The 50,478-nt window shown below is 36.3% G+C and carries 52 protein-coding genes, 2 tRNA genes and 1 rRNA gene; 4 read left to right on the top strand and 51 right to left on the bottom strand.

What is annotated here, in order from left to right; translation table 11 throughout:
• Nucleotides 1–492: 492 nt before the first annotated feature.
• The 16 genes from lysS to ACIQ4I_RS20295 form a co-directional block, all read right to left on the bottom strand.
• Entirely contained in the window at nucleotides 493–1,938 is a 1,446-nt protein-coding gene (gene lysS / locus ACIQ4I_RS20370; RefSeq protein ID WP_403099518.1) for a lysine--tRNA ligase, read from the bottom strand.
• A 223-nt stretch (nucleotides 1,939–2,161) separates the two neighbouring features.
• Complete coding sequence (gene dusB / locus ACIQ4I_RS20365; RefSeq protein ID WP_403099517.1) at nucleotides 2,162–3,145, bottom strand: tRNA dihydrouridine synthase DusB; 984 nt, start codon at nucleotides 3,143–3,145, stop codon at nucleotides 2,162–2,164.
• Between the two features lie 73 nt (nucleotides 3,146–3,218).
• The gene (locus tag ACIQ4I_RS20360; RefSeq protein ID WP_403099510.1) at nucleotides 3,219–3,425 is read right to left on the bottom strand and encodes a helix-turn-helix domain-containing protein; all 207 of its coding nucleotides are present in this window, start codon (nucleotides 3,423–3,425) and stop codon (nucleotides 3,219–3,221) included.
• Nucleotides 3,377–3,898, bottom strand: coding sequence for a 2-amino-4-hydroxy-6-hydroxymethyldihydropteridine diphosphokinase (folK, locus tag ACIQ4I_RS20355; RefSeq protein WP_403099507.1), 522 nt, complete (start codon nucleotides 3,896–3,898; stop codon nucleotides 3,377–3,379). The genes ACIQ4I_RS20360 and folK overlap by 49 nt, the downstream gene beginning before the upstream one ends.
• On the bottom strand, nucleotides 3,895–4,263 hold the full coding sequence (gene folB, locus ACIQ4I_RS20350; protein ID WP_403099505.1) for a dihydroneopterin aldolase: 369 nt from the start codon (nucleotides 4,261–4,263) through the stop codon (nucleotides 3,895–3,897). Before folB ends, folK begins: the two co-directional genes overlap by 4 nt.
• Nucleotides 4,264–4,353: 90 nt before the next feature.
• Nucleotides 4,354–5,184, bottom strand: coding sequence for a dihydropteroate synthase (folP, locus tag ACIQ4I_RS20345; protein WP_403099504.1), 831 nt, complete (start codon nucleotides 5,182–5,184; stop codon nucleotides 4,354–4,356).
• A gap of 4 nt (nucleotides 5,185–5,188) precedes the next feature.
• Nucleotides 5,189–6,028: an aminodeoxychorismate lyase gene (pabC, locus tag ACIQ4I_RS20340; RefSeq protein WP_403099503.1), complete on the bottom strand. Its 840-nt coding sequence runs from the start codon at nucleotides 6,026–6,028 to the stop codon at nucleotides 5,189–5,191.
• A complete protein-coding gene (gene pabA / locus ACIQ4I_RS20335) occupies nucleotides 6,025–6,609 on the bottom strand; it encodes an aminodeoxychorismate/anthranilate synthase component II (protein ID WP_403099501.1) in 585 nt (194 codons plus the stop codon). Before pabA ends, pabC begins: the two co-directional genes overlap by 4 nt.
• Nucleotides 6,606–7,997 carry an anthranilate synthase component I family protein gene (locus ACIQ4I_RS20330; protein WP_403099515.1) on the bottom strand — a complete coding sequence of 464 codons (1,392 nt, stop codon included), beginning with the start codon at nucleotides 7,995–7,997 and terminating at the stop codon, nucleotides 6,606–6,608. Before ACIQ4I_RS20330 ends, pabA begins: the two co-directional genes overlap by 4 nt.
• Nucleotides 7,998–8,138: 141 nt before the next feature.
• Nucleotides 8,139–9,074, bottom strand: a complete 936-nt coding sequence (gene cysK / locus ACIQ4I_RS20325) for a cysteine synthase A (protein ID WP_403099498.1) — start codon at nucleotides 9,072–9,074, stop codon at nucleotides 8,139–8,141.
• Between the two features lie 147 nt (nucleotides 9,075–9,221).
• On the bottom strand, nucleotides 9,222–10,112 hold the full coding sequence (gene hslO / locus ACIQ4I_RS20320) for an Hsp33 family molecular chaperone HslO (protein WP_403099496.1): 891 nt from the start codon (nucleotides 10,110–10,112) through the stop codon (nucleotides 9,222–9,224).
• 16 nt (nucleotides 10,113–10,128) lie between these two features.
• Nucleotides 10,129–10,893 carry a type III pantothenate kinase gene (locus ACIQ4I_RS20315; protein ID WP_403099493.1) on the bottom strand — a complete coding sequence of 255 codons (765 nt, stop codon included), beginning with the start codon at nucleotides 10,891–10,893 and terminating at the stop codon, nucleotides 10,129–10,131.
• A 112-nt stretch (nucleotides 10,894–11,005) separates the two neighbouring features.
• A complete protein-coding gene (ftsH, locus tag ACIQ4I_RS20310; RefSeq protein WP_403099492.1) occupies nucleotides 11,006–13,030 on the bottom strand; it encodes an ATP-dependent zinc metalloprotease FtsH in 2,025 nt (674 codons plus the stop codon).
• 129 nt (nucleotides 13,031–13,159) lie between these two features.
• Nucleotides 13,160–13,702, bottom strand: coding sequence for a hypoxanthine phosphoribosyltransferase (hpt, locus tag ACIQ4I_RS20305; RefSeq protein ID WP_397536756.1), 543 nt, complete (start codon nucleotides 13,700–13,702; stop codon nucleotides 13,160–13,162).
• Between the two features lie 30 nt (nucleotides 13,703–13,732).
• The gene (gene tilS / locus ACIQ4I_RS20300) at nucleotides 13,733–15,145 is read right to left on the bottom strand and encodes a tRNA lysidine(34) synthetase TilS (RefSeq protein ID WP_403099490.1); all 1,413 of its coding nucleotides are present in this window, start codon (nucleotides 15,143–15,145) and stop codon (nucleotides 13,733–13,735) included.
• A gap of 15 nt (nucleotides 15,146–15,160) precedes the next feature.
• Nucleotides 15,161–17,569, bottom strand: coding sequence for a SpoIIE family protein phosphatase (locus ACIQ4I_RS20295; RefSeq protein WP_403099488.1), 2,409 nt, complete (start codon nucleotides 17,567–17,569; stop codon nucleotides 15,161–15,163).
• A gap of 183 nt (nucleotides 17,570–17,752) precedes the next feature.
• Between ACIQ4I_RS20295 and ACIQ4I_RS20290 the strand changes: the two genes are divergently transcribed.
• Nucleotides 17,753–17,826, top strand: a tRNA-Met gene (locus ACIQ4I_RS20290).
• 44 nt (nucleotides 17,827–17,870) lie between these two features.
• Nucleotides 17,871–17,942 (top strand) — tRNA-Glu (locus ACIQ4I_RS20285).
• 248 nt (nucleotides 17,943–18,190) lie between these two features.
• Here the strand turns inward: ACIQ4I_RS20285 and ACIQ4I_RS20280 are convergent.
• The 7 genes from ACIQ4I_RS20280 to ACIQ4I_RS20250 form a co-directional block, all read right to left on the bottom strand.
• Complete coding sequence (locus ACIQ4I_RS20280; protein ID WP_403099485.1) at nucleotides 18,191–18,625, bottom strand: S1 domain-containing RNA-binding protein; 435 nt, start codon at nucleotides 18,623–18,625, stop codon at nucleotides 18,191–18,193.
• A gap of 114 nt (nucleotides 18,626–18,739) precedes the next feature.
• On the bottom strand, nucleotides 18,740–19,156 hold the full coding sequence (locus ACIQ4I_RS20275; protein ID WP_403099483.1) for an FtsB family cell division protein: 417 nt from the start codon (nucleotides 19,154–19,156) through the stop codon (nucleotides 18,740–18,742).
• 76 nt (nucleotides 19,157–19,232) lie between these two features.
• A complete protein-coding gene (yabQ, locus tag ACIQ4I_RS20270; protein ID WP_403099480.1) occupies nucleotides 19,233–19,691 on the bottom strand; it encodes a spore cortex biosynthesis protein YabQ in 459 nt (152 codons plus the stop codon).
• Nucleotides 19,688–19,987 (bottom strand): sporulation protein YabP, encoded by a 300-nt coding sequence (gene yabP / locus ACIQ4I_RS20265; protein ID WP_102693370.1) that lies wholly within the window; start codon nucleotides 19,985–19,987, stop codon nucleotides 19,688–19,690. The genes yabQ and yabP overlap by 4 nt, the downstream gene beginning before the upstream one ends.
• Nucleotides 19,988–20,169: 182 nt before the next feature.
• Nucleotides 20,170–20,460, bottom strand: a complete 291-nt coding sequence (locus tag ACIQ4I_RS20260) for an RNA-binding S4 domain-containing protein (protein ID WP_403099477.1) — start codon at nucleotides 20,458–20,460, stop codon at nucleotides 20,170–20,172.
• 17 nt (nucleotides 20,461–20,477) lie between these two features.
• A complete protein-coding gene (yabN, locus tag ACIQ4I_RS20255; protein WP_403099475.1) occupies nucleotides 20,478–21,932 on the bottom strand; it encodes a bifunctional methyltransferase/pyrophosphohydrolase YabN in 1,455 nt (484 codons plus the stop codon).
• A gap of 19 nt (nucleotides 21,933–21,951) precedes the next feature.
• Nucleotides 21,952–23,568 carry a putative polysaccharide biosynthesis protein gene (locus ACIQ4I_RS20250; protein WP_403099473.1) on the bottom strand — a complete coding sequence of 539 codons (1,617 nt, stop codon included), beginning with the start codon at nucleotides 23,566–23,568 and terminating at the stop codon, nucleotides 21,952–21,954.
• A gap of 242 nt (nucleotides 23,569–23,810) precedes the next feature.
• Here ACIQ4I_RS20250 and ACIQ4I_RS20245 point away from each other — a divergent pair, with 242 nt between their 5' ends.
• Nucleotides 23,811–24,158: a hypothetical protein gene (locus ACIQ4I_RS20245; protein ID WP_403099471.1), complete on the top strand. Its 348-nt coding sequence runs from the start codon at nucleotides 23,811–23,813 to the stop codon at nucleotides 24,156–24,158.
• A gap of 54 nt (nucleotides 24,159–24,212) precedes the next feature.
• On the opposite strand, the gene spoVT is transcribed toward ACIQ4I_RS20245, so the two are convergent.
• The 18 genes from spoVT to metG all read right to left on the bottom strand — a co-directional run bounded on the left by spoVT (nucleotide 24,213) and on the right by metG (nucleotide 43,012).
• The gene (gene spoVT / locus ACIQ4I_RS20240) at nucleotides 24,213–24,749 is read right to left on the bottom strand and encodes a stage V sporulation protein T (protein WP_397536746.1); all 537 of its coding nucleotides are present in this window, start codon (nucleotides 24,747–24,749) and stop codon (nucleotides 24,213–24,215) included.
• A gap of 86 nt (nucleotides 24,750–24,835) precedes the next feature.
• On the bottom strand, nucleotides 24,836–28,360 hold the full coding sequence (mfd, locus tag ACIQ4I_RS20235) for a transcription-repair coupling factor (RefSeq protein ID WP_403099468.1): 3,525 nt from the start codon (nucleotides 28,358–28,360) through the stop codon (nucleotides 24,836–24,838).
• A gap of 86 nt (nucleotides 28,361–28,446) precedes the next feature.
• Nucleotides 28,447–28,674 carry an anti-sigma-F factor Fin gene (locus ACIQ4I_RS20230; protein WP_397536744.1) on the bottom strand — a complete coding sequence of 76 codons (228 nt, stop codon included), beginning with the start codon at nucleotides 28,672–28,674 and terminating at the stop codon, nucleotides 28,447–28,449.
• Nucleotides 28,675–28,733: 59 nt separating this feature from the next.
• Entirely contained in the window at nucleotides 28,734–29,291 is a 558-nt protein-coding gene (pth, locus tag ACIQ4I_RS20225) for an aminoacyl-tRNA hydrolase (RefSeq protein ID WP_403099466.1), read from the bottom strand.
• A 169-nt stretch (nucleotides 29,292–29,460) separates the two neighbouring features.
• Nucleotides 29,461–30,060, bottom strand: a complete 600-nt coding sequence (locus tag ACIQ4I_RS20220) for a 50S ribosomal protein L25/general stress protein Ctc (protein ID WP_403099465.1) — start codon at nucleotides 30,058–30,060, stop codon at nucleotides 29,461–29,463.
• Nucleotides 30,061–30,234: 174 nt separating this feature from the next.
• Nucleotides 30,235–31,194, bottom strand: coding sequence for a ribose-phosphate diphosphokinase (locus ACIQ4I_RS20215; RefSeq protein ID WP_403099463.1), 960 nt, complete (start codon nucleotides 31,192–31,194; stop codon nucleotides 30,235–30,237).
• A gap of 23 nt (nucleotides 31,195–31,217) precedes the next feature.
• Nucleotides 31,218–32,588: a bifunctional UDP-N-acetylglucosamine diphosphorylase/glucosamine-1-phosphate N-acetyltransferase GlmU gene (glmU, locus tag ACIQ4I_RS20210; protein ID WP_403099461.1), complete on the bottom strand. Its 1,371-nt coding sequence runs from the start codon at nucleotides 32,586–32,588 to the stop codon at nucleotides 31,218–31,220.
• Between the two features lie 403 nt (nucleotides 32,589–32,991).
• The gene (gene spoVG, locus ACIQ4I_RS20205) at nucleotides 32,992–33,279 is read right to left on the bottom strand and encodes a septation regulator SpoVG (protein WP_397536739.1); all 288 of its coding nucleotides are present in this window, start codon (nucleotides 33,277–33,279) and stop codon (nucleotides 32,992–32,994) included.
• A gap of 466 nt (nucleotides 33,280–33,745) precedes the next feature.
• Nucleotides 33,746–34,117, bottom strand: a complete 372-nt coding sequence (locus ACIQ4I_RS20200) for a RidA family protein (protein WP_397536738.1) — start codon at nucleotides 34,115–34,117, stop codon at nucleotides 33,746–33,748.
• Nucleotides 34,117–34,947 (bottom strand): pur operon repressor, encoded by an 831-nt coding sequence (purR, locus tag ACIQ4I_RS20195; RefSeq protein WP_397536737.1) that lies wholly within the window; start codon nucleotides 34,945–34,947, stop codon nucleotides 34,117–34,119. The genes ACIQ4I_RS20200 and purR overlap by 1 nt, the downstream gene beginning before the upstream one ends.
• Before the next feature lie 56 nt (nucleotides 34,948–35,003).
• Nucleotides 35,004–35,870 (bottom strand): 4-(cytidine 5'-diphospho)-2-C-methyl-D-erythritol kinase, encoded by an 867-nt coding sequence (ispE, locus tag ACIQ4I_RS20190; RefSeq protein ID WP_403099458.1) that lies wholly within the window; start codon nucleotides 35,868–35,870, stop codon nucleotides 35,004–35,006.
• 230 nt (nucleotides 35,871–36,100) lie between these two features.
• A complete protein-coding gene (locus tag ACIQ4I_RS20185) occupies nucleotides 36,101–36,265 on the bottom strand; it encodes a small, acid-soluble spore protein, alpha/beta type (RefSeq protein ID WP_403099514.1) in 165 nt (54 codons plus the stop codon).
• Nucleotides 36,266–36,418: 153 nt separating this feature from the next.
• The gene (veg, locus tag ACIQ4I_RS20180; protein ID WP_397536735.1) at nucleotides 36,419–36,682 is read right to left on the bottom strand and encodes a biofilm formation stimulator Veg; all 264 of its coding nucleotides are present in this window, start codon (nucleotides 36,680–36,682) and stop codon (nucleotides 36,419–36,421) included.
• 147 nt (nucleotides 36,683–36,829) lie between these two features.
• A complete protein-coding gene (rsmA, locus tag ACIQ4I_RS20175; protein ID WP_397536734.1) occupies nucleotides 36,830–37,711 on the bottom strand; it encodes a 16S rRNA (adenine(1518)-N(6)/adenine(1519)-N(6))-dimethyltransferase RsmA in 882 nt (293 codons plus the stop codon).
• Nucleotides 37,704–38,273, bottom strand: a complete 570-nt coding sequence (gene rnmV / locus ACIQ4I_RS20170; RefSeq protein ID WP_403099454.1) for a ribonuclease M5 — start codon at nucleotides 38,271–38,273, stop codon at nucleotides 37,704–37,706. Before rnmV ends, rsmA begins: the two co-directional genes overlap by 8 nt.
• Before the next feature lie 587 nt (nucleotides 38,274–38,860).
• Nucleotides 38,861–39,859 carry a 3D domain-containing protein gene (locus ACIQ4I_RS20165; protein ID WP_403099453.1) on the bottom strand — a complete coding sequence of 333 codons (999 nt, stop codon included), beginning with the start codon at nucleotides 39,857–39,859 and terminating at the stop codon, nucleotides 38,861–38,863.
• 141 nt (nucleotides 39,860–40,000) lie between these two features.
• The gene (locus tag ACIQ4I_RS20160) at nucleotides 40,001–40,771 is read right to left on the bottom strand and encodes a TatD family hydrolase (RefSeq protein WP_403099451.1); all 771 of its coding nucleotides are present in this window, start codon (nucleotides 40,769–40,771) and stop codon (nucleotides 40,001–40,003) included.
• 270 nt (nucleotides 40,772–41,041) lie between these two features.
• A complete protein-coding gene (metG, locus tag ACIQ4I_RS20155) occupies nucleotides 41,042–43,012 on the bottom strand; it encodes a methionine--tRNA ligase (RefSeq protein WP_403099449.1) in 1,971 nt (656 codons plus the stop codon).
• A gap of 355 nt (nucleotides 43,013–43,367) precedes the next feature.
• Between metG and ACIQ4I_RS20150 the strand changes: the two genes are divergently transcribed.
• Nucleotides 43,368–43,646 carry a transition state genes transcriptional regulator AbrB gene (locus ACIQ4I_RS20150; protein WP_403099447.1) on the top strand — a complete coding sequence of 93 codons (279 nt, stop codon included), beginning with the start codon at nucleotides 43,368–43,370 and terminating at the stop codon, nucleotides 43,644–43,646.
• Nucleotides 43,647–43,872: 226 nt separating this feature from the next.
• Here ACIQ4I_RS20150 and rsmI read toward each other — a convergent pair whose 3' ends face one another.
• The 10 genes from rsmI to rrf all read right to left on the bottom strand — a co-directional run.
• A complete protein-coding gene (gene rsmI, locus ACIQ4I_RS20145; protein ID WP_403099446.1) occupies nucleotides 43,873–44,748 on the bottom strand; it encodes a 16S rRNA (cytidine(1402)-2'-O)-methyltransferase in 876 nt (291 codons plus the stop codon).
• Nucleotides 44,745–45,014 (bottom strand): GIY-YIG nuclease family protein, encoded by a 270-nt coding sequence (locus tag ACIQ4I_RS20140; protein ID WP_403099444.1) that lies wholly within the window; start codon nucleotides 45,012–45,014, stop codon nucleotides 44,745–44,747. The genes rsmI and ACIQ4I_RS20140 overlap by 4 nt, the downstream gene beginning before the upstream one ends.
• On the bottom strand, nucleotides 44,998–45,747 hold the full coding sequence (locus tag ACIQ4I_RS20135; protein ID WP_403099442.1) for a tRNA1(Val) (adenine(37)-N6)-methyltransferase: 750 nt from the start codon (nucleotides 45,745–45,747) through the stop codon (nucleotides 44,998–45,000). The genes ACIQ4I_RS20140 and ACIQ4I_RS20135 overlap by 17 nt, the downstream gene beginning before the upstream one ends.
• A 69-nt stretch (nucleotides 45,748–45,816) precedes the next feature.
• Complete coding sequence (gene yabA, locus ACIQ4I_RS20130) at nucleotides 45,817–46,176, bottom strand: DNA replication initiation control protein YabA (protein ID WP_397536725.1); 360 nt, start codon at nucleotides 46,174–46,176, stop codon at nucleotides 45,817–45,819.
• Nucleotides 46,177–46,198: 22 nt separating this feature from the next.
• Nucleotides 46,199–47,017 carry a PSP1 domain-containing protein gene (locus tag ACIQ4I_RS20125; protein WP_397536724.1) on the bottom strand — a complete coding sequence of 273 codons (819 nt, stop codon included), beginning with the start codon at nucleotides 47,015–47,017 and terminating at the stop codon, nucleotides 46,199–46,201.
• Complete coding sequence (gene holB / locus ACIQ4I_RS20120) at nucleotides 47,010–48,014, bottom strand: DNA polymerase III subunit delta' (protein ID WP_403099512.1); 1,005 nt, start codon at nucleotides 48,012–48,014, stop codon at nucleotides 47,010–47,012. The genes ACIQ4I_RS20125 and holB overlap by 8 nt, the downstream gene beginning before the upstream one ends.
• A gap of 64 nt (nucleotides 48,015–48,078) precedes the next feature.
• On the bottom strand, nucleotides 48,079–48,516 hold the full coding sequence (locus ACIQ4I_RS20115) for a YaaR family protein (protein ID WP_397536723.1): 438 nt from the start codon (nucleotides 48,514–48,516) through the stop codon (nucleotides 48,079–48,081).
• A 20-nt stretch (nucleotides 48,517–48,536) separates the two neighbouring features.
• The gene (locus ACIQ4I_RS20110) at nucleotides 48,537–48,866 is read right to left on the bottom strand and encodes a cyclic-di-AMP receptor (protein WP_403099438.1); all 330 of its coding nucleotides are present in this window, start codon (nucleotides 48,864–48,866) and stop codon (nucleotides 48,537–48,539) included.
• Between the two features lie 74 nt (nucleotides 48,867–48,940).
• Nucleotides 48,941–49,567 carry a dTMP kinase gene (gene tmk / locus ACIQ4I_RS20105; protein ID WP_403099436.1) on the bottom strand — a complete coding sequence of 209 codons (627 nt, stop codon included), beginning with the start codon at nucleotides 49,565–49,567 and terminating at the stop codon, nucleotides 48,941–48,943.
• An 821-nt stretch (nucleotides 49,568–50,388) separates the two neighbouring features.
• Nucleotides 50,389–50,478 (bottom strand): 5S ribosomal RNA (gene rrf, locus ACIQ4I_RS20100); the annotation flags it as partial.

Below are 50,478 nucleotides of genomic sequence, written 5' to 3'. Positions count from 1 at the left end.
AAGATGATATCTATTGTTTGTCCTTGTCACTAACAGAAGTTAGTAAACAAAGTTTATTGATTAACGTCTTGCTTGTTCAGTTTTCAAGGTTCATACATTCGCTCGTTAGCGACTCACTTATTATATCATACTGACTTGTTGCTGTCAAGAGTTTTTTTAAAAACTTTTAAACTCTTATAACTAAGTTGTCACCACTTGTTAGCGACTTAAATATTATATCAGCTTTATTTTCAAACGTCAACAACTTTTTTAATTGTTTTTAAAGCTGGTGTACTAAATAAATTAGCAACTCAATTACTATATCACCATATCATTATTTACACAAGTGTTTTTTTGTGAAAAATAAAATTAATAGTCAATCACTTGTGATTCATTTATTACAGCTTGTCTACTATTGTATATAATTCTACGTTATTTTACAAACAAAACAATTAAACAACAAGAAACGACGTTCTCATAGCTCTGAGAACGTCGTATAAGTTCATCTATAGATTAATCACGCGTACGCATTAATGGGAATAATAAAACATCACGAATAGATTGAGAGTTTGTTAAAAGCATGATTAAACGGTCAATACCGATACCTAAACCACCAGTAGGGGCCATACCATATTCTAATGCTTCTAAGAAATCTTCATCCATTTCTTGCGCTTCATCATTACCTTGTTCTTTTTCAATCATTTGTGCTTCAAAACGTTCACGTTGATCAATTGGATCATTTAGTTCCGTGAATGCATTTGCATGTTCGCGGCGTACAATGAATAATTCAAAGCGATCAGTAAAACGTGGATCTTCAGGGTTTTTCTTAGCAAGTGGAGAGATTTCCACTGGGTGACCATATACGAATGTAGGTTGGACTAATGTTTCTTCTACTTTTTGTTCGAAGAATTCATTAATAATATGCCCTACTTCCATTGTATCTTTAATACCAATATGGTGTTCACGGGCTAAAGCTTGTGCTTCTTCTTTCGTCATTTCTTTCCAGAAGTCTACACCAGTAGCTTCTTTAACTGCATCTACCATGTGTAGACGTTTCCAGCCTTTTGAAAGGTCAATTGTGTCTTCGCCATACTGAACTTGAGTTGTACCAAGTACTTCTTGAGCCACATTACCAATTAAATCTTCAGTAAGATCCATGATGTCCTGGAAGTCAGCATATGCTTCGTATAATTCAAGTAATGTAAATTCAGGGTTATGACGTGTAGATACTCCTTCGTTACGGAATACACGGCCGATTTCGTATACTTTTTCCAGTCCGCCGACGATTAAGCGTTTTAAGTATAGTTCAATTGCAATACGCATATACATAGTTGCATCTAATGCATTGTGATGTGTAACGAACGGACGAGCTGCTGCACCACCAGCAATTGAATTTAGCATTGGTGTTTCAACTTCTAAGAAGCCTTTGCCATCCAAGAAAGTACGTATTGAACGAATGATTTGGCTACGTGTGATGAAAGTTTGTTTACTATCATTATTTGTAATCAAGTCAAGATAGCGTTGACGATAACGTTGTTCAACATCTTGTAAACCATGGAACTTTTCAGGTAGTGTACGTAATGACTTAGATAAGAAAGTGAATTCTATAGCTTTAATAGTTAATTCACCAACATGAGTTTTGAAGATTGTACCTTTAATACCTACGATATCACCAAGATCAGCGTGTTTGAAAATATCATAAGCCTCTTCACCAATTGCATCTTTACGTACATAAATTTGAATTTGACCACCAAGATCTTGGATGTTAGCAAATCCAACTTTACCTTTACTACGTTTTGTCATAATACGGCCTGCAATAACCACTTGTTCTAGGTTTTCGTTTTCATCTAAATCTTCTTTTGATACATCCGCATATTGGTCTTTTAATTCGTTTGATAAATGTGTGCGTTCAAAGCGTTGACCGAATGGGTCTAAACCTTTTTCTTTTATAGAATCCATTTTTTGGCGTCTTACTAAAAGTTGGTCATTTAATTCTTCTGCCACGATTTTCACTCCTTATAATTGTTCCGCTAAGCAGTCCATAATGTATTTATTGTACACAATTTTCACTAACGATTCACGTCTTTCTACTCATTTGCCCCTTTAAATCTAACATTATATGTGACAAGAGGAAAAAAGTCGCCACTATATTAGGGCGACTTTTGGTTTCTAGAAAGCTCTTTTAGCCAATTTGAATAGATTGAGAGCTTGAGTCACGTTCTTCAATTTCATTGACAAGTTCATTTAAAATAGTACGTAATTCTAATGCTGTTTCAGCTTGGTTAATGCAGTTACGAGCCTTACCGTTGCCACGCACACCTTTCAAGTACCATGAAGCGTGTTTACGCATTTCACGTACTGCAATATTTTCTCCCTTTAGTGCCATTAATCGTTCAAAGTGCAGTAAGCAAACATCCATTTTTTCACGAATGGGTGGCTCCGGCATTAATTGACCTGATTTAAGGTATTCAACTGTGCGGTAAATCATCCAAGGATCGCCTAGTGCTGCACGTCCAATCATGACACCATCAGCACCAGTGTATTCAAGCAAACGTTTTGCATCCTCTGGTGTTTCAACATCACCATTACCGATGAATGGAATATTAATATTCTCTTTAACTTCTTTTAGAATATCCCAGTTCGCTTTTCCTTCATACATTTGAAGACGAGTACGGCCATGCATGGCAATAGCAGATGCCCCAGCACGTTCAGCAGCTTGTGCATTTTTTACTGCGAAGACATGGTCTTCATCCCAACCGATACGCATTTTACAACTAACCGGTTTATCTACAGCATCTACTACTGCAGAAACCATTTCATAAATTTTATTCGGGTCTAATAACCATTTAGCCCCCGCTTCACATTTAATAATTTTATTGACTGGGCACCCCATATTAATATCAATAATATCTGCTGTAGTATATTTGTCTACATATTGAGCCGCTTCCACTAATGTTTCTTTGTCTCCACCAAAAATTTGAAGTGAAAGTGGGTTTTCGCGTTCATCAATATAAAGCATATTCATCGTTTTGCTGTTGCGTTGGACGATTCCTTTATCCGAAATCATTTCCGCATATACTAGACCAGCTCCAAATTCTTTAACAGTTAGACGGAATGCCGAGTTACAAACTCCAGCCATAGGTGCGAGTACGACAGGGTTGTCCATGACGATATCGCCAATTTTAAAAGGTTTTTCTTGTATTCCAGTCACCGTTTCCTCTCCTTTTGATTAGTGAATATTAAGCTTCACCTTTTAATTCTTTTACATTTATTTCAAGATTATTTGCTATAATTTGTAGCTCTTCTTCATTTACATGACGTTCTCTCCGTTCGATTTTCCCCAAAATCGATAGTGGTATACCCGTTTTTTTAGCGAATTCTGCTTGTTTAATTCTTTTTAGCTTTCTGAATGCACGAATTCTGAAACCCCAGCGATTGTTTTCCATTGTATAACGCCCTCTTTCCCAACTTGCGCAAGCATTGTTAGTAATGCCTCATTAGTCAGAGGATGCTTAAGCTCTGGAGCAATTTCTACTAAAGGTACGAGTACGAATGCACGTTCATGCATACGAGCATGAGGTACGATTAACGTCTCCGTTTCAATATTGTCATGATTATAGAGTAAAATGTCAAGGTCCATCGTTCTTGGACCCCAGCGAATGATACGTATCCTTTTTAATTCTTGTTCTATTTCTTGGCATACTTCAAGTATTTCTTGAGCTGTTAATGTAGTATTTACAAGTACAACCATGTTCAAAAATACATCTTGATCTGTAAAGCCAACTGGATCTGTTTCGTAGATAGAAGAAAGTTTAATAACCTCAACCGCCTCATGTCGTTGCAATAGTTGTACAGCATGACGTAAGGTCTCTTCTTTATCTCCCATATTAGATCCTAACGAGATATAGACTTCATTCATGCAAACGCTCCTCTAGTAATTTCTACAGAGACTTCTCTGTAATGACCTGGAATTGGTGGATCTGGTTTAATAACTTCTACACGGATTCCTTTCACAGCATTTGGATAGGTTTCACACACTACTGCTGCAATTTTTTCTGCAACGGCTTCGATTAATTTATAAGGTTTCCCTTCTACAACTTCTTTGCAAAGATCATACACTTCAGCATAGCTAACTGTATTGTCTAATTCATCGGTTTCACCAGCATGCTGTAAATCCGTCGCAATCGCTAATGTGACACGAAAGCGTTGACCTAGTTTTGTTTCCTCTCGTAATACGCCGTGATAACCGTAGAATTCCAAATCTTTAATATGAATGTAATCCATTATGGACCTCCTAGTGATGGCTTAATAGTATTTGATGCTCAATCATTTGGTTTAACAAAGTGAAATGCATCAAACGAGTACTTTCAGCTTTTATTTCAATGCATCCATCATTTTCATCATTCTCGTAATTGGTTTTACATCATGTACACGCACTATATGACAGCCCTTCTCTACACCATAACAACAAGTTGCTCCAGTACCTTCCATACGTTCATCTACAGGAAGATCAAGAACTGTTCCTATCATACGTTTACGTGATGTTGCCAGTAATACAGGATATCCCATATCCACAAGTTGCGGTAAAACTTTCATCATTTCAATATTTTGCTCATGTGATTTTGCAAATCCGATACCAGGATCTAACCAAATGTATTCATCTTTCACACCTGCTTTATGTGCAATATCAATACTGTTTTCTAAATCTGCTTTGGTATCTGCCCAGAAATCTTCCCCATAATCTTCGTTTGTACGATTATGCATTAAAATGATAGGCACTTTAAGTTCCGCAGCTACTTTAGCAATTTCAGGATCATATTGTGCTCCCCAAACATCGTTAATAATATGTGCACCTGCTTTAATAGCAGCACGTGCCACCTCTGATTTAAACGTATCAACTGAGATTAATACATCATCCACCTCTGAGCGAATAGCTTTTATTGTAGGAATAATACGAGAAAGTTCTTCCTCTGCAGAGATAGGCGTATGACCTGGCCGTGTAGATTCACCGCCGATATCAATGATTTTTGCACCGTCAGCAACCATTTCTTTTGCGTGCTTCACCGCATTTTCAACAGAGTTAAACTTTCCACCATCTGAAAATGAATCTGGTGTAACGTTTAAAATCCCCATAACAAATGTTTCATTCGCAAAATCTAATTTATGGCCATCAATTGTTAGCACTTTATATTTATCAAGATTCATTCTTCTACCCCTTTTCAATTGACGCAATATACATTTTGTGTAATTTCCGATAGATTGCCCCTTTATTTCCTAAGAAATATTTTTCCCCCAACCCTCGAATAGGAATTAACTCTTGAATAGATGTTGTTATAAAACATTCATCTGCATTTTCTAAATCTTGCGGTGTATACTTTCCTTCATGTATATTAAGACCTGATTCATTTGCCAGATTCAATACATGTTGTCGTGTAATACCTGGTAAAATTCCTGTAGAAAGAGCTGGCGTATATAACTCATTTGCTATTACCCAGAAAATATTCGATGTAATACCTTCAGCAACATAGCCCTCTGAATTGACAAAAAAACCCTCTAGATTTTTCGATGAAGGTAATTCAAGACGAGCACGTACATTGTTCGCATAATGATGGGACTTATAACGAATTGCTTGCTCGGGTGAATTACGTACCGTATTTAGCCATACAGCATTCTTCTCTTGTCCTCTTGAAACTGTTGGCAATTCCTTACGAAAAATAATGACATTTGGGTTTGGATAATGTGTATTTCCCAATCCAATACCACCTTCACCCGCAGAAATGTTTAAGCGAAAATAGCCATCCGTTTGTCCATTTCGTTTATTTAGTTCTATTATAACATCCCGTAATTTTCCGAAAGTATACGGCATCGTAATACGGTATTCTTCTAAAGCCCTCTGTATACGTGCGCAATGCTCTTCCCATAGAAAAGGCGTATTATTATATGTACGAAATGTCTCGAAAAAGCCCAATCCATATAGGTAGCCATGATCAATTGGAGAAACGGAAAGTTCCGTACTCTCAACATACTCCCCATTCATCCAACAAATCATTGCACTCTCTCCTTACAATACGTATCGATAAAGTTTTTTAAAAGCTGTTTACCGTCTTCCGTCATAATTGACTCAGGGTGGAATTGTACTCCTTCAACCGCAAGTTCTTTGTGGCGAATCCCCATAATTTCCCCTTCTTCTGTCCAAGAGGTAATCTCTAGACAATCTGGTAGTGTTTCTTTTTCAACTATTAATGAATGATATCTTGTTGCAACATAAGGGTTAGATAATCCTTTATTCACACCTTGATCGTCGTGATGTATTGGTGATGTTTTACCATGCATTAAACGTTTTGCACGAATAACTTTTCCTCCAAACGCTTGTGCAATCGCTTGATGTCCTAAACACACGCCTAAAATCGGAATTTTGCCTGCAAAGTAATTAATAACATCAAGGCTGATTCCAGCTTCATTTGGACTACAAGGACCAGGTGAAACTACAATTATTTCTGGATGTAACAATTCAATTTCTTTAATTGTAATTACATCATTACGCTTTACGAGTAATTGCTCGCCCAGCTCACCAAAATATTGCACTAAGTTGAATGTAAATGAATCATAATTGTCAATCATTAAAATCATAGTGCGTTTACTCCTTCTGCCATTGTTTTAGCCTGCCATAATGCTTTTGCTTTATTGAGCGATTCAATGTACTCACGTTCAGGTACTGAATCAATTACCACTCCTGCCCCAGCTTGAATATAAGCTACTCCATTCTTGATAAAGGCAGTACGAATAACAATATTAAGCTCGATATCTCCATTAAATCCAATCCAACCAATTGAACCTGTATACAGTCCACGGCGAACGGGTTCTAATTCCTCAATTATTTCCATTGTGCGGATTTTCGGAGCCCCCGTAATAGTTCCTCCAGGGAAAACAGCACGAATTATATCGGTATTACTTTGCCCCTTAGCCACTTTGCCACGTACATTGGACACGATATGCATAACATGTGAGTACTTTTCAATAACCATAAATTCATCAACATGAACCGTACCATATTCAGAGACACGCCCTAAGTCATTACGTTCAAGATCTACAAGCATGACATGTTCTGCACGTTCCTTTTCATGATTTATTAATTCGTTAGCAAGCGCTAAATCCTCAGCATCATTTTTTCCACGTGGTCGCGTTCCTGCAATTGGACGAGTTGATAAATCTTCTCCATATTTCTGAATTAATAATTCTGGGGACCCCGAAACAATTGCAAAATTAGGCGAATTAATATACGCCATATAAGGAGATGGATTAAAAGTACGTAATGCTTCATACATTATCAATGGTTCTACATCAAGTTTTTTTGCCTGGCGAACAGATAAGTTCACTTGGAACACATCACCTTGTGCAATATAATGTTGAATTTGCTCAACAGCATCTTTAAACTGCTCGTTTGTCATTGAAACTATGCGAGAGTCATCGTTCTTTACTTTTTGAGCAGTTGTGTCATCAAAACAACTTTTCGAACGTTCAGTTTGCCAACTGTTTGCTAGTTCCTCGACATCTACATCACTTGTAGATAACTTCATTACTGTTGCCTTTTCATTTTCAACATCCAAGACTGTCCAACAGTCCATTATATAAAAATAAATATCCGGTACATGAAGATCATCCTCAGCAATATTCGGAATCACTTCAATTTGACGTACATAATCGTAAGTGATAAATCCAATCGCCCCTCCATAAAATGAATCACTTGGAGCATCAATTTTATATTGTAAAAGTAATTTTTCGATTAAATGGAGTGGTTCTCCTATATGTTGTTCACGCTTACCATCTCGCCAGTCAATTTGTAATCCATTTTCTATCGATTGTACGACTGCAAGTGGATTCCAAGCAGCAATCGTTTTAGTACCACCCCTACCACTTTCTAAAAATACACTATGTGTTTCGTTTTCTATTTGCTTTTTATAGCTATTAAAAAAAACATCTTTTTGCATCGAAAAAGACTCGGACTTCACCAGTTGAATTTTCAATTGAAAACCTCCGTGTTATATATGTCTTTCTAAATCTGCTTTCAGTATAACAACACCTATGTATTTAGCAAAATAATAATAAAAAAAGAGCACCTAATTATTAGGCACTCTTCTGATCCTATAGATTCATTAAGATTAGTCTTCATAACTATATAACGGTGTACTTAAGTAACGTTCACCATTATCAGGAAGTATAGCTAGAATATTTTTCCCTTTACCAAGGCGTTTTGCAGTTTCAATTGCTGCATACATTGCTGCACCTGCAGAAATACCACCAAGAATACCTTCTTCTCTTGCCACTTTGCGAGAAGTTTCGAAAGCATCATCGTTATCAACTGGCAAAATAGAAGTGATTACTTCTGTATTTAAAACTTCTGGTACAAAGCCAGCGCCAATACCTTGTATTTTATGAGGTCCTGGTTTACCACCGGATAGAACTGGAGAATCTTTTGGTTCAACTGCAATAATCTCGATTTCTGGGAATTTAGCTTTTAATACTTCACCAGAGCCAGTGATCGTACCACCTGTGCCAACACCTGAAATAAATGCATCTAGTGTAAGGCCTGCTTCTTCAAATGCAGAAACGATTTCTGGACCAGTTGTTTCGCGGTGAATCACTGCGTTTACAGGGTTTTCAAATTGTTGTGGTAAGAACCAACCGTTTTCTTTTGAAAGTTCTTCAGCTTTTGCAATAGCGCCTTTCATACCTTCTGCACCCGGAGTTAGAATTAATTCTGCACCATAAGCACGAAGTAAATTACGACGTTCCATACTCATTGTATCAGGCATTACGATTACCGCTTTGTAACCTTTTGCTGCTGCTACCATTGCAAGGCCAATACCTGTGTTACCACTTGTTGGTTCAATTAATGTGCTGCCTTCTTTTAATAAGCCATCTTTTTCTGCTTTATTAATCATAGCATATGCTAAACGATCCTTTACACTACTACCTGGGTTATAGTATTCAACTTTTACATATACATCTGCATCATTAGGACCAGTTACATTATTCAACTTCACAATCGGTGTATTTCCGATTAAATCTACTACTGAATTAACTAATTTACTCATATCCTAAACCACTCCTAATCCCTAGTATTTTAATAGGTTTTGTTAATTTTATTTTACAACTATTAGGAATAGTTTGTCAATAAAAACAGCTTACATTTTAAAATCATGTAAGCTGTTTTTGTCTATTTATTTACATTAGACATTAAACTAGTTTTTTTGCTCGTGAATTTCTTCGATAAAGCCTTCTAATTCTTCTTTAGAGTAATGATATCTCTCTTCGCAGAAGTGACAATGAGCTTCTGCCATACCCTCTTCATCAATCATATCTCGGATTTCTTTTTCACCAAGGCTAAGCATTGCTGCACCAAAGCGTTCTTTAGAACATGTACATTGGAATTTAACAGGCATTGTATCTAAAATTTGAACATTTCCTTCACCAAGAACAGCTTCTAAAATTTCTTCTGGTGTGTATCCTTTTTGAATCATTTTTGAGACCGGTTCAATAGTTGATAAATGCTCTTCAATTTCTGTAATTGTTTCATCATCCACACCCGGTAATACTTGAATGACAAATCCACCCGCTGCAAGAATTGTGTTATCTGTGTTGACTAATACACCTAGCCCAACAGATGATGGTACTTGTTCAGATTTCGCAAAGTAATAAGTGAAGTCTTCTGCAATTTCACCAGAAACAATAGGTACTTGTCCTGTAAAATGATCACGCATACCAAGGTCTTTCACAACTGTCAAGGATCCTTCAGTTCCAACCGCACGTCGAACATCTAACTTTCCTTGTGCATTTAAATCAAAGTGTACTTGTGGATGCGTTGCATAACCTCGAACCTCACCTTTTGCATTTGCGCCTACAATCATAGGACCGATTGGACCTTTACCATCTACTTTAACAGTGATTGAATCATCACCTTTTAACATAGCGCCCATCATTACAGATGCAGTCATCGTACGTCCAAGTGCTGCAGAAGCTGTAGGCCATGTGTTATGACGACGTTGTGCTTCCGCTATAGTATCTGTTGTACTTACTGCGAATGCTCGAACACTACCATTAAATCCAAGTCCTCTTACTAAATAATCAGCCATTATTTTTCCTCTTTTCCTAATGATTTCTTTTATAAATTAAATGTAATCCTTTTAAAGTTAAAAACGGGTCAACAATATCGATTATCTTTGACTCTTTTGCAATCATATTTGCCAAACCGCCCGTCGCAACAACTAGTGGATCTTCTTTACTTTGTTCACGCATACGCTGTACAATTCCTTCTACTTGTCCGACATACCCATAAACGATACCCGCTTGCATTGATGACACTGTATTTTTGCCAATAACACTTTGGGGTCTCGTAATTTCAACTCTCGGCAGTTTAGAAGCTTTCGTAAAAAGCGCCTCCATTGAGATTGAAATTCCTGGAGCAATTGCCCCTCCCATATAGTTGCTGTTTTCATCGATATAGCAATAGGTTGTTGCTGTCCCAAAATCAACAACAATAAGTGGCGTTCCATATTCATGAATGGCCGCAACCGCATTTACAATTCGATCAGCTCCAATTTCTCTTGGGTTTTCACACTTAATATTGAGCCCCGTTTTTACTCCTGGCCCAACTACTACAGGTTCAATTGAAAAGTATTTTCGACACATTGTTTCTAATGAAAACATGATTGGTGGCACTACTGAAGAAATTATAATACCACGCACATCCTCAAAAGATAAAGCCGCATGCATAAACAGTGTTTTAATCTGCATAGCATACTCATCTTCTGTTTTTTGAGGATCTGTTTTCAAACGCCAATGATGCTCAAGCCGATCGGTATTATATACCCCTATTGAAATATTCGTATTTCCTACATCCATCACTAAAATCATGAAATATATCCTCACTTATATGCAATTTCTCCATGAATCATAACATATATGCATGAATAAAAAAAAGCTGACCACCTTACACAATGTGAGGGGCCAGACTTTTATTTTGTATTTATTTGCGTTCTTCTTGAATGCCACCGTCTCGTTGTTCACCATCAGAATCATTAGGTAGATCCCTAACTGTTGGATCAGCCGTGCCTAATACATCTACTTTTGTTTCTTGAACAACATTGGCATCAGTAGATTCAGTTACTTCAGCATCGGTTTCATTTCCTGCTTTATGATTCTTTTTCTCATAAGCGCGTTCAGGAAGTTTACCATATTTCTCCAAGTGTTCGATTTGTTCAGCATCTAAAGTTTCAACGTCAAGTAAAGTTGTTGCAATTAGATTTAGAAGATCACGACGTTCTGTCAAAATTTTTCTTGTACGTTCGTATTGTTCTTTAACCATTCGTTGCATTTCTTGGTCAATTTCATAAGCGATTCGATCTGAGTAATTTTGTTCAGAGTTCAAATCACGCCCTAAGAATACATTGCCACCTTGGCTAGAGCCAAATTGCAATTGTCCAAGTTTGTCACTCATACCATATTCGGTAACCATAGAGCGAACAATACTTGTAACACGTTGGAAGTCATTATGAGCACCTGTTGAAACTTCACCAAAGACGATATCTTCAGCTACACGTCCACCAAGTAAACCTGATACTTTATCAAGAAGTTCAGGTTTTGTCATAAAGTAACGATCTTCTTTTGGAAGCATAACCGCGTAACCGCCAGCTTGACCACGAGGAACAATTGTTACTTTATGCACTTTTTCAGCTTCATCTAGTGTTAAACCAACCACTACGTGACCAGCTTCATGGAATGCAACAATATTACGTTCTTTTTCAGAAATGACTCGACTTGTTTTCGCAACACCTGCAATAACGCGGTCTGTTGCTTCATCAATATCGCCCATATCAATTTTCTTCTTATTTTCACGAGCTGCAACGAGCGCTGCTTCGTTTAATAAGTTTTCTAAATCTGCACCAGAGAATCCCGGTGTACGTTGAGCAATTGCTTTTAAGTCTACTGTTTCATCTAACGGTTTTTTACGAGCATGCACTTTAAGTACAGCTTCACGGCCTTTTACATCTGGACGACCTACAGTAATTTGTCTGTCAAAACGACCTGGACGTAATAATGCAGGGTCTAATATGTCTGGGCGGTTAGTTGCAGCGATGATAATAATACCTTCGTTTGCACCGAAACCATCCATTTCAACAAGTAATTGGTTTAATGTTTGTTCACGTTCATCATGACCGCCACCTAAGCCTGCACCACGTTGACGACCAACTGCATCGATTTCATCGATGAAGATGATACATGGAGCATTTTTCTTAGCGTTTTCAAATAAGTCACGTACACGAGAAGCACCAACACCGACGAACATTTCAACAAAATCAGAACCACTGATTGAGAAGAATGGTACGCCAGCTTCACCAGCTACTGCTCGAGCCAATAAAGTTTTACCTGTACCTGGAGGTCCTACTAATAGGATCCCTTTTGGAATACGAGCTCCGATTTCAGAAAATTTTGTATGGTCTTTTAAGAATTCTACAACCTCTACAAGTTCTTGCTTTTCTTCATCGGCACCAGCTACATCTGTAAAACGAACTTTTTTCTTTTGATCGTCATACAGTTTCGCTTTACTTTTACCAAAGCTCATCATACGATTACCGCCGCCTTGAGCCTGATTCAACAAGAAGAAGAACAGGATGAAGATGACGATAAATGGAATAATCCCAGTAAAGAATTGAATCCACCCACTCGTTTCTGGAGCTTTTAAGAAGTTGATTTTCGAATTGCCTTTAGCAGCAGCAGTAATCTTATTCATCAACTCTTGGTCATCACGAGGAATATTAGTAACGAATGATTCGCCCTTTTTGTATCCCTCCATCTTACCTTTTACGACATAGACTAACTGATCTGGTTGAATCACAGCCTCAGTTACTTTGCCATTTTCTAATGCAGTAATGAACTCGTGATATTGTATCTCTTTCGTAGGTTGGTTCGCATTATTAAACGTCCCAAAGATCCCGATAATCACGAGGAAAATTAATAAATAAAATATGGTGTATCGAAATATTCGATTCATCCCCAGCCTCCTCACAAGATAAACAGAAAAACTATAGTAAATCTTAACATATGAACATTTAGTCGTACAATGAAAAGCCTTTTATTCAAGATGTTTCCTTATAAAATTGTCTAAATTTAAACATTACTCTTAGAATGAGTATACCGCCGGTTTCAGAACACCAATATATGGTAAGTTGCGATATTTCTCTGCGTAGTCTAAACCATAACCTACTACAAAAGCATCTGGAACTTCAAAACCTACATAATCTGCTTGTAGGTCCACTTTACGACCAGATGGTTTGTCTAATAATGTAACAATTTTAATAGACTTCGCTTTACGATATTTAAATAAATCTACAAGATAGCTTAAAGTTAAACCACTATCAATAATATCTTCAATGATAATGATGTCGCGACCTTCTACGCTTGTGTTTAAGTCTTTAACTATTTTCACCTCTCCAGATGAAACAGTCGCATTACCATAGCTTGTTACATCCATAAAATCGATTTCAACATAAGCGTCGATTCGTTTCATCAGATCAGCCATAAATGGCATTGCACCTTTAAGTACACCAATCAATAACGGAAATTTATCTTGGTATTCTAAAGTTAGAGATTCCCCAAGCTCTTTAATCTTATTTTGTAACTCTTCCTCTGAAATTAATACATTTTCAATGTCTTTCTGAAGCATATTTAGTTCCTCCTTGATTGTATATAGACACTACAAAGTTTGTTGATCGACAATAAATATTATATCATCTGTCAATCGTTTGCTATTAGAAAAATAGCTACTTACACGGAGCCCTGGGACGGCTATGACCTCATTATCATTTGTTACAATAATTGGCCAATCTTCTCTAAGCGCCAATGGAACTTTATCGTCGATAAAAAGACGAGAAATTCGCTTTTGTACATTTGCTCCAAGCAATTGTATGCGATCTCCATCCATTCTGCCACGAATATGTAGTGGTTGAGCAAAACTTGTTGCGTTTACAAAATAGCTTTTAGCTTGAGATGTTGTATCTTGTGGAATATCGCCATCTACTCTTCCTATATAAATACGTAAATTATTCGATAAATTCGTCCAATGTTCAAATTTTATTATTGTAGATACCAGCTTTGACGAATTTACTGCTGTTTTTATAAGGATTAATTCATCATATTGACGAATTGCTTTAGCTCCTTTTGGCAAATCAATTGTTGCATTACCATCTGTTGTTTGCGTCAGTTTTAAAATGGAATTCCAAAGGGTGTAACTTTGTATAATGATTGTATCTTTATAAAGATATTTTAATAGTAGTAGAATGATTCTTCTTTGTAAAGCAAGTGGTTTATGTTGGAATGAATTTATATTAATTTTCCACAAATCACGTTGTTTTTCAACTAAAACATCCTCTAATGCTTTTTCAGCTAATGATTGTAATAACTCCTCATCAGCTTGTACTTTTTCTGTATAATGCATCACTGCTTCCGCTACTTTTGGGTTTTCATCTCTCAAAAGTGGAACAACATGATGTCTCATACGGTTTCGTGTGTAGGAATCCTTTTGGTTTGAGTAATCCTCTCTATAGCCCTGGTCGAAGTCTTGCAGATATTCTAGAATATCTGCTCTTGTTATAGATAGAAATGGGCGAATCAATTCACCATTTGCAAACGGACGGCGACGTTTGATGCCTTGTATTCCAATATTATGTGATCCACGAACTAAATTCATTAAAACACTTTCAATTTGATCGTCAGCATGATGTGCTACCACTAATTTTGTGCTGTTAGATTCTACCATCACTTGTTCAAAGTAAGCATATCGCTCTCTTCGACAAACAGCCTGCATATTACCACGTTCCGCTTCTAAAATAGCTGGGATCGAAATATTAATGGCATACACCGGAATATTGTGTTCCTTGCAGAATGATTCCACATAACGTCGATCCCCAGCAGCATCTTCCCCACGTAGCATATGATTCACATGTACAGCAGCAACTGAAACACCCAAGTGCTGCTGTTCTCGATGTAAATAATGCAGCAAAGCCATTGAATCAGCTCCAGCAGAACAAGCTACAAGAAGACGATCTCCAGCACGACACAGCTCATATTGTTGTATATATTCATATACTTTTGGTTCGAGTTTAGTCATCTTCTCACCTCAACACTATTTTACCATTCTTTCCTGGGAAATTTCTTGAAAAGTAGGCTTAAATAATGACCAATCTACGGTTTTATGTTGGACTTCGACACATACGATTGTACAGTCATCAATCGGCTGGTCATCATTACGGAAAGTATTCAAGATTTGCGGACAAATCTCCTGGATCGGGAGGCTTCTATGCTGTAATAAACTATTGCGAAGTAGCTTTTCTTGTTGATCCCATGGCATATCCTCAAAGAATAGACCATCTGTACACATGAAAATAATATCCCCTGCCTTCAAACTTCTTTGTTCGGCCTCTACCGAAAAGGAAGTGAATAATCCGAATGGTTCACTGGCACTTTCTACTCTTGTCACTTCTCTTCCTCTCACTAAATATGTTGCCATACTTCCAGCCTTCCATGACCATAGTTTGCCGTGTTGCAAATCAACTAAAGCAAAGTCCATCGTTGCATACATTTCTTCCTCTTGCTTTAGTGACATAACATAATGCAATGTATGCATTGCTGTTTCGGGAGACATTTGATGATGCAAACATTCACGCATAAGACGAATGAGTTTCCTACTTTCTTTATGCGCTCGTTTATTATGTCCCATTCCATCAGATAACATAATTGCTGTTAATCCTGGATTAAGAGAAAATATAGCATGCGAATCTCCTGAATACATCGTATTATTCTTTGAAATGGATAATACATCATATTGCATTGTAAATCGTATAGCAGATCGGAAGGTGATTTGCAGATGTGCGTATGGCTTTGTTTTCTTTACTGTTTGATGAATTTCAAAAGGCTCTTTAAAGACTTCCTGCAAAGCTGGAAGAATCAATCTTTCTGCAACCATCTGGTCTGTTTCCCATTGCGTTTTCTTATATGGTATGCAACATACTATTTTTCTATTGCCGGGGTCATTGGTTAAAATATCAATTTGGAAAAAATCAATACCAATTTCTTCAAAGCGATTTGCTAATTGGTCTTCCTGTTGTTGAAATGAAACCGTATCGTTCGTCATATCCTTCATAACACTATCAATATGTGTAGACATATCCTTTAACTGTAATGCAATCATTTTCTTACCGTGTTGGAACTGGCCACTTAGTTGCTGTTTAGAAACAAATTCAGCTAAAGCATTTAAAAACAATGCAGAGCGAACACATTTATAACGGATTTTATCATCATATTGTAACTTAGAAGCATTATGGCCGGCTGCTTGTGCCATTAACCATTGTTGCATTAGTGGCTCCATTTCATTTTTATCAGCTCCCCAACATCTTTCAAATTGATAACAACTTTCGCACGGTGACAGTGGCCTCGCTTCTACATCATCTGTTAACTGTTTTTCAGTCACACCAAAACGATCATTGACAAGTTCCTTCATAAAAATAACAAAATCATTAAAATTGGTTAATTTCATCGTCACCTTTTCTGTAAGCCACCTCTGCCTTTCTAATAATACTTCTTCATGATTCGGATATAATTGACGTTGCCAATACATTAACCAAGTTTTAGGCATAGTAAGAAATAGAAGAGTAGCAACCCCTAAGGCCGAAAAGTAGGTTTTATCAATTGGCAAAGTAGCATCATAAAGTGCAAAAAATGCAGTTGCAATACTACTACCTAACACAATTCCAAAACGTCCTAACTTTTTACACACACCTGCGCATAATCCTGTTAACGCATAAACAGCAATCATTCCACTAAAGGATAAATGAGATAAACTAATGATTGTCCCCATCAAAACGGCAATGGCAGTAGATAGCGTTGCGCCCCCTACATACGCAGATCCTAATATTATGAACTGTAACGCTATATAAGTAGGTGACAACACATTCCAAACGACGTTATTCGTTGCGGTTAACATTGTCGCCAAAACAATTAAAGCTGCGCCCATTCTTTCTAAAGACCATGAAGCTGTCCATAAAGCTGGCATCGGTAAAAATAACTGCATTAAAAATAAAGTCATAAATATGGATAATATACTTTCATAACCAACATATAATAGAATTAACGTTGGAGGCTCTCCATGATAAGAAATCATTTGCCATCCAATTTGCGTTAAAAACACTGACACACCTACTAAAATTGCAATTGGCCATTTACGAATAAAAGTTTTCATAAAGAGACTAAAGAGAAGCAATTCAATTAGATGAATGGTCAATTCTCCAAAACCTAATGTAATACTCCCAATAACTCCACCAATGAGCGTCCATATAAAATAATCTCGATGATTGATAAATATGATGGCCATTGTTGGTAAAAAAAATGGAACAATCGCTTCAAAAAGTACGGCCTTTGATAAGAAAAAAGCAGCGAAACATAATGTCACAGCAAAGATTACAGGATATTGTTGTTTCAAATTCAAAGATACTTTTGGGATTGATAGTTTATTTGGTTGTATGAACGCTTTTCTCATAGTAACAAAACCTCCATTATACATTTCTGATAGTATAACTGGAAAGTTGTGTAAAGTTTGTCTGTTTGTGAAGGGTTTAATAAAAATCGTTCGACGATAAATCACATAGACCATAGTTTTTTAACAAAAATCGCTTGACACCTTATAATATTCTCTTGTATTATGTATTATGTTGTTCACGAAGGCGGCGTAGCTCAGCTGGCTAGAGCGTACGGTTCATACCCGTGAGGTCGGGGGTTCGATCCCCTCTGCCGCCATATCTTTTATAGTAGCAGGCCAATTGTTTGGGCCACTTATATTCGGCCCCTTGGTCAAGCGGTTAAGACACCGCCCTTTCACGGCGGTAACACGAGTTCGAATCTCGTAGGGGTCATCAAAAAAGAAACTCTCCATTAGGAGAGTTTCTTTTTATTTGTCGATATTTTGAAAATGAACTCTAATACAGACTATGAGCACTGGTTCTCTTGCGACAAGCTAGCGATGAAGTGCACCGATAAAAGCCTTTCTATATAAAATCCCCATAAAGAAAAAAGGTTGTCATATAAGTGTTTTTCTACACTTATATGACAACCTATCAAATATTAATAAAACACTTTTTCTACGATTAAAATAGCCAGCAAGTTATCCTCTTCTTGCGCCACGGCCACCACGTTTAGAATCTTGTGCACGCTTTAATGTTGTAAGGCGATCTTCACTATCTTTTAAGAAGCGCGCCATTTTTTGTTCAAAGTTTTCTTTTGGTTGACCGCCACGATCATTTGAACGATGGTTGTTGTTGCGCGAACGTTGAGGACGTTCTGGTCGTTCTGGTCGTTCTGCTTGAGGTTTTGCTTTACGGATTGATAAACCAATTTTACCGTCAGCTTCAACATTCATAACCTTTACTTCAACCATGTCTCCTACTTTCAAATGTTCATTAATATCTTTAACATAGTTGTCAGCAACCTCGCTAATATGAACAAGACCTGTTGAGCCATTTGGCAGCTCCACGAATGCTCCAAAATTTGTGATACCTGTTACTTTACCTTGTACCTTGCTGCCTACTTCAATTGACATAAAAAAAATGCTCCTCCTTAAAATTTAAGCGACTTATAAGTCTAATAATCAATTTGTAAAACTTGAGTGATTCTTACCTTTATTATAGCCAACAAAAAAAGAGTGTCAATAAGACTACTCTTTTGAATCTGTTTTTTTCTTATCTTTTTCGGAAGTTTTTGGAATTGAAAAAATAATTTCCCCATCCTCAGATAAGAATAAATCCTTACGTGCAAGCTTAGCGATGTAGTCATCATCTTTTAATTTAGCAATTTGAATATTCAAGTTTTCTTTGTTTTCTTTTTGTTTTGCTAAATCATGTTGAAGCTCAACTTTTTGCTGTTCCTTTTCCGCTAATGTATGTTTTTGTTTAATCAACATGAATACAAGGGAACCTGCAATTAGAACAAATACTAGTGTCATACATGTTAGGCGACGATATAAGCCTATCTTACGATTTCGGTTTACCTGTTTTCTGTGTGTTTCAGTTTTTGTGTAATCTGTAGGCATTGGAGTAGTTTTTTCATATTGTCGTTTAGTTGTTATTGGCATGCGGGTACCCTCCCTTGAGTAGATTTTGTACGATCATAAATATTTACATATCGAACCTATTATACCTAACTTTTTCCTATTTTTTAAGAGTCAACTTTTTGACTTTTTTTGTAACAATGAAAATAGGATACGTAATAATTCTGTAAATAGCAAAAAGTAATCGAATGATTTGTCTTATAAGACTCACAAACAAATGTAATATAAACCCTATAGGCCGTATTACTAAAGTGTCTACAAGTCTTCCTATAAAACGGAAGAACCTTTGTAAAAACAATTGGTAAAGACAAAATCCTAACAATTGAGAGAGAAAGTCAACAAAATGCCATTCTCCATCTCTTACAATCATTAATAATGAAAATGTGCTAATTCCTAATAGAATCCATGTAGATAACTCAAATATGATGTAGCCTTTTCGCCGTAAAGATTTCGGTGGCGCATAATGACTTAATGTTCGTACCAAATCAATACAAGCAGCTCCTATAACACCACTAGTAATTAGTACTGTTATACTAAGGAATTGTTCAGAAACTGTCATCCAAATAATTTATGCAAGATACCACGGGATAGTCCACTTTCCTCTTCATCATATTGAAGGTTTTTCACTGTACCTTCTAACGTGAGCAACCCTTTATCTACATCTAAATGTACAATTCTTAAATCTTCTCCACGAATCTGTAAATGCCCTTGAGAGGTGAGTACAAAAAACTCCTCTTGATCAAAGCGTTCAATTGATTTTACAGATGTAACATCCATTCTTTTACGATTTCGTACCGTTAGTAAATGATCTCCTGTTGGAATTGTATAAGTCGCATTATCTTGTTGAAATGTCATTTTCTTTCCCCCTCCTTGTCCTGTCTATTAACTATATGCTTGGACATTCCTTAATATGAGAGAAAAAATAAAATCACTATCAATAATTTTGATAGTGATTTTATAATCAGAAGTAAGATGTTTCAAGTTTATCTATCACATATGTTTTTTCTATTGCATAATATCGCTTGATAGAAATAACATTATTCTTCATCATCAATAAATTGGGGCTCAACTCTATCTAGCTTTTCTTCTTTTAAGATTGTAAACATTTTAGCAGCGTCTTCTTTACGTACTATTTCTTTTAATTCTTCAACACGTACAGTTACTATTTTTTGACCAAAGCGAATTGCTAGCTCATCGCCTACTTTAACCGCACTGCTTGCTTTTACTACTTTACCGTTGATCGTAATACGACCTTGATCTGCTACTTCTTTTGCTAGAGTGCGGCGCTTTATCAATCGAGAAATTTTCAAAAATTTATCTAATCTCATATAAGTAACCTCTTTTCTTATTGTTTAGATTCTTGCCAAAATTGATCTAGTTCTTCAAATGAATAGTCTTTAAAATCTTTGTGACCTGCCATAACTTGTTGTTCGACATAGCCGAATCTCTTAGCAAATTTAGCATTTGCATGAATCATTGCATCTTCTGCTGAAATTTTATATACGCGTGCTAAGTTTACTAGTGTAAATAATACATCACCAAATTCATCAAGTCTTGTCTCTGGTGTTCCGTTTTTTACTTCTTGACGGAACTCATGCCACTCTTCTTCTACTTTATCCCAAACTCCTTCAACATCTGGCCATTCAAAACCTACTTTTGCTGCTCTACGTTGATAGTTATAAGATGTTTGTAGCGAAGATGTCGCACGATATTCACCTTTTAATAGAGGTTCGTAATTGTCATCATTTTGATGTTCTTTTTTCTTTATTTTTTCCCAATTTGCATTAACATCTTCTACACTATTTACCTTTACATCACTAAAAACGTGTGGGTGACGGCGAATCATTTTGCCTGCAACCCCCTCTAGGATATCTTCTAAATTCCAGTATCCTGAATCCTCTGCAATTTGAGCATGTAAGAAGACCTGTAACAACACATCACCAAGTTCTTCAATCATATGCTCATCATCTTGTTCATCAATAGCTTGTAAGAATTCATGGACTTCTTCCAACATATAACGTTTTAAGCTTTCGTGAGTTTGCTCACGATCCCATGGACAACCTTCTGGGCTTCGTAAAATAGAAATAATGTCGCGGAATGTCGACCATTCACGCAGAGCATCTTCTTTATCTTTAATAGGCGGAACATACACCGTTGTTAAATTATTAATTTCTGTAACATGATCTAATTCATGTAGTGGTACAGTACGGACGAATTCATCTTTTGAGCCCGCTGCTGTCACGATTGTCACTGGATAGTCTGGGTGGTATTTTTCTAATAGTGTAAGTTTCACTTCAGAAGCACTAAATTGATCATATACTTGTGCGATTAATAGATGATTATACATATTCACTTCATGTATCGAGAACGTGGTACCGTTGACCAGTTCAAAACCATCGATTGGGTCAATTCGAAGAGCACCAAAAATAGCATCTAAGAAACTTTGACCACCTTCAATTTTGAGCTGAACCTTCCCTTCTTTTTCTGCTTGAATAAGCAGTTGAACTGTCATTTCAGCCATTAAAGGGTGCCCTGGAACAGCATATATTATATCTTCTGTTTCTATATAATTTAGTAATGTTGTGACGATTTCTTCGTAAACAGGGAGAAAATCATTATGTTTTTCATAGATTGCATCAAAGCTTTCGAATTCAATGCCCTCTTTTGCCAATTCGTTTAATACTGCATGTTCTTTTGTACGAACACATATCTTCTTTGCTTGCTTTAATTTTCGATAGACGCCTATCGGAAGTTGTTCAAAATCTCCTGCGCCTAATCCAATGACTGTAAGTTGATGCATATTCTTCACCTATTTTTATTTATTTTTTTCGATTGATCCAAAGCTGATAACTAGCCATACGACGCCCTAAGGGAAGTAAATACCAATCTCTAACAGATAAAATATTTAACTTTGCGAGCATTGTCAAAAATACAAAAGCACCAATTCCCGCTTTCAAAACGCATAGAATCAACGCTCGCACGCGCCCCGATAAGGAAGGGAAAAACATTGGTTCTACGAACATCGTAAATAGTACAACAAATAATACCATCGCGAGCGTAGCGAGCGCCGCGCCACTATAAAAACGGGTTGTTGATAGATGGATATTTTTCACTCTTTTAAAGTAACTTATAAGCCCCATCGTCGTCATAAAAAGTCCTAAATTCCCAGCCCACGCGGCTCCAATAATACCAAATTTTAGAATAAATAATTTATTACAAAGCATTTTGGCAATGATCCCTACTACTATTAGTAATGCCGGTATTTTTAATCGATCTAACCCTTGTAACATTGCCGTTAATGTCATAATTAATGATAGCCAAACAATTTGAAATACAAATACAGATAATACATTTGATAAATCTGCATTCTCAAAAAGGGCTGTATTTATATTTGGCATAACCAGTATTAATCCTACTGTAGCAGCTATTCCAAATAATAGAGATGTACGATATGTGAGCTGGATAAATCGATCGGCATTTCTGCCATCGTCTCGTTTTGATGCATGTGCTACAAGGGGGACAATTGCAAGAGAAAGAGAAGAGGCAACGACAAGTCCAACCTGTACTAACGGCTGTCCCCGATCATATATTCCTTTCGTTTCCATTGCCTTTAATGACGATAACCCCAACTCCTGCAATGCACTGTATATAGTAAATGAATCGACTAATTGAAATACTAGCAGTACTAAACTACTCATACTTACACTGATACTTAATACCATTAACTTTTTAATTATTGGCCATTTTGCTAGACTTATTTTTACTTCTCGGTTATATTTTGCACCAAAAGATGAATGCTTTTTCATATACCATGCTAATAAAAGAATGCCTGCAATCTCTCCTACAACCGTTCCTAAGACTGCTATTTTCCCTGCACCATATAAAGATTCTGTTGTTGACATGATGGCCCATGTACCACCTAAAATAACAGCCACTCTAACAGTTTGTTCAACTACCTGTGCATAAGCAACCGGTTGCATAATGCCTGTAGATTGAAATAGCCCCTTATAAATAGCTAATAGTGGCATACAAAATACAACAAACGCACCGATTTTAAGAAGCCCTGCGAGTTTGGGGTCACCCATCAAATGTGCAAAAAGCGGTGCACCAAAATACAAGATCACAAAACACACCATTGATAGCAAAGTTAGAAAGTGAAATATAATACGTAGCATAGCACTTCGCTCGGCACGCTTATTACTTTCGTCTAAATCAGCGAGCATTTTGGAGATGGCTACAGCTATACCACTAGATGTCCACGTAACAAATAAAGCTACAAAGGGATATACTTGCTGGTAAATATAAAAACCATGGTCTCCAACTAGATTTTGAAATGGCACACGGTAAACCATGCTCAATACCTTCACAAAAAGAGCTGCTACTGTGAGTAATGCAACTCCCTTTAAATAAACTTTCATCCCCCATTTTTCGGACATGATAATCCTCTTTCCTGTAAAATTCATCAAATACAACACGAATAATTGACAACAGTATAGCATATTACCCCTATCGTCGAAACGTCTCCCATCTTTTATGCCAGCAAATCGACCTTAGAAGCTCGTACCCAGAAAAAATTAAAAAGAACACATAATTCACCTCAAGTATATGTTTCCTTTAATTCATTTTTCTGGAATATTGACGATAATTATTATAACAAATAGGTCAAAGGAGGGTTTTCATGAAGGTTTCCGTCTCAAAAATAAATACATTTCAAAATACAGCACAGTTTAAACAATCTCCTTTAACTCAAGAGAGTTATTTACAAATAGAAAAAAGGTTAAAAAACAAATCACCACGTATTATTACGGAAAGGAAAAATGGCTTTGTTCGTAAATATCTTTTAAAAGAGGATGGCACGAAGGTTTTAATCTTTGAAACACGGATCAATGAACAACCCTTACTTCCTGATTCTGAAAAGCCATCACAAATTCCTACTTCTTCTACAAACACTACAAAGGAGATGTTAGACTACCTCAATGTTTCTTCTCAATTCAGATCAATTCATCTTAAAAAATACAGATTATAAAGCAAAAAGGCCATTCACTATTGATCATATCAACAGTCGAATGGTCTTTTGTCATTAATCTTCCATTTGCTTTGCCAAAAAATGCGCTGCTGTCTCCGCTACTTTTTGCTCTGTATCACCAATAAAATGCATCTTCGATAAGATGTAGACAGCTCCTATTGCATCCCCTGCAACAACAATCGGTGCAATACAATAGGATTTGATTTGTTCAATTTGGCCTGGTACGATTTCTATGGAGTTTTCATGTTTTTCAACGATAATCGTACGCTGTAAAATACAATCTTCAGCGAAGGAAGATATCTGGCGGTGCATATACTCCTTTTTCGATACACCCGCTACAGCAATAATTTCATCTCGATCACTAATAAGTGCACTTGTACCTAAAGTTTCAAATAATGTGTCTACATACGAAAGGGCAAAATCACTTAATTCATTAATAGGAGAGTATTTCTTTAATATAATTTCGCCTTCGCGATCAGTAAATATTTCTAACGGATCACCTTCACGAATGCGTAAAGTTCTTCGGATCTCTTTCGGGATTACTACACGTCCTAAATCATCGATTCGACGTACAATGCCTGTCGCTTTCATTCGTGTTGCCTCACTTTCGACAAATTTTCATAATAGTACTTGTCGCTAGTATGGTTCAACCAAATATAAATTATACATGACAATTATTAGTCTTTTATCTCTACTTTTTCCCGTATTGCATTAGGTAGTAATTTCAGCAATGACTCTAAAATATCAAATGGCAATTGCTTTTCTGCCTTTTTCTCATCAATTGTTAATATAAGTCTCTGCCCTTCTAATTGGAATCCCACTGCACGGCCAAATTGCATTGATTCTGAAACAATTTTCCCGCCATCGAGGTTCGCAGTCCCATCTTCTGAAATATCAATCGTAATGATTTTATTTTTGGTCTTAATCGACTCAACTCCAACTTTTTTAGCCCAAACTTTAATACGTGCTATACGTAATAAACGTTCTGTTTCAATTGGTAAATCTCCAAAGCGATCATGTAATTCCTCGATAATTTCAGCGTAATCTTCCTCTTCATCCATTCCCTTAATGCGCTTATACATTTGAATTTTTTGATAGCCATCTGTTATATAAGCATCTGGGATATAGGCATCATACGGAAGTAAAATTTCGATATCTTTTTCTTCTTCTTTTTTCACACCTGTTTGGCGTTCAGCAATTGCCTCTTCTAGCATTTGAGAATATAAATCGAAACCTACAGAATCAATAAAGCCATGTTGTTGAGAGCCTAGTAAATTTCCTGCTCCACGAATGGATAAATCCCGCATCGCAATTTTAAAACCAGATCCAAGCTCTGTGAATTCTTTTACGGCTTGTAATCTTTGTTCTGCAACCTCAGTTAGCACCTTATCTCGTTGGTACATGAAATAAGCATATGCAACACGATTTGACCGTCCAACACGTCCACGCAACTGATAAAGCTGTGATAGTCCCATACGATCTGCATTATTAACAATCAACGTATTCACATTTGGAATATCAATACCTGTTTCAATAATAGTAGTCGTGACTAAAACGTCATATTCTCCGTCCAAAAATCGTAGAATAACAGATTCTAATTCAGACTCTGACATTCGACCATGGGCAAAACCAATTCGTGCATCCGGCACAAGCATTTGAATTTCATCAACTTTACGAGCCATATCCTCAACACGATTGTGTAAATAGAAGATTTGCCCACCTCGTGACATTTCGCGTTCAATCGCTTCACGTACTAATGCTCCATTATGTTCCATGACATACGTTTGCACCGGGAAACGATCTGCAGGTGGTGTCTCAATTACAGATAAGTCTCGCACACCGACCATCGACATATGCAATGTACGTGGAATAGGAGTGGCTGTTAATGTCAATACATCGACATTCGTCTTTAACTGTTTAATCTTTTCCTTATGTGTTACACCGAAACGTTGTTCTTCATCGACCACGAGTAGTCCAAGATTTTTATATACAACGTCTTTTGATAATAGGCGATGTGTGCCGACAACAATATCGACTGTACCATCCTTTAACCCCTTCAGCGTCTCATTTTGTTGTTTACGAGTGCGGAAACGGCTTAATAAGCCAATTGTAACCGCTTGATCTTGAAATCTCTCTTGGAGCGTTTCGAAGTGTTGCTGAGCCAAGATGGTTGTTGGTACTAAAAAAGCTACTTGTTTACCATCCATAATTGCTTTAAATGCACCTCGAATGGCTACTTCTGTTTTTCCATAACCTACATCACCACAAACAAGACGATCCATTGGGCGCTCTTTTTCCATATCAATCTTTACTTCTTGAATTGTACGTAATTGATCTTCTGTTTCTTCATAGGCGAAGGCTTCCTCAAAAGCACGTTGCTCATCCCCATCAGGAGAAAAGGCAAATCCTTTTTCTGCTTCACGCTTTGCATATAATTTTATAAGATCATCTGCAATATCTTGAACTGCTGATGATACCTTACTTTTGGCTTTTTTCCACTCTGTTCCACCAAGTTTATGAAGCTTTGGTTCTTTATCTTCTGAGCCGACATACTTTTGGATTAAATCAATTTGATCAACAGGAACATATAGTTTATCATCTGCACGATACCGGATGTGCAAATAATCTTTATGTTTACCATTGACGTCAAGTGTTTCAATACCTATATACTTCCCTATACCATGGTGAACATGCACAACATAATCGCCAGGTTTTATTTCTGTGTAACTTTTAATCCGTTCTGCATTTGTCATTTTTTGAGGGCGGCTTTTTTTCTTTGGTTTTTGCTTGAAAAGTTCTTCCTCAGTAACAATCGCTAAACGTTGTAAAGGTAACTCAAAACCTGCAGTTAATTTACCAGTAATTGCGAAAATACCTTCTGCCTTTGGTTCGCCAATTTGTATATGAATATCGTAATCTTCTAAAGTAGTTTGAATCGTTGTTAGTCGCTCTTCATCTTCTGTTACAAAAAGAACGGTGAATTTCCCTAATTGCCAACGTTCTACTTCATTTTTGAGCAATGGCATTTGTCCATGGAAATGTTGCATAGGTTTACAAGAAAAACTTGTCGTCTTCTTAAAACGAATACCTGCAAATGCTCTTGCAAATAACGCAAAATAGATAGATGGAAGATGAATCATCGCTATAATCTCTTTTAATGAAAAAGAAGGATTTGCTGCATGTACCATTTTCCCTTCTTCAAGTAAAGATAAAAACCATTCTTTCTCTTCCTTTTCCCAAGCTTCCATCACTTCTTGAATTCGCCCAAGCTCGTCATAAACAACAAGCCCATCTTGAGCAAAGTAATCTCCCAAGAATGCTGGACGATCGTATAGTAATGAACCGTAGCGATTCGTAAACTCTGGTAATTCACCTTGTTTTAGTAACTCTATATCGGCTTGAACATGTTGATATAGTTGTTCCTGAACTTCCTTCTTTTTCACCTTTTTTAAACTATCAGCTAAAGCGCCTTCTAGTTTTTGTGCTAACTTTAGACGTTGATCTTTCGTTAACACAAATTCAGATGCCGGTAAAATATGAAGCTTATCTAATTTTCCAATCGAGCGCTGATTATCAGCTGAAAATGTACGAATAGAATCTACTTCTGTATCAAATAATTCAATACGTATAGGATTCTCAACATACGGAGGATAAATATCCAAAATACCACCGCGTAAAGCAAACTCACCAGGTGTTGTGACCATTTGACTTCTGGTATAACCCATTATCACCAATTTTTGAAGCCATTCTTCTACATTGATTTCTTCACCGATAGCAACATTGAGATGTAATGTTAGCCATTCCTCTTTTGGTGCCATCATTTTGCGCATACCAGCAATAGGGATAATGTATATCCCTTTTTGCTGGTGTAACATATGGTCTAATGTCTCTATACGTTGCGCTCTTAGCTCTGGACTTGCAATTGACATATCCGCAGCTATAAACTCATCTGCTGGATAATAGTGAACATAATCTTCACCAACAAGTTTCACTAAATCATCAAACATCTTCTGTGCTTGCAATAAATTGGGTGAAATTATGTAAATAGGTTTATTTATATAAGCATAAACAGCGTCTAAAAAGGCTGGTCTAGCACTACCTGAAAGACCAGTAATTAATTGTTCTTCTTGACCACTTTTTATATCATCTAACAATCTTTTCACGTGCGTATCTTGAGATAATAATTGACGTAATATTTCCATAATGGCCTCCCTTCGTTAGCAAATAAATGCTATAGATCATTCAATGTACAGAAAAAGGCCTTGGACGCATAATGCGCCAAAGCGTTTTACTGTAACCAATTTTTTAACGCATAATAATTTGGGAATTTCTTCAGCGAGTCTTCGCAATGTTCGCAAATACTATCTACCGTTGTATCACCATTTTGCTCATGACGGATAAATTCTTTAGCATCTTGTTCATTTAGTTGATGAAGTTTACGAATACTATCTTCAGAATCAAATGGCAATACGCCTATTTCCGTGTTGCAATGACGACATCTGTAACGAATAGCCATAAGCATGCCTCCCTTTATAAAAAGTATAGACAGCTTTGACCTCTTTTATGCTTCAGAAATTAGTTGAAACGATTCATTACTTCTGCAAATGGTTTCTCTAACCAATATTCACAAGCATCTGAAGCACGAGCAAATGATTCTTGCATTAAAGGCTGTTCTTCTTTTGAAAATCTAGAAAGCACATAATCGGGTACTTTCATACCCGCTGGCGGACGACTAATGCCTACACGAATACGGTTAAAGTTTTGTGTCCCAATATGTTGAATCAATGATTTAATGCCATTATGACCACCTGCACTACCTTTTTGGCGAAGACGTAATTTACCTTTTTCTAAATCCAAATCATCATAAATAACAACGATATCCTCTACATCGATATCATAGTAATCCATCATTGGGCGAACTGATTCACCGGATAGATTCATATATGTAAGAGGCTTCATCAACAGTACTTTACCTTCTGGGCGGTGAGTCATTCCATACATGGCATTAAATTTTTGTTGATTTAAAGTAATGCCCCATTTTTCAGCTAAGCAATCAATTGTATCAAATCCCACATTGTGGTGTGTATGTTCATATTCTCTTCCTGGGTTTCCTAGACCAATAATTAGTTTCATATTTGGCATCTTCCTTTTCTAACTAATCACTGTTATTTTAACATATGCTTTGAAAATTAGAAAAAATAGCGCCCCTAGCTAGATAGAATTAAAAAACTTACGTCTCTATAAAGAAACGTAAGCCCCTATACGATTTTTCAAATTTCTTTTATAGTCTAGCATCAATTGATTATACTGCTTTATCTGCATCTGTTACGCTTGACGATTCTAGCTCTATTTCTATCACTGGAACAGAGATTGTCACTAATGTAATACTATCACTTGATGCAATTTTATAATTAACCTGATCTCGGATATCACCAATTGTTAATGTGTCACCAATTGCTAAATTAGAAACATCTACTTTAATATTTTCTGGAATATCAGAGGGCTTTGTACTTAACTTTAGCATGCGATTTGGCTGCTGTAAAATACCCCCATCTATTACACCTATTGCTCGCCCCTTTACAATGACAGGAACTTCAACTGTAATTAACGCTGACATATTAACCTCTAAAAAGTCTAAATGCACGAGCTTGTCTTTTAAAGAGTCTCTTTGTATATCTTTTATCACTGCTTTGATTTCCTTACCTTCAATATCTAGAGTGACAATAGCGTTTTTTCCATCCTTACGTAACGTCTTTTCAAACTCTCTTGCATTAATTGCGATTGGTGTTGACTCAATCTGATAGCCGTATACTACGGCCGGTACAAAACCATTCTTTCTTAAGGCTGACATTACAGACCGTTTTCCGACCTCACGTTTATTTGCATGAACTACAGTAATCATAAATTTTATGTCTCCTTCCAAAAATAAAATAACCACATTACACAATGTGTCCATTTATCTTAAGAATGAAACATTTTAATAACTTTAGATTTATCTAATTACAAGAGCCGCTTCTACTTTTATATAAAAAGCTCCACATCCTAAATAGATGTGGAGCTAAACTATTATTAAAAATTAATCAAATAATTTACTTACAGATTTGTTTTCGTAAATACGAACGATTGCATCAGCAAGTAATGTAGCAACTGATAATTCTTTTATTTTTGGTGATTTCTTTTCTTCCGGTAATTGAATTGAGTTTGTAACAACTAATTCTTTTATCACAGAGTTTTCAATACGTTCAATTGCTGGGCCTGATAATACAGGATGTGTGCAGCAAGCGTAGACTTCTTTTGCTCCGCTTTTTACAAGAGCTTCAGCACCAATTGTGATTGTACCTGCCGTATCAATGATATCATCAATTAAGATACAAACTTTTCCATCAACATTACCTACGATATTCATAACTTCTGCCACGTTTGGTTTTGGACGACGTTTATCGATAATAGCAATTGGTGTTTTTAAACGTTCAGCCATTTTACGAGCACGTGTTACGCCACCATGGTCAGGAGATACAACTACAACATCTTCTGGATTGAAGCCTTTTTGTTTGAAGTGATCAGATAACAATGGCACACCCATTAGGTGATCAATTAGAATATCGAAGAAACCTTGGATTTGCGGTGCATGTAAGTCAAGAACAACTACGCGAGTTGCACCAGCAGTTTCTAATAGGTTTGCCACTAATTTTGCCGTAATTGGTTCACGTGAGCGTGCTTTACGGTCTTGACGAGCATAGCCATAATAAGGCATTACTACGTTTACTGTACGTGCAGAGGCACGTTTTACAGCATCAACCATAATAAGTAGTTCCATTAAATTTTCATTTACTGGAGCTGATGTTGACTGAACAATAAATACGTCACAACCACGAATACTTTCCTCAATACTGATTTGAATTTCTCCATCACTGAAGTGTTTTACAGAACTTTTCCCTAATTCTACACCTACTTCTTTAGCGATTGCTGCTGCAAGTGGTTCGTTTGAATTTAGTGAAAAGATTTTTAAATTTGAGTTAGCATATTGATACGGCATGATGGCCTCCTGTTAATTTTTAATTATTTTAAATTTAATTTGTTAACATAGTTTTCTTTGTTTTCTTGTCGAGAACGTCCGATAGCGAGTGCATTGTCTGGAACATCATCTGTAACAGTTGAGCCAGCAGCGACAAATGATTTTTTGCCTATTGTGACAGGAGCTATTAAATTAGCATTACATCCAACAAAAGCATGATCTTCAATTACTGTTTGGTATTTATTTTTACCATCATAGTTTACAGTAATTGTGCCACAACCAATATTGACGTCAGTACCTACTGTCGCATCTCCTAAATAAGTTAGGTGTGAGGCTTTACTACCTTCGCCAAGTGTCGTTTTTTTCAATTCTACAAAATTACCAACTTTCGCACGATTACCCACATTAGATGCTGGACGTATATGCGCAAACGGGCCAATAGCAACGTCATCTCCAATTTGGCTATCTTCGACTACAGAGGAATGCACTGAAGTACGATTACCAATTTGGCTATTCTGAATTTGACTATTAGGTCCTATTAAACAATCTTCACCGATGACAGAAGCGCCTTCAATCATCACACCTGGTTGAATAACTGTATCACGACCAATCGTTGTTTCAACGCTAATATATGTGTTTTCAGGGTTAATAATTGTAACGCCATTACGCATATGATTTTCGTTAATACGGTTACGCATGATGCTTTCTGCTTGAGATAAAGCAATTCGATCGTTTACACCAAGTGTTTCGGAAAAGTTTTCTGTAACATATGCTGCTACAACTTCACCTTGTTTTTGCAAAATTTCAATCACATCTGGTAAATAATATTCACCTTGTGCATTATCATTGTTGACTAGTTTCAACGCAGCAAATAATGCCTTGTTATTAAAGCAGTATGTGCCTGTGTTGATTTCGGTTACTTTTTGTTGTTCAGGTGTTGCGTCTTTTTGTTCGACGATTTGGGCTACCTGACCATCATCCCTACGTAAAATACGACCGTAACCTTTAGGGTCTTCGGCTATTGCCGTTAAAATCGTTGCTTTTGCCTGATTTGCCTCGTGATATTCATATAGCGCTTTCATTGTTTCGGGACGAATCAATGGTGTATCGCCACAAATCACAATTGTAGTGCCTTCTAAATCACCAAGAAGTGGCTCCGCTTGTTGAACTGCATGAGCTGTCCCTAATTGTTCAGCTTGCAACACATATTCACTTTTATCTTTCAATTGCTCTTGAACCCTTTCAGCACCGTGACCAACAACAGTCACAATACGTTCTGTATTCAATTCTTGAATATGGTCTACTACATGTTCAACCATTGGCTTGCCACAAACTGGATGAAGAACTTTATATAATTTGGACTTCATACGCGTGCCTTGGCCGGCAGCCAAAATTACGGCATAAATATTCGTCATTTCGCAAGTCCTCCATTTAAGCAGATTTTCTCTTTAGACTATAAAGCAAATTTAATTAATTTTCAAGAGTTTGTAGCTTGACAAAACAACGATAAAACATTTATTATATAATTTCTTTTCTTTTCTACCAATAAAATTGAAATTTTCTCCTTTTAAGTAATAATAATCAATATTATTTTACTCTTTAATCTTCTCCATTAACTCTATTTTTCTATACATTCCATTTATTTTGATTTATGCTATGAATTTTTAAAAAATCCCCTGGCAAAAGAGTTCACTCTATCTTCCTTAGTGAAATTTAATATAAATTGATTGCTTTCTATATGATTTATAATTTTTAGATTTTTAGACATAGAAAAAAGAGCCTGCTTCAATTATTGAATGGCTCCTGTTTCAAGTCTTATTATGCTTTTTCCTCAAGTACTTGTGTTTCTTCCTCACTAGAATCAGCATATGCTGCTAATACAGATTCTTGAATCTTTGATCGTGTGCCCGAATTAATTGGGTGTGCAATATCACGGAACTCACCATCTGGCGTTCGTTTACTTGGCATTGCTACAAACAAGCCAGTATTTCCATCAATGACACGGATATCGTGCACGACGAATTCGTTGTCCAGTGTGATGGAAGCAATGGCACGCATACGGCCATCAGTCTCTACACGGCGAAGTCTCACATCTGTTACTTCCATTTTTTCACCACCTCTCATCTTGATGCTTAATTAGAATCTATTTACATATATTCAAGAAAAGTATAACTATTTCCTTCTTAATTTTAAACAATTTTTTAAAAATTTAAAAAATAATTTTCATTTTTGTAGAGAAAATTTTACAAAACAGACACTTTGGACGAGCAGTCTCTGCTTTATTTCTATCTAGCAACTCGATATAAGTCATCTCATCTTCTTGTTCATCAAATAGGTAGACACTCCCGATTCGTGCCTTAAAGTAGCGATGAAGGCTTAAAAAGTACGTTCTAGTTTTAAACTAAACTTTATTAATAGCTACAATTCATTTTTTATCCAAAGTGCATGCACAATAACTATCAGCATTTATATTTACCAGCGCCTAAATAAAAAACAAGCCACTTATAGTGACTTGTCTTATTTGTTAATAGATTTCTACTCAAATAGATTTTTAAGAGCTCTAGCAAAAAAATTAAATTAGTGCAATTACTTCAATTTCTACTTTTGCGTCTTTTGGTAATCTAGCAACTTCTACTGTTGTGCGCGCTGGTTTATGCGTACCAAAGTGTTTAGCATATTCATCGTTCATTGCTGCGAAATCTTCCATATCTGCAATAAAAACAGTTGTTTTTACAACTTTATCTAAAGAAGATCCAGCTTCTGCTAGAACAGCTTTAAGATTTTCAAAAACTTGGTTTGTTTGTTCTGTGATATCTCCATCTACAAACTCACCTGATGGTGTTAAAGGGATTTGTCCTGAACTATAAAAAAGATTGTTAACAATCATGCCTTGAACGTATGGTCCAATTGCTGCTGGTGCATTTTTTGTTGCTACTTCATTCATTACTTATTTCCACCCTTCTCAAAATAGTTTCCTTCACATAAAGCAATGGTACGATCTTTTTCATTTACTTCTTTTAATTTAATTAATGAATAATAATTATCCACTAAACGCTCATCGGGATGTTCAGCCTCTACTAGCACAGCAACACCTGCTAAAGTACAATCGAACTCTTCCAATAAATTTTTCATTCCATTCATTGTACCCCCGACCTTCATAAAGTCATCGGTGATCAGTACACGTTGGCCACTTTTCATACTACGCTTTGATAAAACCATTGTTTGTATACGGCGTGATGAGCCAGATACATAATTAATACTCACTGTAGAACCTTCTGTTACTTTGTTGTCACGACGCACAACAACAACTGGCACATTTAAATGTCTAGCAATCGCATGGGCAATTGAGATCCCTTTTGTTGCTACTGTCATGATGACATCTATTTCTTGATTGCAAAAAGCAGAGGCAAATACTTTACCTACACGATTTATCAATTCTGGATTCCCCAATAAATCAGTCATAAATAAATATCCACCTGGTAATAAACGATCGGAATGACTTAATTCTTTTATCAACTCTTGTATTACGTCTTTTACTGCTGCATCAGGTACTTTGGGAATATATTTAACCCCCCCTGCAGCTCCTGGGACCGTCATTAGAAGGCCAATCCCTCTTTCCTCAAATGTATCTTTAACAATCGACAAATCTTCACTAATTGAAGATTTTGCAGATTGATACAATTCTGCGAAAAATGTAAGGGGGATTAACTGCTGTGGATGCTCCATTAAATAATGCGTCATATCAACGAGACGCTCACTACGCTTCCATTTCATAAAATCCTCTCCTGAACACGAATGTTTTATACAAAAAATACCACAATTATACGCATTTAAGCAAGAATATCTCTTTCGCCTAGCATACGTACTGCATATACTTCATCACAAAAACCTCTAAGACCATTTACAATACGACTAACACGTGCTTTGTTTTGCACAAGTCCAAAAACCGTCGGTCCGCTTCCGCTCATCAATACAGCATCCGCCCCAAATCGGCTCATTTGTTCTTTAATTACCGCTACTTCTGGATGTAGCTTTAGTGTAACACTCTCTAATACGTTACTAACCGTATCGCATACGAGTTCATAATCTTTGCTTTCAATAGCTTGTCTCATCTGCATTGTATTTGGATGTTCAACTTCATCCATATTCAAGCCGCCATAAACCGCGGCTGTTGAGACACCAATTGTTGGCTTTGCTAGAACTACCCAACAGCTAGGTGGAGTGGCAATATGTTCGATTTTTTCACCGCGTCCTCTAGCAATTGCTGTTCCTCCATAGACACAAAAAGAAACATCCGAACCTATTTTAGCGCCTAGCTCTGCTAATTCATCGATTGATAGATTGAGATTCCACAATATATTAAGACCTTTTAATGTTGCTGCTGCGTCGCTACTACCACCAGCTAAACCAGCCGCTACAGGAATTTGCTTATCAATAGTAATAGATACACCGTCTTTAATGTTATATGTATCTTGCAATAACTTTGCTGCTTGATATGCTAGATTTCGTTGATCATCAGGAACAAAATTACTGCTGGAATGAATTAGTATTTGTCCATTATTACGATTTTTCAAACCCACACGATCGGCTAAATCAACCGTCGTCATGACCATTTCAACTTCATGATAACCATCCGGACGTTTATATAGTACATCAAGAGTTAAATTAATTTTGGCAGGTGCTTTTACATAAAGCATACCTCCGCCTCCTCCCTAAAAATATAAAAAAGAAGATGTCTATCTCCGTTCTTTATTCACTGAGTTCTATTCTACCACAGGAAAAGAAAGTTGAAACATTTCGTACTTGATCTCTAAAAGCTTTCCCATCTATTATTATTCATAAACAAAAAAATAGCTCTCCCCTATAAGTTTAGAGGGAGCTACTTTTTGTCAGTACGCTTTTTGTTATTTACTTAGTTTAGATTACTCTATTTTTGGCCTTCTTCCATCGCTTGTTGGCGTTCTGCCATTTCAATTGCTTTCTTCACCATGTTCCCGGCATCTCGTGCTTTGATTCCGCCCCAGCCCTCACGTTCTACGGTATCGTAAAAGCCTAATTCTTTTGCGATTTCAACTTTCAAACGATCAGACATAATTGACTTTCTCGCCAAACGAAATTCCTCCTTTAACGACTGACTATGCTAGTATATCCTTAAAAATAAAAAACACTCATAAAGCATTCTTTTAAAAGATAAAGAATGCTCTACAAGTGTCCGAACAAAATATTCGATTATAATAACACTTACTTATTTGGCTGCAGCAACTTTAGTTGCCTCGTCATCAAACGTAATCTCTACTGCTTCTGTTAAAATATCTGTGTAGCTGTAAGACACACGCTCAAAAGCGTTTTCGTCTTGATCAAGATCAACTACAAATACTGCGCGATATGTTTCACGTAATATTCCAGCGCGCTCAATCGTTTTCTTGCGACCACCGTTTGCTTTCAATTGCAAACGTCTACCCAAATGACAATCTAACGACTTTTTAATGTCGGCTAAAGTTTTTGGCATTTTCGCTTACACCTCACTATAAACCAGTATACATAATAAAGCCTTTTTTGTCAACACAAAAATTATATTTTAACAATCCAAGAAAGCGATGTCAATCACTTTTTTATATAAAACCTATATTTTTCGATCATTGTACCAATATATGGATTATCTTTTGAAATATGGATGTAGGGCATCTGCCAATTGTCCAAACTCTAAAATGGATAAAGTTTCACCTCTTCTTGTTGGGTCAATACCTACTTCTTCTAAAGCTGATAGTATTTGTTCTTTCTTTTCTTTACCATTTGGCAATTGTGATTGTAAATTATTTAATATTGTTTTACGTCGTTGTGCAAATGAACTACGAGTAACTTCAAATAAAAATGATTCGTCTATTACTTTCACAGGTGGCTCTGCATGACGTGTTAAGCGCAATACAGCTGAGTCAACATTTGGCTGTGGCATAAATACTGTTTTCGGTACAGTCATAACTACTTCTGCCTTCATATAATACTGCACTGCGATAGACAAGGAACCATATGCCTTTGTGCTAGGTACAGCTGAAATACGATCTGCTACTTCTTTTTGCATCATGACAACCATTCCGCGAATCGGCAAGTTTTCCATTAATAGCTTTAAAAGGATTGGCGTTGTCACATAATAGGGCAGGTTTGCTACGACCATTATGTCCTTATAATCAGCCAATTCCTCTTTAATAATATTCACTACATCTGCCTTTAGAACATCTGAATGTACAATTTTCACGTTGTCATATGGACTTAGTGTATCTTCTAATACTGGCAATAATCGTTGATCAATTTCAAAAGAAACAACTTTTCCAGCTTCACGCGCTAAATGTTCCGTCAATGCGCCAATGCCAGGACCAACTTCGATAGCAGCACTTTCTTTTGTTAAGTCTGCATAACTTACGATATTACGTAAAATGTTAGGGTCAATTAAAAAGTTTTGTCCTAGGCTTTTTTTAAATGAAAAACCATATTTTTTTAAAATTTCTTGCGTGCGTAAAGGTGTTGCAATATCTTTATGCATGTTGTTCCTCCTGATTCATCTGTGCAATTGCTTTTCCAAATTGCTCTTCTGTAATTTGAAACATCTTTAATCTTTTTACGAGTTGTTTACCATTTGTTGAACCAATATTCAAAAGCTCACCTAATCGTTCACGACGTCTTTTTGCATCAGGATGAGATAATAATTTTGCTGCGATTAAATCATCTAAAGTAATTGTACATGTTATTTCTTGTCCTGCTTCTTGTGGAGTATAAACTTTTGATAATGCATAACGAATATCTTCATCCTTAGCATGTTCGATTCCTAAACCTTTGCCATTTTTGGCAATTGTTTTTTCCTTTGGTAAAAATGCATGCTTCACTCCTGCTATACGCGCTTCGATAATAGCTCGAATACGGCGACCTGGATAATCAGGATCTGTAAATACAATAACACCTCTTACATCTTGAGCATGTTGAATGCTACGTAATGTTTCATCTGAGATCGCTGAACCATTCGTCTCAATCGTATCTGCATTTACAGCGCGCTTAATCGCTGTCGTATCATCTTTTCCTTCAACGACAATAATTTCTTTTATATCCACGGATATCAAATCCTCTTTTCTAAAAAGTTCCTTTGAACATTTTACTTCGATTCTACACTTATTGTACAGTAACGGAGAACAAATTAGACATTGTAATGTCTTCCGAATCTGAACGAGTAGCTTCAGCACTTATAGGGGTTAAACAGGTCGCCTCCGTTTTTATAATTAGGATTTGTTTAACAATATTGTTAATATTCCTTCCATATCGCTACAGGCGGACAAACCGACAAGCCTCTTCATCGCTTACGCTCGAGGCCACTGAAAAAGTGTAGTAATACAAATTTTTATAATATATATCTGCTATTGAATGAATATAGTTATACCAGATTTTTATCATAAATTTACATCTATTTTTACTTTTTCAGTGCCCTCCCAACGCTCACTTGCAGGGTCTCTTGTGGCTCGCTTTCACGTAAGGACTATGTCACTGAATTAACATCGCACGAAGGAAATACGAATGCCTTTTCGAGGAGTCGTCGCCGCCTTTCGCTCAAGTAGATTCGTTAAAGAAATTAACAATATCATACAACAGAGCATAAAATTAAAAAGCTTTCCCCTCCAGTATGGAAAAGAAAGCTTTCATTTTTTTATTTTTGAATTGTAACTTTTACTGTACGTCTTCCCCAATTATAGGCTTGTTTTTTTGATGGCATAAAGACATCAATTTTATGACCTTTAATTGAACCCCCAGTATCACCAGCAACAGCTAGTCCATAACCGTTTACATAAACCATTTTTCGTAAAGGTATTACTTTTGGATCTACTGCAATTACTTTTTTATATGGATTCTTGCGTAGATCGATACCAGTTGTTGTCTTACCTGAGCAACCATTACAATATGCCGTATACGCAGTAGATGTTACATACATAGACTTACCATTAAGAGAATTGGATACCTTTTTAATACCTGATTTCAAATAACTTTTTGACACATAGCCTACTTTACCACCATACGATACTTTGTACCATGAGCCTTTACGTCCTTTATACGTAACATTCTTGCCCTTTGGTATTACTTTAATAACTTTATACTTTGTCCCAGGACCTTTACGCATATTTAAGGTACCTGTTGTATGATACTTTTTAGGGTTACTTACTAGTGTAATCTCTTTGTTAGAATTTTCATTTGCAGAATCATGAGAGTCTTCCACTACATCGATGGCTTTTTCTACTCGAACGTCAGATGCGGTAGTGTCATTTGCATTTTGCGTATTCTCAGTGTCTAGAAGTTCGCTATTTTCTCCTGACTCAACTGCGGGTTGCTTTAAAAAGTCAGCGACCGTAGTCGAAGTTGCTCTTGCTAGTTCCTTGTATGTCTTATTTCCCTGTTCTTGTTCATACGAATTATTCGTATTCAATGAGGTTGATATTGCAAAATTGTTAGTATGTAATTTACTAACTGTATTTTTTGTTAAAAGTTTTTCTTGTTGTGTACCGTTTGTCTCAGCATTGGCAGTTTTAAAAGTAGCACCAAACAAAGTAGCTACTACAACAGCAAACGTTAGTATGAATGCTCCAATACTCCATACTCTGTGCTGATTCCTCAATGACTTTAAGAACAGTTTTTCCATGGAATTATTTGGCATGAAAAACGCCTCCTTATCACTCGTTGGATTATATAGGCTCTTTTTTTGACTGTCAACAGATTAGTTTTTTTCTAATATTTTACAAAAGAGTTAGAGATCCTGCTTTGAATGTGGGAGACGTTTGTTTATTTCGCTCTTTTTTTAAGCTTGAATTTTGAAAAAGTTATGCGCATTTTCAGTTGTTTTTTGAGCTACTTCTTCAACAGGTAAACCTTTTAATCGCGCGATTTCCTCAGCGACTAATGGAACTAACGAAGGCTCGTTTCTCTTACCGCGATATGGATGCGGTGCAAGATACGGAGCATCTGTTTCAATCATCAAATATTGTAAAGGAATTGCCGTTGCTACTTCTTTTGGTTTTTTTGCATTTTTGAATGTAACAGGGCCACCTAGACTAATCATAAAATTCATTTTGATACATACTTCTGCGGTTTCAACACTCCCGCTAAAACAATGCATCACGCCGCCAACCTCTTCAGCGTGTTCTTCTTGTAAAATGCGCACACAATCTTCAGTTGCTTCACGATTATGAATCACAATTGGTAAATTTACTCTTTTTGCTAGATGAATTTGTTTACGCAATAATTCTTGTTGAACATCTTTTGGTGATTTATCCCAGTAATAATCGAGCCCAGTTTCACCAATCGCAACAACTTTTGGATGTGCTGCTAACTTTTCGATCCATAGCAAATCTTCTTCTGTACAATCAATGGCATCGACTGGGTGCCAACCAATTGCTGCATATAGAAAATCGTATTTATCGATTAACTCCATTGCGCGAATAATGGTTGGTTGATCGAATCCAACAACGACCATTTCTTTTACATTCGCAGCTAATGCGCGATTGATTACTTCTTGTAAATCATCTTCATATTGTTCAGCATTCAAATGCACATGCGTATCTATAAACATATTCATTCTCCTCACATAATTTTCATTTTAGCTAAATAAACCATTTCACAGTTCACAGCTAAATTACATTTTAATTACAAATATTTCATTTTGAATTATACTTAATACCTAAGGACCAAACGAGCATCAGGTAACACTAATTCTTTTCACCTATACATAAAAATCGAATATATTAATTACCTATCAAAAATTGTAATATTTTTGAACCAATAGATACAAAAACCTGCTGTTTATCACCAGCAGGTTTTTTTAATGGATAGATTGGATAAATTATTTAACTTTGGCACCATTCTCTAATTTTTCGTCAACTGTTGCTAAAGTTAAAATACCATCTTTACTACCAGCTAATATCATTCCTTGTGATAATTCACCGCGAAGTTTTACTGGTTTTAAGTTTGCTACAACAATTACTTTACGTCCTACTAATTCTTCTGGTTTATAATATTCGGCAATACCTGACACAACTTGACGTTGTTCATAGCCCAAATCTAATTGTAGTTTTAATAATTTATCAGCTTTTGGCATTTTGTCACAAGCTGTAACTGTTGCCACTCGTAAATCAACTTTCATGAAATCATCTATAGTAATTTCAGGAACTTCGTCTTGAGAAGCTTCTTTCTTTTCTTCTTTTTTTGGTTCTTCGACAGTTTTTACTGATCCTCGCATTTGATCTCGAATATAAGTTACTTCTTCCTCAGTATCTAAACGAGGGAAAATAGGAACACCTTTGTCGATTACCTTTGTACCTGCAGGTATAACATTTTCTTCATTTAAAGAATCCCATGTAAGTATATCTTTTGATAACCCAAGTTGACGCACAATTTCCTTTGGTGCGTTTGTCATAAACGGTTGCAACATGACTGCAACACGACGTAGGCTTTCAGCTAAGTTATACATAACAGTTGCAAGTTGACTAGTGAGTGCTTCATCTTTTGCAAGTACCCATGGTTGTGTCTCATCTATATATTTATTTGTACGAGAAACTAATGCCCATACGTCTGCTAATACAACACTAAATTGCATTTTCTCCATATCTGCTTCGTATTTAGCTTGCGTTTCTTTTGCTTGTGCACTAAGAGCATGATCAAATTCCGTAGGTTCTAATCCTTCAGTTGGAATTATCCCATCAAAATATTTATTCATCATCGATACAGTACGGTTTAACAAATTACCAAGGTCATTAGCAAGGTCGAAATTAGTACGTTCGACAAATGATTCTGGTGAGAATACACCATCTTGACCAAATGGTAATTCACGTAATAAGAAGTATCGTGTTGCATCTAGGCCATAGCGTTCAATTAACATTTCAGGATATACAACATTTCCTTTTGATTTTGACATTTTGCCATCTTTCATCATAATGAAGCCATGAGCGAATACTTTTTTAGGAAGTGGTAAATCTAAAGCCATCAAGAAAATTGGCCAATAGATTGTATGGAATCTCACAATGTCCTTACCGACTACATGAACATCTGCTGGCCAGTATTTTTTGTAGTCTTCGTCATGATCTGTGTCATAACCTAATGTTGTTAGATAGTTCGTTAAAGCATCAACCCAAACATAAATAACATGCTTTGGATCTCCAGGAACACGAATACCCCAGTCAAAAGAAGTACGAGATACAGAAAGATCTTCTAATCCTGGTTTAATGAAATTATTTATCATTTCATTTTTGCGAGATTCCGGTTCAATGAATCCAGGATTTTCTTCATAATATTTTAAAAGACGATCTGCGTATTTCTTCATATTAAAGAAGTAAGATTCTTCTTTTACACGATGAACAGGGCGACCACAATCAGGACAATTACCGTTGTCTAGTTGTGTATCTGTAAAGAAAGATTCACACGGTGTACAATACCAACCCTCATATTCACCCTTGTAAATGTCGCCGTTATCTAAGAATTTTTTGAAAATTTTCTCTACAGCTTTAGTATGGCGCTCTTCTGTTGTTTGGATAAAGTCATCATAAGAGATGTCCATTAGCTTCCAAAGTTTTTTCGCAGCAGCTGCAATTTCATCAACATATTCTTTCGGATTTTTATTTGCTTCCTCTGCCTTTTCTTGAATCTTTTGGCCGTGTTCATCCATCCCTGTTTGGAATCGAACATCATAACCTCGTAATCGTTTGTAACGCGCCATTGTGTCTGCAGCTACAGTTGTGTACGCGGTACCAATATGGAATTTACCACTTGGGTAGTAAATTGGTGTTGTAATATAGAATGTTTTCTTTTCATTCGTCACGAAAACTTCCTCCAGTGCTATACAGTATACTTCCTATTCTATCGGAGTACGAAAAACCTTTCAATTAAAGTTTACTCAACTCAATTTTGTCTAATTTTGTCGAATAATATTTACAGACAAATCTATCCTAATTTTTAAGCAAAATAACGTATAAAAGTACAATAATTGTTTAAAATAAAATAAATTAATATGATTAATCTCCTTAAAGAACGGAAATATTTTGAAAAAGTGTTTAAAATACAGTCAAAAATAATTGACGTATATGTCATTAGTTGGTATGATATAGGACAGACACAGAGTTTATGTCGAATTTTGACGAAAAATAATATTAGAAAATATAGGAGGAACTCTCGTTATGAAATCTACTGGTATTGTACGTAAAGTTGATGAACTTGGTCGCGTGGTAATTCCAATTGAACTCCGCCGTACTTTAGGTATCGCAGAAAAAGATGCTTTAGAAATTTATGTGGATGATGATAAAATCATCTTAAAAAAATATATGCCTAATATGACTTGTGCTGTAACGGGTGAAGTATCTGATGATAACTTCCGTTTAGCTGGCGGTAACTTAATCCTTAGCCCAGAAGGTGCACAAATCCTTATTAAAGAAATCCAAGGTAAATTAAGCAAATAATTTCTTGGACAAATCAATTCGATCAACAAGATATACAAAAGTGAAATAATTTACTTAATTACCTTACCTTGTTTTCAAATGTGATTTTCATATATCAAAAAACCCATCCGAAATATTCGCCATTTCGGATGGGCTTTTTATTTATCTGATTACGACTGCTAGAAACTCAAAAGGCGACTTCCGATTCGAAATCTTTTAAGAATTGAATCTGAATAAGCATATACCTTTAGTTTTCAATATGATATTGTTGGTAAACATCTCTCTTTGCCAAATTACGAACTTTAGCTACTTCTTTAATCGCTTCTTTTGAAGACATCTTTTGATGCTCAATGAGCTGATCGACATGTTCTACAATAGATAGTTGATCCCACCAATTTTCTTCATCGTCATCTTCTTCATTTAGATTTCCTTCAACAACTATACAAAATTCCCCTCGTATTTCATTGCTATTCGCCCATTCAATTGCCTCATCTAAAGTTCCACGCAAAAATTCTTCAAATTTCTTTGTTAATTCACGAGCCATCACGATCCGACGATTACCAAATATCACTTGCATATCCTTCAGTGTATCCTTTAAGCGATGGGGTGCTTCGTAAAATAGAATGGTCTCATGACGCTTTTTCAATAACTCCAACGAATCTCTACGGTCTTTTTTATAACGACTCAAAAATCCATAAAAAAAGAATGGTTGAGGTACAAGACCAGAAGCGATTAAAGCTGTAATGGCTGCATTTGCACCTGGTACAGGAACAACTGCAAAGTCTTCTTCAATAGCTTTAGCAGCAATATCTGCACCAGGGTCTGAAATACAAGGCAATCCAGCATCACTGACAAGTGCTACTGTTTTCCCCTCATGCAAAAATTGAAGTAACTTTTCACCACCTTGTTCTTGGTTATGATCATGATAACTTATTAATGGCGTCTCTATTTCGAAGTAATTACAGAGTTTTTTCGTATTTCGTGTATCCTCTGCTGCAATAATATCTGCTTCTTTTAATATACGGATTGCACGCATTGTCATATCTTCCAAATTACCAATTGGCGTTGCTACTAAATATAAGCAACCACCATCCTCATGCATTGAGCTTTTCTGTGATTTCACTTTACCTCACTCCTTGTTGCAATATAGTTCGTCTTTTGTTGTCTTGTTAGTTGTTTAAAATAATATTCAGCACTCATAGCATCATGTTTTGTTTCAAATGTTTCAAAATAAATGCATCGTACGGGTCTACGTGCTCTTGTGTATTTTGCACCCTTACCAGAATTGTGTACAGCAACACGTCTCTCCAAATCATTTGTATATCCTGTATAGTACGTACCATCTAAACATTCTAAAACATACATGATATGATTATTGACTGTCGCCATATAGCATTTCTCTCACTTCAGCAGTATATTCACCATCTGCTCCGTATATATATAATGGAGGCAAAATTTTCAAATCCGGTTTACCATCTTTAATTCCTTCTATTAATAATGTATTTGCTTCTTTGCCTTCCTTAGGATAGACAAAGCGGATTCGTTTTGGTTCTAAACGATGTGCACGCATTGCCGTAACGATATCAAGTAATCTCCCTGGTCTATGGACAAAGGCTGCTTTACCACCTTGCTTTAGAAGCTTACTGGCTGAATATATCATTTCATCTAATTTTAAATAAATCTCATGTCTAGCAATAGCCACATGTTCTTTTAAGTTCTTTTCACTTGCTTCATTCGCTGGGAAATATGGAGGATTGCATGTTACAACATCATATTTTTCAATTCCTAACACTGAAGCAATTTTGCGCACATCACCTTGCATAATCGTAATTTGCTCTTGTAATTTGTTATATCTCACACTTCTCTCTGCCATATCAACGAGTCGATTTTGTAACTCGACCGCTGTAATCTGACCTTTCGTACGTGCACTCAAAAATAACGGAATTGCTCCATTTCCTGCGCATAAATCAACGAGATTTCCCTTTTGATACGGGACACTCACAAACTTAGATAATAAAACGGCATCCAATGAAAACGAAAAAACAGATGGACTTTGAATAATACGTAAATTCTCTGCTAATAAATAATCCATTCTTTCATCTTCCTTCAACCATTGTTCCATTTTTTTACCCTCCAACATAACAAAAGACTGACAACCACTACTTGAAGCGGGATCAGCCTTCTTTATCAATTATTGTTTATTTAAAAATGATAGGCAGAATAAACAATCCTCGCCTTTTCTTGAACTACCAAAATGGACATGACAAACATGATATCCTTCGTGATATAGTCGGGCTAAATTATCATAGCCTTCACCTACGTCAATTATTTCTTGTTTCTCTTCCTCGGCATTCGGCTCAACATGTCCTTCTGGTTTCACAGAAAGAACTTCTTCTAAACGTGTTCGAAGATGATGATTTTCCATTTGTAATGTTTGATGCTCTTCCATCATGAGTGCAACAAATTTCTTCAATGCCTCAAATTGTTTTTGCATCGATTCAAGCTGTTGTTCGAACTCCATAACAGTGTCTAAGAAATTACGGTCCTTCACTCAAGCCACCTCATTATTCCCTCTATTGGACTGAACTATTTTCATACTGTAATATTTCATCCAATGTATATTCTAAGATTCGTTGTTCCTCAAATAACTCAACTTGAAGCACTCGTTCTAATATATTCAGCCCAATTACCTTACCTCTACCATCTGGTGTTGTAATTGTTTCACCCATATCAGGCATTTGTTCACGAGCCTCTTCATATTCATCATTTTCATATTTTAAACAGCACATTAGACGTCCACACAATCCTGATATTTTCGAAGGATTAAGTGATAAGTTCTGATCTTTTGCCATTTTAATGGATACAGGCTCAAAGTCTCCTAAAAATGTTGAACAACATAGCATTCTTCCACAAGGGCCAATACCACCTAACATTTTCGCTTCATCTCGCACTCCAATTTGTCTTAATTCAATGCGTGTGCGGAAAATAGCTGCAAGGTCTTTTACTAATTCGCGGAAATCAACTCTTCCTTCTGCTGTGAAATAGAAGATAATTTTATTGCGATCAAATGTATATTCAACATCAACCAGTTTCATCTCTAATTCATGTTCTATAATTTTCTCTGTTGCTAAATCAAAGGCACGTTTAGATTCAAGAGCGTTTTCATCTACTTGTATACGATCACGTTCATTTGCTGGTCGCACTACTTGTTTTAGTGGCAAAACGACATCATTTTCTCCAACTTGTTTCATAGAGACAACGATTCTTCCATATTCAATACCCCTGGCAGTCTCTACAATAACATACTGCCCTTTTTCTAGAGAATAATCTCCAGGATCAAAATAATATATTTTACCCGCTTTTTTAAAGCGGACACCTACTACTTTATACAAAGGATCTTCCCTCCTGCAGATTCAGCATCAGCTGCTCCATCATCAACGTCTTGTTCATATTACTTTGCAATTGTTTACGAGCATTTAAAATGGCTTGCAATTGCGATGATAGCTTATCGAAGGTTGTGTGAAGTGCTACCTCTTTCCATGTTGAAAGTAAATCAGGATACGTACACATCGCCTCTGGATTTGCTTTAATTGCTACTATATCTCGGAAAGCAAATAACATTAAGTCTAATGCTAATTCTATTTGCTCTTTTTCTTTAAATAATGGTAACCAATCTTCATGTACAACTAACATTGCTTCATGTACATTTTTAAAGGTTGCTTCTACCAATTTTAACACTGTTTTTCTAGCCTGTGCAAACGCATCATCTTTTACAATCGAAAAAGCATCTTCTAAATCACTTGTCACCATGCTTACTGTAGCTGCCATAGACTGCGTAATCCCCTCAGCAACCAACTCTTTCATCATTGAATCCCGAGGAATTTCTTGAAATTTAATGTGCTGACAGCGCGAGCGAATCGTCGGTATGATTGCATTAATATTTTGCGTTACAAATATAGCTGTTACAACACCCTCAGGTTCCTCTAAAAACTTCAATAATTTATTAGCAGACTTTACATTTAAACGTTCAGCATTATGGATTACATATACTTTGCGCCCTGCTTCTAATCCTGTCTTACTCATCTCGTTTAGCAATTTTTCAATTGCATCTACCTTTATAAATTGTCCTTCAGGATATACTTGGTGAAAATTGGGGTGATTTCCTGATTTTATACGCTGGCAGCTTCGACATGTTTCACATGGAACATTATTTTGTGGATTTTCGCATAATAGTAGCCGAACAAAGTAAAGCATCACTTCTTCAGTGCCTGTACCTTTACCACCTTCAAATATATACGCATGTCCCACTCTGTTTTTTTCAAAAATTATTTGGAGCTGCTTCATCACTACTGGTTGTAATTTAAGTAGTTCTTCAGCTGTATGCATCATCATTCAACACCTTTTCATTGTTTGAAAAAATCCCGTGCTCCGAAATACCAAGAGACACGGGGTTTTACGTATAAAGATTGATTAACAATCCTTTAATCTCACCTATTTTAGCTAATAAGTCGACAGAATCCTTCTCTTCATTTAGAACGTCTTCTGTTAACTCAATAAGTTTTTCATCAATTGTATCTACTATTTTTAAGCGGCGGCCTTCACCAAATCGATTCCATGTATGAGATTGCTTCAGCTCCATACCATAGGAAACTGCTTCCTTTAAAAAGCGTTTAACTAACATCTTAAACTTTGCTAAATCACGTAAATTTTTAGATTTTGCAATACGATCGCCAGCTGTTGAAATATCACCTAATAATCTTGTTATTTGTTCGGTCTGCATACGTTGTCCAGACTTTACAACAAAATCCCCAAATCGCGTTGTTGGTTGGTGATTCGGCAGTTTTTGTCTAGTTGTATCCAATCCAATTCGCAGATCTTGGTTGATCTTCACTTAATTGTCTCCTCCGTCTCCTAGAAATGATGAAACTGTTCGATTGGTAACACGAAAACGGTTGCTCCCCCTACTTCAACTTCTACTGGGTAGGGGATATATGCATCTGCATTTCCACCCATTGGTGAAATAGGTGCCACCATTTGTTCCCGAGAACGACAATTATCGCGTATAACATCTAATACTTTATGAACTAGTGAATCCTCAGTACCAATCAAGAACGTTGTATTTCCTGAACGAAGAAATCCTCCTGTACTGGCCAATTTCGTTGCGCGAAATTCATTTTTCGTTAAAGCGTTTGAAAGACGGTTACTATCCTGATCTTGTACAACTGCCACAACTAATTTCATCGGCATTCACTCCTCTAATGTTATATAGGTTCTTCTATAAGTATAACATAGTTCACATTATCTCTTCATTTACTTTACAAAGCATTTCTCAAAACTTTCCAGACATTTTGGAAAACTTCTTCTAATGATTTGCTTGCATCAATTACATGGATTCTTTCGGGAAATTTCTCAGCTAACATCAAATACGCTTCTCTTACTTTTTGGTGAAATGCTAGACTTTCTATATCTAAGCGATTTACTTCACGTTCTTTATGCGAATTAATACGCGATAATCCAATCTCAGGATTTAAGTCAAAGAGAATAGTCATATCTGGCATATAATCACCAATGGCAAATTCATTGATAGATTCCACCCCCGTAATGCCTAACCCACGCCCAATGCCTTGATATGCTAAAGATGAATCTATAAAGCGATCACATAGAACCACTTTTCCTTGTTTTAGAGCAGGCTCTATTTTTTCTACAAAGTGCTGACTTCTTGCTGCAGCATATAATAGTGCTTCAGTTTTTGCATCCATCTCTGTATGTGCTGGGTTTAAAATGACTTGTCGAATCTCTTCCGCAATCACGCTGCCACCTGGTTCACGTGTTGCTACTACTTCTCTTCCCTCTTCTTGCAATTTACTAACAACCATTTTGAGTACAGTAGTCTTACCCGCTCCCTCTGGCCCTTCAAATGTAAAAAATAATTTATTCGTCATGACTAAACCCTCTCATATATACTATTACATACCATTATACATGATTGGTTCTAATTAATAATACTATTGCGTGTGCTAAAATATGTTAAAAAATCTAGCCATGCTCTTATTAAAGAAATTCGCCTAAAATGTTTACATCTTACCGCTGCTGTTTTTTATGATTAAACACAAGAAAAATCACTTTTAGGTTAACCTCATTCAAACCACTACAAATCCTTGCCTCTTTTATATCGTCTTTCCCTAAACCATTAGGATATCTTATCTCGAGAAGTTACATATAGATTGGATAAAAGGTTAAAGCAAAGATGTTCGTTTAATTTTGTAAAAAAAAGTTTCTTTTCATAATAAAATGAAGATGTTTTCTATTTTACCTTTTTATTTTTGAAAAAGAATGTTGCAATAACGGTTATAATAACTGCTGTTATTTTTAAGATTGATACGTTTCTAGACATATTTACCCCTTCCATATCAAATTACTTTCTTTTTCATAGAGCATCATTATTTTATTAATTATATAAAATTATAAATAGTCAGTTTATCAGTTGCTTTTATAATTTGCCAACTTTCTTTTGTGCTCTTTTATGTAATTTAGACCTCATAGATACATTATTCCTGCATAACCACTACTTGAAGTGTTAATTTCAAGAATCTTAATAAACTATTTCTTGGTAAATATTTTTAAAATACTTCCTGGCTATGAACGTCATAATTAAAGTATAAATCAAAAATAAAACGAATGCCCAATATTTTCAAAAGACATATTAAAAAAATAATCTCATAAAGAAAAAGCACAACTGAATAATCAGTTGTGCTTTAAGTGTGCCTAGCAACGTCCTACTCTCGCAGGGGGACAGCCCCCAACTACCATTGGCGCTAAAGAGCTTAACTTCTGTGTTCGGCATGGGAACAGG

The sequence above is a fragment of the Rummeliibacillus sp. NPDC094406 genome (genome assembly GCF_044763875.1).
Taxonomy (GTDB): Bacteria; Bacillota; Bacilli; order Bacillales_A; family Planococcaceae; genus Rummeliibacillus.
Note: the sequence above shows the minus strand (reverse complement) of the source record. Positions and strands in the feature narration are given on the sequence as shown.

Excerpts from the sequence above, each read along its gene's own strand:
- lysS (WP_403099518.1), bottom strand. The coding sequence starts at position 1,938 with ATGGATTCTATAAAAGAAAAAGGTTTAGACCCATTCGGTCAACGCTTT.
- dusB (WP_403099517.1), bottom strand. The coding sequence starts at position 3,145 with ATGGACAACCCTGTCGTACTCGCACCTATGGCTGGAGTTTGTAACTCG.
- ACIQ4I_RS20360 (WP_403099510.1), bottom strand. The coding sequence starts at position 3,425 with ATGGAAAACAATCGCTGGGGTTTCAGAATTCGTGCATTCAGAAAGCTA.
- folK (WP_403099507.1), bottom strand. The coding sequence starts at position 3,898 with ATGAATGAAGTCTATATCTCGTTAGGATCTAATATGGGAGATAAAGAA.
- folB (WP_403099505.1), bottom strand. The coding sequence starts at position 4,263 with ATGGATTACATTCATATTAAAGATTTGGAATTCTACGGTTATCACGGC.
- folP (WP_403099504.1), bottom strand. The coding sequence starts at position 5,184 with ATGAATCTTGATAAATATAAAGTGCTAACAATTGATGGCCATAAATTA.
- pabC (WP_403099503.1), bottom strand. The coding sequence starts at position 6,028 with ATGATTTGTTGGATGAATGGGGAGTATGTTGAGAGTACGGAACTTTCC.
- pabA (WP_403099501.1), bottom strand. The coding sequence starts at position 6,609 with ATGATTTTAATGATTGACAATTATGATTCATTTACATTCAACTTAGTG.
- cysK (WP_403099498.1), bottom strand. The coding sequence starts at position 9,074 with ATGAGTAAATTAGTTAATTCAGTAGTAGATTTAATCGGAAATACACCG.
- hslO (WP_403099496.1), bottom strand. The coding sequence starts at position 10,112 with ATGGCTGATTATTTAGTAAGAGGACTTGGATTTAATGGTAGTGTTCGA.
- ACIQ4I_RS20315 (WP_403099493.1), bottom strand. The coding sequence starts at position 10,893 with ATGATTTTAGTGATGGATGTAGGAAATACGAATATTTCAATAGGGGTA.
- ftsH (WP_403099492.1), bottom strand. The coding sequence starts at position 13,030 with ATGAATCGAATATTTCGATACACCATATTTTATTTATTAATTTTCCTC.
- hpt (WP_397536756.1), bottom strand. The coding sequence starts at position 13,702 with ATGCTTCAGAAAGACATTGAAAATGTATTAATTTCAGAGGAAGAGTTA.
- tilS (WP_403099490.1), bottom strand. The coding sequence starts at position 15,145 with ATGACTAAACTCGAACCAAAAGTATATGAATATATACAACAATATGAG.
- ACIQ4I_RS20295 (WP_403099488.1), bottom strand. The coding sequence starts at position 17,569 with ATGAGAAAAGCGTTCATACAACCAAATAAACTATCAATCCCAAAAGTA.
- ACIQ4I_RS20280 (WP_403099485.1), bottom strand. The coding sequence starts at position 18,625 with ATGTCAATTGAAGTAGGCAGCAAGGTACAAGGTAAAGTAACAGGTATC.
- ACIQ4I_RS20275 (WP_403099483.1), bottom strand. The coding sequence starts at position 19,156 with ATGCCAATAACAACTAAACGACAATATGAAAAAACTACTCCAATGCCT.
- yabQ (WP_403099480.1), bottom strand. The coding sequence starts at position 19,691 with ATGACAGTTTCTGAACAATTCCTTAGTATAACAGTACTAATTACTAGT.
- yabP (WP_102693370.1), bottom strand. The coding sequence starts at position 19,987 with ATGACATTTCAACAAGATAATGCGACTTATACAATTCCAACAGGAGAT.
- ACIQ4I_RS20260 (WP_403099477.1), bottom strand. The coding sequence starts at position 20,460 with ATGAGATTAGATAAATTTTTGAAAATTTCTCGATTGATAAAGCGCCGC.
- yabN (WP_403099475.1), bottom strand. The coding sequence starts at position 21,932 with ATGCATCAACTTACAGTCATTGGATTAGGCGCAGGAGATTTTGAACAA.
- ACIQ4I_RS20250 (WP_403099473.1), bottom strand. The coding sequence starts at position 23,568 with ATGTCCGAAAAATGGGGGATGAAAGTTTATTTAAAGGGAGTTGCATTA.
- ACIQ4I_RS20245 (WP_403099471.1), top strand. The coding sequence starts at position 23,811 with ATGAAGGTTTCCGTCTCAAAAATAAATACATTTCAAAATACAGCACAG.
- spoVT (WP_397536746.1), bottom strand. The coding sequence starts at position 24,749 with ATGAAAGCGACAGGCATTGTACGTCGAATCGATGATTTAGGACGTGTA.
- mfd (WP_403099468.1), bottom strand. The coding sequence starts at position 28,360 with ATGGAAATATTACGTCAATTATTATCTCAAGATACGCACGTGAAAAGA.
- ACIQ4I_RS20230 (WP_397536744.1), bottom strand. The coding sequence starts at position 28,674 with ATGGCTATTCGTTACAGATGTCGTCATTGCAACACGGAAATAGGCGTA.
- pth (WP_403099466.1), bottom strand. The coding sequence starts at position 29,291 with ATGAAACTAATTATTGGTCTAGGAAACCCAGGAAGAGAATATGAACAT.
- ACIQ4I_RS20220 (WP_403099465.1), bottom strand. The coding sequence starts at position 30,060 with ATGATTACTGTAGTTCATGCAAATAAACGTGAGGTCGGAAAACGGTCT.
- ACIQ4I_RS20215 (WP_403099463.1), bottom strand. The coding sequence starts at position 31,194 with ATGCCGTATCAATATGCTAACTCAAATTTAAAAATCTTTTCACTAAAT.
- glmU (WP_403099461.1), bottom strand. The coding sequence starts at position 32,588 with ATGACGAATATTTATGCCGTAATTTTGGCTGCCGGCCAAGGCACGCGT.
- spoVG (WP_397536739.1), bottom strand. The coding sequence starts at position 33,279 with ATGGAAGTAACAGATGTGAGACTTCGCCGTGTAGAGACTGATGGCCGT.
- ACIQ4I_RS20200 (WP_397536738.1), bottom strand. The coding sequence starts at position 34,117 with ATGAATGAAGTAGCAACAAAAAATGCACCAGCAGCAATTGGACCATAC.
- purR (WP_397536737.1), bottom strand. The coding sequence starts at position 34,947 with ATGAAATGGAAGCGTAGTGAGCGTCTCGTTGATATGACGCATTATTTA.
- ispE (WP_403099458.1), bottom strand. The coding sequence starts at position 35,870 with ATGCTTTATGTAAAAGCACCTGCCAAAATTAATTTAACTCTTGATGTA.
- ACIQ4I_RS20185 (WP_403099514.1), bottom strand. The coding sequence starts at position 36,265 with ATGTCTGATCGTTTGAAAGTTGAAATCGCAAAAGAATTAGGCTTTTAC.
- veg (WP_397536735.1), bottom strand. The coding sequence starts at position 36,682 with ATGCCAAAAACTTTAGCCGACATTAAAAAGTCGTTAGATTGTCATTTG.
- rsmA (WP_397536734.1), bottom strand. The coding sequence starts at position 37,711 with ATGCATAAAGATATTGCAACACCTTTACGCACGCAAGAAATTTTAAAA.
- ACIQ4I_RS20165 (WP_403099453.1), bottom strand. The coding sequence starts at position 39,859 with ATGCCAAATAATTCCATGGAAAAACTGTTCTTAAAGTCATTGAGGAAT.
- ACIQ4I_RS20160 (WP_403099451.1), bottom strand. The coding sequence starts at position 40,771 with ATGTTTATAGATACGCATGTGCATTTGAATGCTGAACAATATGAAGAT.
- ACIQ4I_RS20150 (WP_403099447.1), top strand. The coding sequence starts at position 43,368 with ATGAAATCTACTGGTATTGTACGTAAAGTTGATGAACTTGGTCGCGTG.
- ACIQ4I_RS20140 (WP_403099444.1), bottom strand. The coding sequence starts at position 45,014 with ATGGCGACAGTCAATAATCATATCATGTATGTTTTAGAATGTTTAGAT.
- ACIQ4I_RS20135 (WP_403099442.1), bottom strand. The coding sequence starts at position 45,747 with ATGGAACAATGGTTGAAGGAAGATGAAAGAATGGATTATTTATTAGCA.
- holB (WP_403099512.1), bottom strand. The coding sequence starts at position 48,014 with ATGATGCATACAGCTGAAGAACTACTTAAATTACAACCAGTAGTGATG.
- ACIQ4I_RS20110 (WP_403099438.1), bottom strand. The coding sequence starts at position 48,866 with ATGAAATTAGTTGTGGCAGTTGTACAAGATCAGGATAGTAACCGTCTT.
- tmk (WP_403099436.1), bottom strand. The coding sequence starts at position 49,567 with ATGACGAATAAATTATTTTTTACATTTGAAGGGCCAGAGGGAGCGGGT.